Origin of the sequence: Streptomyces sp. NPDC047002 (assembly GCF_040704505.1) — a bacterium.
Taxonomy (GTDB): Bacteria; Actinomycetota; Actinomycetes; order Streptomycetales; family Streptomycetaceae; genus Streptomyces.
Map to the genome: position 1 here is coordinate 56,330 of NZ_JBEYWC010000022.1, position 57,671 is coordinate 114,000.

Annotated in this window: 49 protein-coding genes (1 of these 49 cut by a window edge); 19 read left to right on the top strand and 30 right to left on the bottom strand. The window is 71.6% G+C overall.

Annotation, left to right across the window (positions count from 1 at the left end; all coding sequences use genetic code 11):
* Positions 1-44, top strand: partial view of a cytochrome P450 gene (locus AB0910_RS20725; RefSeq protein ID WP_366746060.1) — the final stretch only. Its footprint begins 1,300 nt before the window's first position; 44 of the gene's 1,344 nt are visible here — the last part of the coding sequence; its start codon lies off the left edge, out of view; its stop codon occupies positions 42-44.
* Between the two features lie 85 nt (positions 45-129).
* Here AB0910_RS20725 and AB0910_RS20730 read toward each other — a convergent pair whose 3' ends face one another.
* Positions 130-1,023, bottom strand: coding sequence for a LysR substrate-binding domain-containing protein (locus tag AB0910_RS20730; protein WP_366746061.1), 894 nt, complete (start codon positions 1,021-1,023; stop codon positions 130-132).
* 92 nt (positions 1,024-1,115) lie between these two features.
* The gene (locus tag AB0910_RS20735) at positions 1,116-1,973 is read right to left on the bottom strand and encodes an NAD-dependent epimerase/dehydratase family protein (protein ID WP_366746062.1); all 858 of its coding nucleotides are present in this window, start codon (positions 1,971-1,973) and stop codon (positions 1,116-1,118) included.
* 441 nt (positions 1,974-2,414) lie between these two features.
* On the opposite strand from AB0910_RS20735, the gene AB0910_RS20740 reads away from it, so the two are divergent.
* The 4 genes from AB0910_RS20740 (at position 2,415) to car (ending at position 7,540) form a co-directional block, all read left to right on the top strand.
* Entirely contained in the window at positions 2,415-2,561 is a 147-nt protein-coding gene (locus tag AB0910_RS20740) for a hypothetical protein (protein WP_366746063.1), read from the top strand.
* On the top strand, positions 2,558-3,313 hold the full coding sequence (locus tag AB0910_RS20745; protein WP_366746064.1) for a haloalkane dehalogenase: 756 nt from the start codon (positions 2,558-2,560) through the stop codon (positions 3,311-3,313). Before AB0910_RS20740 ends, AB0910_RS20745 begins: the two co-directional genes overlap by 4 nt.
* The gene (locus tag AB0910_RS20750; RefSeq protein WP_366746065.1) at positions 3,232-3,453 is read left to right on the top strand and encodes a hypothetical protein; all 222 of its coding nucleotides are present in this window, start codon (positions 3,232-3,234) and stop codon (positions 3,451-3,453) included. Before AB0910_RS20745 ends, AB0910_RS20750 begins: the two co-directional genes overlap by 82 nt.
* A 532-nt stretch (positions 3,454-3,985) precedes the next feature.
* Positions 3,986-7,540 (top strand): carboxylic acid reductase, encoded by a 3,555-nt coding sequence (car, locus tag AB0910_RS20755; protein WP_366746066.1) that lies wholly within the window; start codon positions 3,986-3,988, stop codon positions 7,538-7,540.
* 30 nt (positions 7,541-7,570) lie between these two features.
* Here the strand turns inward: car and AB0910_RS20760 are convergent, their stop codons facing one another.
* The 5 genes from AB0910_RS20760 to AB0910_RS20780 all read right to left on the bottom strand — a co-directional run bounded on the left by AB0910_RS20760 (position 7,571) and on the right by AB0910_RS20780 (position 10,877).
* The gene (locus tag AB0910_RS20760; RefSeq protein WP_366746067.1) at positions 7,571-8,122 is read right to left on the bottom strand and encodes a helix-turn-helix domain-containing protein; all 552 of its coding nucleotides are present in this window, start codon (positions 8,120-8,122) and stop codon (positions 7,571-7,573) included.
* 146 nt (positions 8,123-8,268) lie between these two features.
* Positions 8,269-9,381, bottom strand: coding sequence for a Gfo/Idh/MocA family oxidoreductase (locus AB0910_RS20765; protein ID WP_366746068.1), 1,113 nt, complete (start codon positions 9,379-9,381; stop codon positions 8,269-8,271).
* A 62-nt stretch (positions 9,382-9,443) separates the two neighbouring features.
* Positions 9,444-9,848: a nuclear transport factor 2 family protein gene (locus tag AB0910_RS20770; protein WP_366746069.1), complete on the bottom strand. Its 405-nt coding sequence runs from the start codon at positions 9,846-9,848 to the stop codon at positions 9,444-9,446.
* 74 nt (positions 9,849-9,922) lie between these two features.
* A complete protein-coding gene (locus AB0910_RS20775) occupies positions 9,923-10,504 on the bottom strand; it encodes a TetR/AcrR family transcriptional regulator (RefSeq protein WP_366746070.1) in 582 nt (193 codons plus the stop codon).
* Between the two features lie 10 nt (positions 10,505-10,514).
* Positions 10,515-10,877: a cytochrome P450 gene (locus tag AB0910_RS20780; RefSeq protein WP_366746071.1), complete on the bottom strand. Its 363-nt coding sequence runs from the start codon at positions 10,875-10,877 to the stop codon at positions 10,515-10,517.
* 302 nt (positions 10,878-11,179) lie between these two features.
* On the opposite strand from AB0910_RS20780, the gene AB0910_RS20785 reads away from it, so the two are divergent.
* The 5 genes from AB0910_RS20785 to AB0910_RS20805 all read left to right on the top strand — a co-directional run bounded on the left by AB0910_RS20785 (position 11,180) and on the right by AB0910_RS20805 (position 17,341).
* On the top strand, positions 11,180-12,169 hold the full coding sequence (locus AB0910_RS20785) for a DUF1702 family protein (protein ID WP_366746072.1): 990 nt from the start codon (positions 11,180-11,182) through the stop codon (positions 12,167-12,169).
* 285 nt (positions 12,170-12,454) lie between these two features.
* Positions 12,455-13,435: a DUF1702 family protein gene (locus AB0910_RS20790; protein WP_366746073.1), complete on the top strand. Its 981-nt coding sequence runs from the start codon at positions 12,455-12,457 to the stop codon at positions 13,433-13,435.
* Between the two features lie 89 nt (positions 13,436-13,524).
* A complete protein-coding gene (locus AB0910_RS20795) occupies positions 13,525-14,808 on the top strand; it encodes a cytochrome P450 (RefSeq protein ID WP_366746115.1) in 1,284 nt (427 codons plus the stop codon).
* A gap of 118 nt (positions 14,809-14,926) precedes the next feature.
* On the top strand, positions 14,927-15,673 hold the full coding sequence (locus AB0910_RS20800) for an SDR family oxidoreductase (RefSeq protein ID WP_366746074.1): 747 nt from the start codon (positions 14,927-14,929) through the stop codon (positions 15,671-15,673).
* Positions 15,674-15,889: 216 nt separating this feature from the next.
* Positions 15,890-17,341, top strand: coding sequence for an MFS transporter (locus AB0910_RS20805; protein ID WP_366746075.1), 1,452 nt, complete (start codon positions 15,890-15,892; stop codon positions 17,339-17,341).
* Positions 17,342-17,383: 42 nt separating this feature from the next.
* On the opposite strand, the gene AB0910_RS20810 is transcribed toward AB0910_RS20805, so the two are convergent.
* The 10 genes from AB0910_RS20810 to AB0910_RS20855 all read right to left on the bottom strand — a co-directional run bounded on the left by AB0910_RS20810 (position 17,384) and on the right by AB0910_RS20855 (position 32,321).
* Positions 17,384-17,989: a TIGR03086 family metal-binding protein gene (locus AB0910_RS20810; RefSeq protein ID WP_366746076.1), complete on the bottom strand. Its 606-nt coding sequence runs from the start codon at positions 17,987-17,989 to the stop codon at positions 17,384-17,386.
* A complete protein-coding gene (locus tag AB0910_RS20815; RefSeq protein WP_366746077.1) occupies positions 17,977-19,014 on the bottom strand; it encodes a sigma-70 family RNA polymerase sigma factor in 1,038 nt (345 codons plus the stop codon). Before AB0910_RS20815 ends, AB0910_RS20810 begins: the two co-directional genes overlap by 13 nt.
* A gap of 223 nt (positions 19,015-19,237) precedes the next feature.
* Entirely contained in the window at positions 19,238-20,293 is a 1,056-nt protein-coding gene (locus tag AB0910_RS20820) for a carboxymuconolactone decarboxylase family protein (protein WP_366746078.1), read from the bottom strand.
* A 5-nt stretch (positions 20,294-20,298) separates the two neighbouring features.
* Complete coding sequence (locus AB0910_RS20825) at positions 20,299-20,808, bottom strand: flavin reductase family protein (protein ID WP_366746079.1); 510 nt, start codon at positions 20,806-20,808, stop codon at positions 20,299-20,301.
* Positions 20,809-20,903: 95 nt separating this feature from the next.
* Positions 20,904-21,398, bottom strand: a complete 495-nt coding sequence (locus AB0910_RS20830) for an acyl-CoA thioesterase (protein WP_366746080.1) — start codon at positions 21,396-21,398, stop codon at positions 20,904-20,906.
* On the bottom strand, positions 21,398-27,244 hold the full coding sequence (locus AB0910_RS20835) for a type I polyketide synthase (RefSeq protein WP_366746081.1): 5,847 nt from the start codon (positions 27,242-27,244) through the stop codon (positions 21,398-21,400). The genes AB0910_RS20830 and AB0910_RS20835 overlap by 1 nt, the downstream gene beginning before the upstream one ends.
* Positions 27,241-28,260: an enediyne biosynthesis protein gene (locus tag AB0910_RS20840; RefSeq protein ID WP_366746082.1), complete on the bottom strand. Its 1,020-nt coding sequence runs from the start codon at positions 28,258-28,260 to the stop codon at positions 27,241-27,243. The genes AB0910_RS20835 and AB0910_RS20840 overlap by 4 nt, the downstream gene beginning before the upstream one ends.
* Positions 28,257-30,194 (bottom strand): VCBS repeat-containing protein, encoded by a 1,938-nt coding sequence (locus tag AB0910_RS20845; RefSeq protein ID WP_366746083.1) that lies wholly within the window; start codon positions 30,192-30,194, stop codon positions 28,257-28,259. Before AB0910_RS20845 ends, AB0910_RS20840 begins: the two co-directional genes overlap by 4 nt.
* Before the next feature lie 77 nt (positions 30,195-30,271).
* Entirely contained in the window at positions 30,272-31,270 is a 999-nt protein-coding gene (locus AB0910_RS20850) for a DUF1702 family protein (RefSeq protein ID WP_366746084.1), read from the bottom strand.
* Between the two features lie 253 nt (positions 31,271-31,523).
* Positions 31,524-32,321, bottom strand: a complete 798-nt coding sequence (locus tag AB0910_RS20855; RefSeq protein ID WP_366746085.1) for a TIGR03084 family metal-binding protein — start codon at positions 32,319-32,321, stop codon at positions 31,524-31,526.
* A 412-nt stretch (positions 32,322-32,733) separates the two neighbouring features.
* Between AB0910_RS20855 and AB0910_RS20860 the strand changes: the two genes are divergently transcribed.
* The 5 genes from AB0910_RS20860 (at position 32,734) to AB0910_RS20880 (ending at position 37,579) form a co-directional block, all read left to right on the top strand.
* Complete coding sequence (locus AB0910_RS20860) at positions 32,734-33,171, top strand: SgcJ/EcaC family oxidoreductase (protein WP_366746086.1); 438 nt, start codon at positions 32,734-32,736, stop codon at positions 33,169-33,171.
* A 148-nt stretch (positions 33,172-33,319) separates the two neighbouring features.
* Entirely contained in the window at positions 33,320-33,889 is a 570-nt protein-coding gene (locus tag AB0910_RS20865; RefSeq protein WP_366746087.1) for a DUF5987 family protein, read from the top strand.
* The gene (locus tag AB0910_RS20870; RefSeq protein WP_366746088.1) at positions 33,886-35,538 is read left to right on the top strand and encodes a GMC family oxidoreductase N-terminal domain-containing protein; all 1,653 of its coding nucleotides are present in this window, start codon (positions 33,886-33,888) and stop codon (positions 35,536-35,538) included. The genes AB0910_RS20865 and AB0910_RS20870 overlap by 4 nt, the downstream gene beginning before the upstream one ends.
* Positions 35,539-35,686: 148 nt before the next feature.
* Positions 35,687-36,664: a carboxymuconolactone decarboxylase family protein gene (locus tag AB0910_RS20875; protein WP_366746089.1), complete on the top strand. Its 978-nt coding sequence runs from the start codon at positions 35,687-35,689 to the stop codon at positions 36,662-36,664.
* A 129-nt stretch (positions 36,665-36,793) separates the two neighbouring features.
* The gene (locus AB0910_RS20880) at positions 36,794-37,579 is read left to right on the top strand and encodes an AraC family transcriptional regulator (RefSeq protein ID WP_366746090.1); all 786 of its coding nucleotides are present in this window, start codon (positions 36,794-36,796) and stop codon (positions 37,577-37,579) included.
* 69 nt (positions 37,580-37,648) lie between these two features.
* Here the strand turns inward: AB0910_RS20880 and AB0910_RS20885 are convergent, their stop codons facing one another.
* From AB0910_RS20885 to AB0910_RS20895, 3 genes are all read right to left on the bottom strand, one after another.
* Positions 37,649-38,302: a maleylpyruvate isomerase N-terminal domain-containing protein gene (locus tag AB0910_RS20885; protein ID WP_366746091.1), complete on the bottom strand. Its 654-nt coding sequence runs from the start codon at positions 38,300-38,302 to the stop codon at positions 37,649-37,651.
* 58 nt (positions 38,303-38,360) lie between these two features.
* A complete protein-coding gene (locus AB0910_RS20890; RefSeq protein ID WP_366746092.1) occupies positions 38,361-39,422 on the bottom strand; it encodes an SDR family NAD(P)-dependent oxidoreductase in 1,062 nt (353 codons plus the stop codon).
* 161 nt (positions 39,423-39,583) lie between these two features.
* Complete coding sequence (locus AB0910_RS20895; RefSeq protein WP_366746093.1) at positions 39,584-40,960, bottom strand: carotenoid oxygenase family protein; 1,377 nt, start codon at positions 40,958-40,960, stop codon at positions 39,584-39,586.
* A gap of 60 nt (positions 40,961-41,020) precedes the next feature.
* Between AB0910_RS20895 and AB0910_RS20900 the strand changes: the two genes are divergently transcribed.
* Positions 41,021-41,659 carry a TetR/AcrR family transcriptional regulator gene (locus AB0910_RS20900; RefSeq protein ID WP_366746094.1) on the top strand — a complete coding sequence of 213 codons (639 nt, stop codon included), beginning with the start codon at positions 41,021-41,023 and terminating at the stop codon, positions 41,657-41,659.
* Between the two features lie 202 nt (positions 41,660-41,861).
* Here AB0910_RS20900 and AB0910_RS20905 read toward each other — a convergent pair whose 3' ends face one another.
* The 8 genes from AB0910_RS20905 to AB0910_RS20940 all read right to left on the bottom strand — a co-directional run bounded on the left by AB0910_RS20905 (position 41,862) and on the right by AB0910_RS20940 (position 51,615).
* Positions 41,862-42,830, bottom strand: coding sequence for a hypothetical protein (locus AB0910_RS20905; protein ID WP_366746095.1), 969 nt, complete (start codon positions 42,828-42,830; stop codon positions 41,862-41,864).
* A gap of 234 nt (positions 42,831-43,064) precedes the next feature.
* Entirely contained in the window at positions 43,065-44,711 is a 1,647-nt protein-coding gene (locus AB0910_RS20910) for an MFS transporter (protein ID WP_366746096.1), read from the bottom strand.
* A gap of 247 nt (positions 44,712-44,958) precedes the next feature.
* Entirely contained in the window at positions 44,959-45,876 is a 918-nt protein-coding gene (locus AB0910_RS20915) for a LysR substrate-binding domain-containing protein (protein ID WP_366746097.1), read from the bottom strand.
* A 342-nt stretch (positions 45,877-46,218) separates the two neighbouring features.
* Complete coding sequence (locus AB0910_RS20920; RefSeq protein ID WP_366746098.1) at positions 46,219-47,085, bottom strand: alpha/beta hydrolase; 867 nt, start codon at positions 47,083-47,085, stop codon at positions 46,219-46,221.
* Positions 47,086-47,153: 68 nt separating this feature from the next.
* A complete protein-coding gene (locus AB0910_RS20925; protein ID WP_366746099.1) occupies positions 47,154-47,564 on the bottom strand; it encodes a hypothetical protein in 411 nt (136 codons plus the stop codon).
* 336 nt (positions 47,565-47,900) lie between these two features.
* Positions 47,901-49,211, bottom strand: a complete 1,311-nt coding sequence (locus AB0910_RS20930) for an MFS transporter (protein ID WP_366746100.1) — start codon at positions 49,209-49,211, stop codon at positions 47,901-47,903.
* A 66-nt stretch (positions 49,212-49,277) separates the two neighbouring features.
* On the bottom strand, positions 49,278-50,669 hold the full coding sequence (locus tag AB0910_RS20935) for an FAD-linked oxidase C-terminal domain-containing protein (RefSeq protein ID WP_366746101.1): 1,392 nt from the start codon (positions 50,667-50,669) through the stop codon (positions 49,278-49,280).
* A gap of 37 nt (positions 50,670-50,706) precedes the next feature.
* Complete coding sequence (locus tag AB0910_RS20940) at positions 50,707-51,615, bottom strand: dihydrodipicolinate synthase family protein (RefSeq protein WP_366746102.1); 909 nt, start codon at positions 51,613-51,615, stop codon at positions 50,707-50,709.
* 78 nt (positions 51,616-51,693) lie between these two features.
* Here AB0910_RS20940 and AB0910_RS20945 point away from each other — a divergent pair, with 78 nt between their 5' ends.
* The 3 genes from AB0910_RS20945 (at position 51,694) to AB0910_RS20955 (ending at position 54,599) form a co-directional block, all read left to right on the top strand.
* On the top strand, positions 51,694-52,419 hold the full coding sequence (locus AB0910_RS20945) for a GntR family transcriptional regulator (protein WP_366746103.1): 726 nt from the start codon (positions 51,694-51,696) through the stop codon (positions 52,417-52,419).
* A 292-nt stretch (positions 52,420-52,711) separates the two neighbouring features.
* Positions 52,712-53,413 carry a hypothetical protein gene (locus tag AB0910_RS20950; protein ID WP_366746104.1) on the top strand — a complete coding sequence of 234 codons (702 nt, stop codon included), beginning with the start codon at positions 52,712-52,714 and terminating at the stop codon, positions 53,411-53,413.
* 187 nt (positions 53,414-53,600) lie between these two features.
* Complete coding sequence (locus AB0910_RS20955) at positions 53,601-54,599, top strand: LacI family DNA-binding transcriptional regulator (protein WP_366746105.1); 999 nt, start codon at positions 53,601-53,603, stop codon at positions 54,597-54,599.
* A gap of 170 nt (positions 54,600-54,769) precedes the next feature.
* On the opposite strand, the gene AB0910_RS20960 is transcribed toward AB0910_RS20955, so the two are convergent.
* Positions 54,770-56,155: an FAD-dependent oxidoreductase gene (locus tag AB0910_RS20960; protein WP_366746106.1), complete on the bottom strand. Its 1,386-nt coding sequence runs from the start codon at positions 56,153-56,155 to the stop codon at positions 54,770-54,772.
* Positions 56,156-56,166: 11 nt separating this feature from the next.
* A complete protein-coding gene (locus AB0910_RS20965) occupies positions 56,167-57,498 on the bottom strand; it encodes an MFS transporter (RefSeq protein WP_366746107.1) in 1,332 nt (443 codons plus the stop codon).
* Positions 57,499-57,671 lie beyond the last annotated feature (173 nt).

Here is a 57,671-nt window from a genome sequence, read left to right on the forward strand (position 1 = left end):
CACGCTTCCCCCGGCTGCGGCTGACCCCCGAACCGCGCGCATGAGCCCCCGGCCACCGGTGCCCGCCGTGTCAGGCGCCCCGGCGAACGGGGCGCAGGCCGTCGAACAGCGTGCGGACCGTGCCGGTGATCAGCAGCTCCCGGGGCCGGTAGTCGACTTTGGCGGTGTGAGGGAGCCGGCCAACTCGGCGAAAAGCTCGATCACCGGCGAGTGGCGTGTCGCCATCCAGGCCAGACACACCTTGTTGGGGCCGATGTCCCTCACGGGCACGACCGACACGTCCGAGCGGGTGTAGAAGGCCGCGGTGGAGAGGGGGATGACGCAGATGCCCGCTCCGGCGGCCACGAGTTCGAGTTTCTCCTCCACGCTGTGGATCGGTGGTACGGCGGTGCGCGCCCCGGTGCGCAGCTCGTGCGCCACATCGCGCCACTCCGGTACCGCGTCCGGATCCTGCAGGAGGTGGTCACCGGCCAGCTCCGTCACACCGACCTCCGCGCGCGAAGCGAGCGGGTGGTCCGCGGGCAGGATGGCGACGCGCGGTTCGGTGAACAGGGGCAGCACTTCGAGACCGCTCGGATCGACCGGGAGGCGGATGACACTGACATCGGCCCGCCCGTCACGCAACACGTCGACCTGGTCGTCCCAGGTGGTGCGCAGCAGGCGGACTTCGAGGCGGGGGCGGGCGGTGTTGAGTGCACGGACGGCCGGAGTCACGGTGATGCCGGGCATGAAGCCGATGGTGAACCGGGGCCTGCTGCTCGCGGCCGCGGAGACCCGGCGCAGCAGTGCCTCGGCTGCGCCGAGGAGTTGCGGCGCCTCTTCGAGCAGCAGGACCCCGGCGGGCGTGAGGGCGGTTCCTCTCCGGTCGCGCCGGAGGAGCTGCGCGCCCACCTGTTCCTCCAGCGCCCGGACCTGGCGGGACAGAGCGGGTTGCGCGATATGGAGCCTCTCGGCGGCGCGGCCGAAGTGCAGCTCCTCGGCGACTGCCAGGAAGTAGCGCAGTCTGCGCAGATCGATGTCCATGCCTCCTCCCGCCTCGTGCCCACACGCTTGTTCTCCTCGCCGGTGAGGGGGCCCGCTTCTCGCGGCCTCCCGTCGGCACCGCGGCAGGCGGGTCAGCCCCGGGCGAGTACCGCCAGCGGATCGGTGTGCGCCGGGGCCCAGCCGAGCTCGGTCCTGGCGCGCGCCCCGGTGAACTGCTGGTCGAGCGCGAAGGCGTCCGCGACGGGGCCCATGTCCGCGCGTGCCTGTTGCAGTGTGACGGACACGGTCGCGCCGTCCAGGCCGATGCCGCGGCTGACGGCCTCCGCTACCTCCCGGGCGGTCGGGTTGGTGCCGCCGACGCCCGCGTAGACGGAGCCGGCCTTCGCCCGCAGCGCCGCGACGTACAGCTCTGCGAGATCGTCGACGTGGACGAGGGCCCAGTGCTGGCTGCCGTCACCGATGAACGCGACGGCGCCTGCCCTCCTGGCGGGCCGGCCGAAGAAGGCGTCGATGAGGCGGTTCTCGCCCCCGTACAGCAGTCCTGGCCTGATCACGACGGGACGGCCGCCGCGGGCCGCGCGGGCCAGGACGGCCTCCTCGACCGGGCGGCGCCAGGCGACCAGCGCGGGCGGGTTCCACGGGGCGTCCTCGTCCGCGACGCCGTCGGTGTCGCCGTACACCCAGGTGCCGCCGGTGTGCACGTACGTACCGGCGCCGACGCCGTCCTGCATCGCCGCGGCCGCGGCCATGTCCTCCTCGCCCGACTCGGCCTGCGCGAGGTGGACCACCGCTTCGGCGCCTGCCGCGCCCTCGTTCAGCACGCTCAGGTCGGTGAGCCCGCCGCGCAGCGCGGTCGCGCCCGGAGCCTCGACCGCCCGGGCGGAGCCGTCGCTGCGGGCCAGCGCGCGCACACTGTGCCCATGGCGGACCAGCGCCTCGATCACGGCCTTGCCGATGTAGCCGGAGCCACCGGTGAGGAACACCTTCATGACAGATCTCCCTCTGCTCGATCGGGACAGGCACCGCGGTTGGTCCCCACTGTGCGATCCGCCCCGTACGGGTGTCCAAGACCTGTTTCGCCCTCTGTGATGCCGAAGAGGCATCACTCTCGGTACGGAGTGCCCCCGCCGCCCGCTGCGCCGCTCAGGCGGGGACCGTACGCCCCGGGGCGGCCTCCGCCGTCAACTCCTCGGTCACCGCCATCAGTTCGCGGTTCCGGGTGCCCGGGGACCAGCAGAACGCCAGGGTGGTCGGGGCAGGCCGGTGACCGGCACGGCCACCAGCTGCTGCTCCGAGCCGACCACGCGGCCGGGCCCGACGCGCCGGTCGTCACGGCCCTGCTGGCCGTCGGCCGCGACTGTTTCCACGTCCGGGCGGGGCGCGGCGGGCTCGACATCGCGCGCGGCGCGTCGGGGACGGCCGACGTCACCGTGCGGGGGGACGTCCCGGCCTTTCTCGACGTGCTGCGCCACGGCTCCTCGGTCGGTGCGCAGGCGCGCGCGGGCACGCTCACCATCACCGGTGACATGGGCCGGGCCGAGGAGTTCTTCGCGATGTTCGAAGGAGGGAGCACATGAGTCGCACGATTGCGGCGAGCTGGCGGGAGTCGAAGAGGTCGGTACGCGTCCTCGGGCGCCGGATGGCGTACGTCGAGCGCGGGAGCGGCGACCCCGTCGTCCTCCTGCACGGCAACCCCACCTCGTCGTTCCTGTGGCGCACGGTGCTGCCCGGGCTGACACCGCTCGGGCGGTGCATCGCGCCGGACCTGATCGGCATGGGCGACTCGGAGAAGCTGCCCGCCGACGACCCGGCGCGCTACTCCCTCGCGCGGCACGGCGCGTTCCTCGACGCCCTGCTGGACGCACTCGACGCCACGGCGAACGTCACACTGGTGGTGCACGACTGGGGCAGTGCCCTCGGCTTCGACTGGGCCAGGCGGCATCCGGACCGGATGCGCGCCATCGCCTACATGGAGGCGATCGTGCGCCCCTGGCCCACGTGGGACGCCTGGCCCGCGCGGGGGCGGCAGAGGTTCCTGGCGATGCGCTCCCACGCCGGCGAGCGACTCGTGCTGGAGCAGAACATGTTCGTCGAGCGCGTCCTGCCCGGGATGTCCTGCGCACCCTGGGCGAGGACGAACTGGCCGAGTACCGCCGCCCGTTCCGCACGCCCGAGGACCGCCTGCCCGCCCTGTGCTGGCCGCGGCAGCTCCCGGTCGACGGCCGGCCCCCGGAGGTGGTGGAGGCGGTGGCGGCCTACGCGGACTGGCTGCGCTCCAGGCCGGGGCTGCCGAAGCTGTTCGTCAACGCGGAGCCGGGCTTCTTCCTGACCGGCTCCCAGCGTGACTTCTGCCGCACCTGGCCCGACCAGAGCGAAGTGACCGTGCGCGGCGCGCACTTCGTCCAGGAGGACTCCGGCCGTGAGATCGCCGCCGCCATCGCGGCCTGGCTTCCCGGCACGGACCGCTGACGGCCGGGCCGCCCGGGGCCGCCGGCGCGGCGGACTGACGCACCGGGGCCCGGGGCCCCTCCCGTCGTGCGGCGCCCGTGCGCCGCGAGCCGGCCGGCCGACGCCGTCAGGCCTCCGCCGGGCGCAGGCGAACTGCGCGCCCGGCCACGGGCGGAGGCGCCGACGGCAGGGCCGGGAAGGCGGAAGCTGACTTGCGTTAATCAAAGTCAGGTGGGAGTCTCGGAGGCGTCGGAGCAGGCGCACGGCCGACGGCCGCACAGTGGGCGCGCACCGGTCGGACGCCCGCCGACAGGTTCCTACCGGCCGCACGGAGGTGTGACAAGGCGGCCCCCGCACCCGTGAGCCCCGGTGAAGAGAAGGCCGCGGTGCCCCACCCCGCGACACCCGCCGCGACACGCCGTCAGCGGCCGAAGCGACCGCGCACGGAGCACAGGACCCGCCGGCTCGGGCCCGCCCCCGGCGTCCGCGCCGGTGGCCCGCGAGGCCGTGCCCGACCCCATCAGGTCCCGGTGACCACTGGAGGAGATCGATCATGAAGGTCAGCTCGCAGCCCCCAACTGACGAGTTCAGCCCGCAGCCCCCCACCGACAGGTTCAGCATGCACGTGGCCCGGCGCCGCGCCCATCTGGCCCTGACGGACCCGCAGTTCCGCGCCGCGGCCCAGTCCGCCACCGTGAACGAGGCGATCCGGGCGCCCGGGCTCGCCCTGGCCGACCTCGTCGAGACGGTCATGGAGGGCTACGCGGAACGCCCGGCCCTCGGCGAGCGCGCCACCGAGCTGACGACGGACCCCGCCACCGGCCGCACCTCGCTGAGGCTCGTCGACCGCTTCGACACCCTCACCTACCGCGCACTGTGGGAGCGCGTCGGCCATGTCACGTCCGCGTGGCAGCACCACCCCGGGCACCCGGTGCGGCGAGGCGCCCGCATCGCGATCCTCGGGCCGACGGGCGTCGACCACACCGTGGTCGACCTGGCCTGCGTGCGGTCCGGCGCGGTGTGCGTCCCGCTCCAGGCGGGCGCGTCGGCCGGACACCTGGCCCCGATCGTCGCGGAGACCGAGCCCGAGGTGCTCGCGGTGCACATCGAACTCCTCGACGTCGCGGTGCGGCTCGCCGCGGACGCGGGGTCGCTGCGGGAGATCGTCGTCCTCGGCTATCGCCCCGAGGTCACCGCCCAGCGCGAGAGGTACGAATCCGCCGTCGAGCAGCTCGCCGCGCACGGCGGCACCACCCTGGAGCCACTGACGGAGGTCGTCGAGCGCGGCAGGCGGCTCCCGCCCCCGCACCCCCGCCCCGACGGCCCCACGCACGACGAACTCTCCCTGCTCGTCTACACGTCGGGCAGCACGGGCACCCCCAAGGGCGCCATGTACACCGAGCGCCTCGCCACCCAGTTCTGGGTGGACTTCACCCCGCGGGACGACGACCTGCCGGCCATCGTGCTCAACTACATGCCGCTGAGCCACATGATGGGGCGGGGCGTGCTGTTCGGGACTCTCGCCAAGGGCGGCACGGCCTGCTTCGTCGCATCGAGCGACCTGTCGACGCTGTTCGAGGACCTCGCCCTCGTACGGCCGACCGAACTCCTCATGGTGCCCCGCGTCTGCGACATGATCTTCCAGCGCCACCAGAGCGAGCTGGCCCGCCTGGAGCCGGCGGGCGGCGACCGCGGCGAGCACGAGGAGCAGGTGCGCGAGGAGTTGCGGGAGAAGACCCTGGGCGGCCGGGTCCTCTGGCTCGCCAGCGGTTCTGCCCCCCTCTCCGACGAGATCGCCGCGCTCGTCGAGGACTGCCTGCAGGTGCGGATCCTCAACGGCTACGGCTCGACGGAGGCAGGCGTCGTACTGCTCGACGGCAGGCCGCTGCGCCCCCACATGACCGAGTACAGGCTGGCCGACGTCCCCGAACTCGGCTACTACCGGACCGATTCACCGCACCCCAGGGGCGAGCTGCTGTTCAAGGGCAGCAGGCTCTTCGCCGGCTACTACCGGCGGCCGGACGCCACGGCCCAGGTCTTCGACGAGGACGGCTTCTACCGCAGCGGCGACATCATGGCGGAGACGCGCCCGGGCGAACTGGCCTACGTCGACCGCCGCTCCAACGTCCTCAAGCTGTCCCAGGGGGAGTTCGTGGCCGTCTCCCGCCTGGAGAGCCTCTTCACGGGCAGCCCAGGGGTCCGCCAGGTCTTCGTCTACGGCAACAGCGCACGCGCCTATCTGCTCGCGGTCGTCGTACCCACCCCCGGCGCCGTGGCACAGGCCGAAGGCGACACCGGGCGCCTGCGGGCGATCCTGCGCGAGTCGCTGCAGCGCCTGGGGCTGCGGGCGGGCCTGAACTCCTACGAGATCCCGCGCGACCTGATCGTCGAGACGGAGCCCTTCACCCAGGACAACGGGCTGCTCTCCGGCGTACGCAAACTGCTGCGGCCCGCGCTCACCCGCCGCTACGGGCCGCGGCTCGAAGCGCTGTACGCCGAACTGACCGAGCGGGAGGCCGACGAGCTCAGGGCGCTGCGCGAGGCGGGCCCCACCCGGTCGGCGCTCGATACCGTCTTCCGGGCCGCCCGCGCGCTCCTTGGCAGCCTGCCGGGGGACCTGCGGCCGGACACCCACTTCCTCGAACTCGGCGGGGACTCGCTCTCCGCCATGTCGTTCTCCCAGCTTCTCAAGGAGATCTTCGGCGTCGACGTCCCGGTGAACGTCATCATCAACCCGGTCAACAGGCTCCGGCAGGTCGCCGACCACATCGAGCGGGCGCTGGCCCCGGGGCACAGCCGCCCCACCGCCGAGAGCGTGCACGGCGCAGGCGCCACCCGGCTCCTGGCGGAGGAGCTGACCCTGGACAAGTTCCTCGACGCGGACCTCCTGGCCTCCGCCCGCCCGCGGGACACCCCGGTCCCCGAGGCCCGCACGGTCCTGCTCACCGGCGCCAACGGCTACCTCGGCCGCTTCCTGTGCCTCGAATGGCTGGAGCTGCTCGCCCGGCGCGGCGGCACGCTGGTGTGCCTGGTCCGCGGTGCCACCCCCGAGCAGGCGCGCACCCGCCTAGAGGAGGCGTTCGACAGCGGCGACCCCGAACTGCTCCAGCGCTTCAAGAACCTGGCGGCCGACCACCTCGACGTGGTCGTCGGCGACGTGGGGGAAGCCGACCTCGGCCTGGACCCCCGCACCTGGCAGCGGCTGGCCGAGACGGTCGACCTGATCGTGCACCCCGCAGCCCTGGTCAACCACGTACTGCCCTACGACCAGCTGTTCGGCCCGAACGTCGTCGGCACCGCCGAGCTGATCAAGCTCGCGGTGACCTCGCGGATCAAGCAGTTCACCTACCTCTCGACCGTCGCCGTCGTCATGGGCCACGAGGAGGCGGGCGACGAGTCCGCCGACATCCGTACCACCTGCGCGGCCCGCCGCATCGACGACACCTACGCCAACGGCTACGGAGCGAGCAAGTGGGCCGGCGAGGTCCTGCTGCGCGAGGCCCACGACACCTTCGGCCTGCCCGTCGCCGCCTTCCGCTCGAACCTCATCCTCGCGCACCCCCGCTTCCCGGGGCAGGTGAACATCCCCGACGTCTTCACGCGCCTGGTGTTCAGCCTGCTCGCCACCGGGATCGCGCCGCGCAGCTTCTACGCACCGGGCACGGGCCGGCGCGGACACTACGACGGCCTGCCCGTCGACTTCACCGCCCAGGCCATCACGGCCCTCGGCGACCTGACCCGCGAGGGGTACAGGACCTACAACGTCGTCAACCCGCACGACGACGGCATCTCCCTCGACACACTCACCGACTGGCTGGCCGGGACCGGCCGTCCCCTCGCCCGCGTCGACGACTACCCGCAGTGGCTCGCCCGGTTCGAGACCGCCATGCGGGGACTGCCCGACCGGCAACGGCAGCACTCCCTCCTCCCTCTGCTCCACGCCTTCGCACAGCCGGAGACCCCCGTCGCGGGGTCCCTCCTCCCCGCGGACCGCTTCCGCGCGGCCGTGCGAGCCGCCGCCGTGGGCGAAGAGCACGACATTCCCCACCTGTCGCAGGAACTGATCAACAAATACGTGACCGACCTGGAGTCGGAAAACCTGCTCTGACCGAAAAAAAGGGGGAGAGCAGAAAGGGGATTATTGCTGGACCGCGGAGGAATTATCCCCTTCCGGGGAGCGGTGGAAGCGGGCAATCCGTGCTTGCGTGTCCGCCATTTCCACGTCATGGCCCCCCGTGCACCGCACCGTCGCTTCGAGCGGCTCCCCGCACCCCCCGTGGACGAGTTCGACGCCGTGCTCCGGCTCTTCCAGACTCCGACCCCACTCCAACAGCGCGACGAACATCGGGAAAAGCCTGCGGCCGGCCTGCGCGAGGACGTATTCGTACCTCGTGCGGGCCCCCGGTTCGCGGTAGGGGCGCCGGGCCAGCAGCCCGTCGGCGACCATCTGCTTCAACCGGGAGGCCGCCACCGCCTCACTCAAGCCCGTACGCCGCACGAGGTCCTCGAAACGATGAGCGCCGTAGTACATCTCCCGCAGCAGAATCATCGTCGACCGGGTTCCCACCACCTCCAGAGCACGCTCGACAGCGCACCAGCCCTGCGCTGTCCACGCATCGCGTTCCGCAAAGGGGCCGACCAGGGAGATGACGTCCTGGTCGTCTCGTGAAACCCGTCCATTGCCAGTCATGCCCGGCATTTTATCACCGGGTGAAACCGTCAAGTATTCTCCGTGCTCGCTGAATTCGGCTCTGCGGACAGGCGGGCGGGAAATCGCCTGTCGAGTCGGTGGGCCCGGCGATATCGGCTGCGGTCGCGGTGTGCCCGGGGTGGCGGTCAGGCCCGTACGCCACGCGCCGGTACTTGCTGGCGCACCCCCGTGGCGGCCGCGCGGTGCACGGCCTCGACCAGGTGGTGGCGGTGGAGGGCGTGGTGGAAGTCCGGGACGAGCGAGGTGCCTTCGGCCCGGTCGCGGGCGTGCTGCGCGTACAGCTGCGCGACGTTGTGCGCCGGTCCTGTGAGGTCGCGCGGCACGTCGGCGTAGTACGTGTCGGGGACGCGCAGCGGCCGGGTGCCGCTCTCCTCGCCGCGGCCGCCCGCGAGGACGGGCTCGGCGACCTGGAGGTTGCCGGTGTCCGCCGTCAGCACCAGGTCGCCCTCGGTGCCGTTGATCTCCCAGTGCAGGTTGTCGCCGCGCGAGTTCCCGCCGCGGTAGTAGACCGACAGCGCGGCGCCGCTCGCCAGCACCCCGCCGAGGGAGACGTGGTCGGGCGAGGTCACGGCCAGCGTGCCCCCGTCGTCGACCACGGTCGCCACCTCGCGGCGGCGTACGAGCTCGGCCGACACGGCGGCGGGCTCGCCGAGCACATGGGCGAGGGTGTCGAGGGCGTGCAGGGCCGGGATGGTGAACGTGGTGGCGCCGTTGGCCGCGTCGAACCAGTACGAGTTGGCGCGGGTGGCCGTAGGACCCCAGGCGCCCGCCGAGCCGACGAGCGTGGTGCCGAGCACCTCGCCGACATAGCCGTCGGCGATCAGGTCGCGCGCGTACCTGGCGGCGGGCGCGAAGCGGCCCTGGAGACCCGTGACGGTCCGCACGCCGCGCGTGGTGGCGAGCCGGGTGAGCTCCTCGGCCTGCGCGAGGTCCACGCCGAGCGGCCACTCGGTGAAGACGTCCTTGCCCGCGGCGAGGGCGGCGGCGGTCAGCTCCCGGTGGTGCGTGACCTTGACGGCCACGACGACCAGGTCGACGTCGGGGTCGGCGACGAGGTCGCGGTGGTTGTCGTAGCCCCGCACGCCGTGCGCGGCCGCCGCGGCCCGCGCCGACTCGGGCCGCGAGGTGCTGACCGCGCGCAGGGCGAAGCCGGGCAGCGCCGCGAGGGCGGGGACGTGGCTGGCGGCGGCCCAGCCCGTGGTGCTCGCGCCGATGATGCCTACGCCGATCTGCTGCATGGAACGTCTCTCTCCTTGGGAAGTGCGGGCGGCCCGTACGGGACGCCCGTGCGGCGGCCGGGTCAGGCGGCCGTCGGGTGCTCGACCCGCAGCCGGGTGAGCACGGAGCCGCTGACGCGCCGGTCGGCGCCGGTGCGGCGGTACGTGTCGTGGTAGTGGCCCCAGCCGTGCAGGCCGGTGCCGTCGGCGAAGTACAGCCGGTCCTCCATCGCCCAGATGCCGGTCGCGGTGTCCTCGCCGGTCACCTCGATCTCCGGCAGGGACATCCGGTGGCCGCTGGTGCCGCCGGCCAGGGCCGTACGGGTCACCTCGACCAGCTCGTCGGGGCCCCGCTCGACGCCGTCGATCACGACCCGCGCGTCGTCGGTGGACAGGCGGCCCCGGCCCACCCGGTCGGCGGTGTCCAGTAACCGGGCACAGCGCGCCTTGAGCCGCTTGACGGCCTCCACGTCGGCGCAGTGGGCCATGGCGGTCCTCTCTTTCTTGACTGTACGTTCCTGAATTCGGGCGTGCGGCGGCCCGCGCCGGGCCGCGGGGCCGTTCAGTCGAGGCAGGCCAGGGCGGAGTCCACGGTCTCCATCAGCGCGGCGCGGTCCGGCCGGACGGCGCCGACGACCCGCAGCCCCTGGATGACGGTGACGAGCAGCCGGGCCGTCGCGGCGGCGCTCCGGGCCGCCGGGATCTCCCCGGCCGCCTGGCCGCGGGCGACCAGCTCGGACAGGGCCTCCTCCAGCGACTTGACCGTCCGGCGCAGGCGGTCGCGTACGGCCGGCTCGCGGTGGGCGAGCTCGGTGGCGGCGGCGATCACGAGGCATGCCTCGCGGTCGCCGTCCCTGACGGTCGCGTCGACCACGCCGACCAGCACCTCGCGGATGACGGCCCGGACGCCGACGCACCCGTCGAGCAGGGCGACCAGCGGCTGAGCGTAGCGCTCGCGGTACCGGTCGAGGGCGGCCAGGTAGAGCCCCTCCTTGCTGCCGAAGGCCGCGTACAGCGACCCGCGTCCGACGCCGGTGGCGTCCACCAGGTCCTGGATCGACGTGCCCGCGTACCCGGCGCGCCGGAACGCGGACATGGCGGCCTCGACCGCCGCGTCCGCGTCGAACTCCCTGCTCCGTGCCATGGTCCGGAGGCTACCCTATTGTGGAATGAACGGTCAATACAGAAATGGTGCCCCCGCGGGCCGGCGCGGCGAGCCGCAGGCCGGAGGCGCGGCGGAACAGTGTGCTCAGCACGATCTGCAGCTGGACGCGTGCCAGGTTCTGGCCGGGGCACTGATGCGGGCCGTAGCCGAAGGCGATGTGGTGGCGGGCTCCCCGCTCACGGTCCAGTGTGTCGGGGTTCCCGAACGCGGCCGGTCCCGGTTGGCGCAGAGCCAGGCGACGATGCCCCCCTCGTCGGTCTTGGCGGTGACCCCCGCCGATCTCCACGTCCCCGGCCGCGACCCGCGCGACGGCGGTCTCCACGATGGTGAAGTACCGCAGCAACTCCTCCACGGCCGGGGCGCTTTACCCGGATCGGCCTTGAGCAGGGCCAGTTGCCCGGGGTGTTCCAGCAGTGCCACCACGCTGAGGGAGATCATGTTCGCGGTGGTCTCGTGGCCGGCGATCAGCAGCCCGGTGGCCACCCCCTTCCTGGCCGCTCAAGTCCCCTTCTTCATCGACGAGTTCTCCGGCCAGGACGTCTCCTGGCGCGCCTCGTGCGGTCATCGGGCAATACGGAAGAGGCATCCGGAACCAGGCGGTCAGCACGATGGGCCGACGCTCCCCCTCGTCCCCGTCCGGTCTGGAGGCCGCCGATGTCCACCGTCACCGGGTCGCTCCGCCGTCTCTTCATGGCTCCGTCGCTCGCGTCGGTCACCTTCGGCAAGCGCGGGTTCCCCGTGCGACCGACCGCCGTCACGGAGCGGCTTGAGTCTGTTCCGCAGTCCGTGATCTGCGGTTTCGAGTGGGCGATCGACGCACGAGGGCAGTGGGAGGTGGAGCGGCGGCTGGCCGTCGTGGAGCCGGAGCTGCGCGGGTTCGCTTACGAGGGCGCCACCATGGCCCTCACCGTACGGGACGCCATGGGCCGCGCCGGGCGCGCCCGGGAGTTTCTGCTCGGTCCTGCACAGCCGCACATCTTCCTCGCGTACATCGGTATCGGCTTCGCCATGGCACGGCTGCCGCGGGCACTGTGGCCGAAAGTACTGCCGGATCTGTCCGGCTCACCATACTTTCCCACGATGAGTTGGCTCGCGGTGGACGGCTACGGCTTCGACCGCGCCTACTTCGACACCCGGCACTGGGTGGACGGGCAGTTCGTGCCGCGCGCGTATCCCTGGGCCGGCGACCCCGACTACTTCCTGCGCGCGGTCGACCAGGGCATCGGGCGCGCACTGTGGTTCATCCACGGCGCCGACACGGTGCAGATCGCGACGCGGGTGGCCGGTTTCCCACCACAGCGCCGAGCGGATCTCCTGAGCGGTGTGGGGCTTGCGGCGACGTTCGCGGGCGGCGCTGGCGGGGCGGCGCTCGCGTGGCTCAGAGAGGAGGCGGGAGGGCTCGCACCCGACCTGAGCACGGGCGCGGTCCTGGCCGCCAAGGCACGCGACTACGCCGGACACGTGCCCGGGTACACGGCGTCGGCCGCCCTCGCACTGACCGGCATGGCCATCCCTGAGGCGGTGGCCCTGGCGGACGGCACCGAGGAGGACGCGCGTGCCGGGGGACCGCTGCCGCCGTACGAGCTCTGGCGCCGGGGCATCCGGCGACGTTTCGCGGAAAGGGCGGGGCATCAGGCCGTCTGACGGAGCGTCCCGCTGTCCCCGGCGGACCGGCGGGCGGATCCGGATACCGAGAGGCCGCTCGGCGGGGAACCTGCGCGTACGGGGCTGCGCACGCGCGCGGGCGGATGCGTGTGTCCGGGCGACCGGCTTCTCCCGGCTTGCGGGCAACGCGGGAGTAGGCGCCGCGCGCCGAAGGCCGCAACCATCGTCTCACCATGGCCGCTGGAAACACCGAGCGGTTTTCCGCAGGCCGGTCGGGACGGTCCGTGGAATGCAGTGCCGATCACCCGGTGAAAGGAGACCAAGGTGACCAGTGCCCTGCGGTCGCTAAGGCGCCGCGTTCTGACCCCCAGCGATTCCGAGACCGAGCTGTCCGTACGCGGATTCCACGTCAAGAGCGAGGAGGCCCGCGATCTCCTGGAGACGGTGGGCCGCACCTTCCTGCGCGGCTACGCGTACGCGGCGGAGTCCCGGGAGACGGCGGAGGCCGAGGACAGGCTGGAGCAACTGCCGGTGCGGTTCCGAGGGTTCGGCTACGAGGGCGCCGCCATGGGCTTCGCCATGCGCGACGGGCTGCCCCTGGGGCGCCATGACCACGTCGAACGCTTCCTGCGAGGCAGGGGCGGGGACCACATCTACATGGTGTACATCGGCGTGGGCTGGGCGATGGCACGGTTGCCGCGGCTGCGCTGGCCCGCGGTGAACGTCACCGACCCGCTGCTTCGCTGGCTCGTCCTCGATGGATACGGCTTCCACCAGGCGTACTTCAAGACACCGAGGTATGTCCACCGGCAGCACCGCGAGCAGAACTTCCCGTGGCCGCAGGACGGCCCTCAGTGGTACGTGCAGCAGGCCATCGATCTGGGCATCGGCCGCGCCCTGTGGTTCGTGGGCGGCACCGACCCCGCCGAGGTCGACCGGCTCATCCACGCCTACCCCGAAGACCGGCACCCGGCGCTGTTCAGCGGCGCGGGCCTGGCAGCCACCTACGCGGGCGGCGTCACCGAGGAGGAGCTCGTGGACTTCCGCAACCGCTCCGGCCCACATCTGCCGGCTGTCGCGCAGGCCGCCGCGTTCGCGGCGACCGCGCGCGCCGACGCCGGGCTGCTCGTACCGCACAACGACCTGGCCACCGGCCTGCTGTGCGGGATGAGCGCACTGGAGGCGCACAGGACGAGTGTGTCGCTGCGCCCCGAGCCGCCGTACGCAGGCAGGACCCCGCCGTACGAGGTGTGGCGGCAGCGGGTCGCGGCCCGGTTCGCCGCCGTCGAGGAGGCCGGACGGTGACCGAAGCCACCGCGCGCACGGGCAGTGGTTCCCGCGGCTCCCGGCCGCCGGGGCCCGGGCGCCGGGCGGCGGTTCCGCTGCTGCGCCGGATGGCCCGGGACCGGCTGGGTGTGATGGCGCAGGTCGCGGCCGAGTACGGGGACGCCGCACGGCTGCCGCTCGGGCCGAAGACGCTGTATTTCTTCAACAGCCCCGACCACGCCAAGCACGTGCTCGCGGACCGGCCGCTCAACTACCACAAGGGCATCGGCCTCGCCCACGCCCGGCGCGCCCTCGGCGACGGTCTGCTGACCAGCGAGGGCGAGGCTTGGAAGGAGCAGCGGCGAGTACTGCAGCCGGTCTTCCAGGCCAAGCGGATCAACCGGCAGCTGGGCGCCGTCGCCGAGGAGGCCGAGCGGCTCACCGCGCGGCTGCTCGCGGCGGCAGGGCACGGCGCGGTCGATGTGCGCGCCATGATGACCGACCTCACCCTCGGCGTGTTGGGACGCACGCTGCTCGCCACCGACCTGAGCGAATGGAACTCGATCGGCGACGACTTCGAGTCCGTCCAGGAGCAGGCGATATTCGAGATGATGTCGCTCAACGCCGTGCCGTCCTGGCTGCCGCTCCCGAAGCAGTTGCGGTTCCGGCGGGCCCGGTCCCGGCTGGAGACGGTCGTGGCCCAGTTGCGCAGGCGCCGGCTGGCCGAGCCCACGGCGGAGGGCGACGACGTGGTCTCCCGGCTGATCGCGGCCACCGACGCCGATGCCGGGCAGGAGGCCGTCCTGCGCCGGATGCGCGACGAGCTGGTCACCTTGCTGCTCGCCGGGCACGAGACCACCGCGTCCACCCTGACGTGGGCCTTCCTCCTCGTCGACCGGCATCCAGAGGTGGGCCTGCGGCTGCACGAGGAGGCCGTGGACGTGCTGGGCGGCGGCCCGCCCGACCTTGCCGACCTGCACCGCCTCACCTACACGCATCAGGTGGTCGAGGAGGTCATGCGGCTGTACCCGCCGGTGTGGCTGCTGCCCCGGGTCGCCGAGGAGAACGACGAGATCGGCGGGTACGCGGTCCCGGCCGGCGCCGACGTGGTGATCTGCCCGTACACGCTGCACCGGCACCCGGAGCACTGGGAGCGCCCGCACGTCTTCGACCCGGACAGGTTCGTTCCGGGCGCGGCGTCACGGCGGCACCGGTACGCGTACATCCCGTTCGGCGCCGGGCCGCGGTTCTGCATCGGCAGCAGTCTCGGCATGCTCGAGGCGTCCGTTGTGCTCGCGACCGTCGCCCGCGACCTGCGGCTGGCCGCAGTGGCCGGTCACCGGGCACGCCCCGAGCCGATGCTGACGCTGCGGGTACGCGGCGGGCTGCCGATGACGGTGCACCCCCACTGACCGGCGCTCGGGGCAGCGCTCCGTGCTCGGGCCGAACGATGAATTCCGGCGTCTTTCCCGGTCTTTATTTGCAGGACGTGCCGAACGTCGGCACGGGAACGCGAGCAGGGAGAACCACATGTCTGCGGAGAGCATCGCGGGCGCGACGGCCGTCGTCACCGGCGCCGGTCGCGGCTTCGGGCGCGGAATCGCCGGAGCCCTGGTGGAAGCCGGGGCGCGCGTCATCGGCGTCGGCCGGGACGGCGAGGCGCTCAAGAAGGCTCAGGAGGATCTTGGGGACGGCTTCGTGCCGGTGCCAGGCGACGCGACCGAAGCCGACCTGGCCGAGGAGCTCATCGCCGGGCACCGTCCGGCCGTGCTGGTCCTGAACGCCGGGGCGAACCCGGTGATGGGACCTTTGAGCGAACACACGTGGGACAGCTTCCGCGGGAACTGGGACGTGGACGTCAAGCACGTCTTCACCTGGGTGCGGGCCGCCCTGCGACTGCCGTTGGCCCCGGGCAGCACCGTCGTCTCGGTCTCCAGCGGAGCCGCCCTGCGCGGCTCCCCGCTGAGCGGCGGTTACGCGGGAGCCAAGGCGACGGTGCGCTTCGTGTCGGCGTACGCGGCAGGGGAGTCGGAGAGCCGGAGTCTCGGCATCCGCTTCCTGTCCGTGCTGCCGATGCTGTCGCCCGCCACCGACCTCGGTGCGAGCGGAGTCGCGGCGTACGCGGCCCAGCAGGGCGTCACCGCCGAGCAGTTCGTCGCGAACATGGGCGCGGTCCTCACCCCGGAGAAGGTGGGCGCTGAGGTGCTCGCGCTCATCGGCGACGAGCGGCCCGGGCCGGCGTACCTGCTGACGCCGGGCGGCGCGAGCGAGGTCTGACCCTGCCTGTTCCCCGTCGCGGGAACCAGTGCTCCCTCCCGCTCCGGTCCTCGATGAGTTTCCGGTGGCGCTCCGGTCTTTATTGAGGGTCCGCGCACCCGCGCGGAATGCCCATGCGGGTGGCAGGCCCCCTGATATCCGGTACATCGAACGGGCGTCAGCGGTCGGTCGAGTTCACCGGCGCGGGCCCACGGCCGAACTTGGAAGGTTTTTCCCATGTCCGTCAGAACGGAAGCGCCGGCCGCACCCACCAGGGTGGTGGCGACGCTGATCCTCGCGTCACTCGGCGCATTCCTGGCGTCCCTCGACGTGGTGGTGGTGTCGACGGCGCTCCCGACGTTGCAGAAAAATCTGCACGCGTCCCTTTCCGACCTCGAATGGACGGTGAACGGCTACAACCTTGCGTTCTCCTGTCTGATGCTGACCGGTGCCGCACTCGGCGACCGGTTCGGCCGACGCACCATGTACGCCGTCGGGGTCGCCGTGTTCACGCTCTCCTCGGTCGCCTGCGCGCTCTCGGACTCCTCGGGCTCCCTGATCACCGCCCGGGTGGTGCAGGGCGCGGGCGCGGCAGTGGTGCTCCCGCTCACGCTCACCCTGATCAGTGACGCGTTTCCGCTGGAGAAGCGGGGCATGGCCATCGGCGTCTGGGGCGGCATCACCGGCCTCGGCGTCGCCGCGGGACCGGTGCTCGGCGGTCTGATCATCCAGGGCATCAGCTGGCAGTGGATCTTCTGGATCAATGTGCCGGTCGGTGCCGCTGTGGCGGTGCTCTCGCTGCTGCTGCTCAAGGACAGCCGGGGCGGTCGGCCCCAACTCGACCTGCTGGGGCTCGTCTTGGTGGCCGCGGCACTGTTCGCCCTGGTCTGGGCACCGGTGCGAGCACCGTCCATCGGCTGGGACAGCGGCGAGGTGATCGGTGCTCTGGCGGTCGGCGCCATCCTGATGGCGGCGTTCATCGGCTGGCAGCGCCGGGCCCGCTATCCGATGCTCCCACTGGAGTACTTCGGCCTGCGCGGGTTCTCCACCGCCAACGCCGTGATCCTCTTTGTGTTCTTCTCACTCATCGGCTCACTGTTCATGATCGCCCAGATGTTCCAGGTAGGCCTCGGCTACGATCCGCTCGACGCGGGCCTGCGCATCCTGGTGTGGACGGCCATGCCGATGCTGGTCGCACCGGTCGCGGGGCTGCTGTCCGACAAGATCGGGAACAAGCCGTTCATGGTGCTCGGCCCGCTGCTCCAGGGCGGCGGCCTGTTCTGGCTCGGCATGGTGGCCGCGCCGGACGTGAGTTACACGACGCTGGTCGCGCCGCTGATCGTGGCCGGCATCGGCATCGGCATGGTCTTCCCGACGGTCGCCAACGCGGTCGTCATGGCTGTCCCGCTCAACGATTCCGGCGTGGCCGCAGGTACCAACAACACGATGCGCGAGGCGGGCGGCGTCTTCGGGGTCGCCGTCCTCTCCGCGGTCTTCGCCGGCCACGGCGGCTACCGTTCCGCGGCGGACTTCATGGAAGGCTTCAAGGCCGCGGAGATCGTGGCAGCGGTCGTCGTGGTCGCCGCAGCCGCGGCGGCCGTCCTCGCCCCGGGCAAACGAGAAGTCGACGCCACGGCCCCCGGCCTCTCAGCGGCGCCCCCACCTGTCCCGCACACCGAGCAGGTCTGACGGCACCGCAGGGTGTCGGCCGGTCGGTTGACCGGCCGACACTCATACCCAGGACGCCACCGGGGCGGCCCCACCGGGCCGCCGCCCAAGGTACGCAACCAAACGGTCGCTCGCCCCGGCCCCGACGGGCAAGGGCACCGCAGGCGCGAACAGCGCCGACCGGGTCCCGTCGTCCACCACAAGGGGCGCCCATCGCAACATCGTCCGGGCCAGTTCCGCCGGAATCGGGCGCCGGTGACCGCAGGCCTCGGCGACGTCCCACCCGTGAACAGCGATCTCCATCGCCCCCACGAACGCCACGACATCTCTCTCGAGCGGCAGCCCGCCCACCGCCACGCCTCCCTCCGATGCTCCGCTCTCCCACATGGCGAGCAGCTCCCGCGCACGTGCGCACACCGCCGCCACAGGAGAAGACGGCGCCCGAGCCGCCCCGGACCGGGACTCGGGCACCAGCCCGACCACCCCCCGCTCAGGCGCCTCGCACAGCGCGCGCAGGGAGTCGTCCAGGTGCCACAGCAGATCCGCGAGATCCCATCCGGCACAGGGCGTGGGCAGGGACAGCGCCTCGGGCTCGATGCCCGACACGCAGCCGAGTCCGTAGTCCACCGCCTCCGCCAGCAGACGGACCATGGGCGTCAGCCCCGGCATGACGGTGAGGGGATCGGCGAAGACCCGAGTCGTGCGGGCATCCCGAAGGACTGAAAGAGCGATGCGTCCCGGAAGGCGACGATCCCGACGATCCCCCTCCCACCCAGCGTCAGTACCTGCAGCGCGTGCGGGTGGTACATCCCGTCGGCGCCGCGCCAGTACGTCGCCATCGTCGGCTGGCCGCCATTCGCACTCGTCCTCAGCACACGCTGCGGACCCGACCGGGGGAAGACATGCTGCGCGAAGAACGCGCCGATGTTCTCGCGCCCGGTGAACCACAGAGGCTCCGGCGGCATCTGCAGCGTGGCGTCGGAGTGCAGCAGCTTCAGCAACGCGTCGACGTCCGCCGTCTCGAATGCCTTCGCATATCCGTCGAGCAGCCGGCGCCCCTGCTCGTCCAGCCGGTCGCCGCTGACCTCGTCCTCGGTGGCGGAGACCTCCTGGAGCTGGGCGCGGGCCCGCTGGAGCGCGCTGTTGACGGCAGCCGTGCTGGTGTCCAGCAGCTCGGCGACCTCGGCAGCGCGCCAGGCGAGCACGTCCCGCAGGATGAGCACGGCACGCTGCCGCGGCGGCAGCGCCTGAAGGGCGACGATCAGCGCGAGCCGTACGCTGCCCCGCGAGACGACGACCGCGGCCGGGTCGCTCGGCGGATCGGGCATCGGCTGCACCCAGGCGACCTCGCCGTTCGTCGGGTTCAACGGCGCCGTGGGGTCGTCACCTGGGCCCCCGAGCCCGGCCGGCAAGAAGCGCCTGCTGTGGTGTTCGAGAGCGGTGAGACAGGCACTGGTGGCGATCCGGTACAGCCAGTACCTCAGCGAGGAGCGGCCTTCGAACCCGGCGTAGCCGCGCCAGGCCCGCAGGTATGTCTCCTGGACGAGGTCTTCTGCGTCCTGCACCGAGCCGAGCATGCGGTAGCAGTGCGCGAGCAGCTCCGGACGAAATCGCGCGGCCTGCCGGAGGAAGGCGTCCTCGCGCCCGGCCATGCCCGCCTCCGCTTCCTGCCCCCGCTCTCGGCTGCTCAACATGGTGACAACGCTCCCGTGGTCCGTGGCCGGTGCGAATGGCCGCATCAGTCCCATTGATAAGGACCACGTGGACCGGCAGAAGTCATCGCTGCCCGAGGCAGGCGTCCGGCCGTCGCGGCATCGGGCACCCGTGAACCGGGTGCCCGATGCACGGTCGTTCTCCCGGCAAGGACCTGATGGCCGGGAGAGCGGCCTGGTGGGGGCGTACGCCCGGGGAGAGGGATCAGGCGGATCGCCGGGCGGCCGGCAGGGACGCCGCCGCCCAGGTCCCGACCCGGCGCGCCGCGGTGAGCGCCGACCAGCACAGCAGGGCGATGAGCGGTGCATCACCCGGACGGGTGGTGCGGAAGGCGTCGACGTCCCGGTCGGAGACCTGGTGCGGGGCGAGCGCCGCGAGCAGCGCGAGCCGTGCCGTGGGGCGCAGCTCACCGGGGAGCCTTTCGACCGGTTCGTCGGTCCAGGAGGAGCTGACGGGAGGCGGCTCGCCGCGCCAGTCGTCCACCGCGGCCGCGACGAGGTCGCGCACCGGCGCCGGAACGACACCCGAGGCGGCCTTGTCGACCGCGGCGGCCAGCCAGGCCAGCGCGGCGGCGATCGGCGGGGAGCCCGCTGCCCAGGCCAGGTCGGGCGGGAGCGCGGCCTCCGGTGGAACGGTCAACCCGACGGCTTCACCGGGAGCGTTGACCGCGGCCACGTTCTTGGCCATGACCTTGCCGCCCACCCGCCGGGCGATCTGGCGGGCGCGCTCGGGCCCCGGAAGGAAGCTGCCGTTCAGCAGGACGTTGATCACCCGGTTGAGGAAGTGGAAGTACACGAGCACCCCCAGGTACTCCGGAGCCTCCTCGGGGGCGAACGGCGGCGGTACGGCTGCGCCGGCCGCGACGGACACGTCCTGGGCCCAGCGGGCCAGTGCCGCGTGCGCGCCGGCCGCGGGGTCCATGGCCTTGCCGCCGAGGAGCTGTGCTGCGAAGTCCGCGGCGCCGCCGCCGTAGAGCATGATCGTGTGCGCGTCCACGCAGAACGGGCACTCGTTGAGCTTGGAGACGGTGGCGGCCACGGCCTCCTTGCCCACCCGGGGGGCGCGCCCGGCCGCCATCAGCGGCTCGCGGAAGCCCGCCCAGGTGGCGGCGAGCAGCACGGGATCGGGCGAGAACATCGTGACGGCCTCGACCAGCCGGCCGATCTCCCTGGTGGACTGCTCGTACACTTCGGCGACGACGCCGGCGGCGGTGGCGGCCGGTACGGGCGTGACGTGTCTGACGACAGCGGGTCCTGGCATGACGCTCACTCCGTGGTCGTGGTGGTGGTCGGCCGGGCCGGTGCGTCCGGCTTCAACCGGTGGAACCGGCCGCCGTGGAAGAGCAGCGCGTCCCCGCCCGGGACGCGGCCGAGGGCGAGCACCGCCCCGATGAAGATGGAGTGGTCACCGCCGTCGTGTGTGTCGGTGAGCCGGCACTCCATCCACGCCAGCGCGCCGTCGAGCACGGGCACGCCGGTGCGCGGACCCGGGGCCGAGTCGACGGGGGAGAACTCCTGCTCGCCGCGGGGCCTGCTGTGCGTGGCGAAGTAGGTGGCCAGTTGTTCCTGGTGGGCGGCGAGCACCGAGACCGCGAACACTCCGCTGCGCACGATCGTGTCGTGGATGGCGGCCTTGCGGTCGACGCAGACGAGGACGAGCGCGGGGTCGAGGGAGACGGAGGTGAAGGAGTTCGCGGTCATGCCGAGCGGTGCGTCGCCCAGCGCGGTCACCACCGTGATGCCGGTGGTGAACGCGCCGAACACCGAGCGGAGCACGGCACGGTCATGACGGACGCCGTCAGGGGGACCCTCGGGCGCGGTACGCGGACCGCCGGTCCCAGCGGCCAGCTTGCCGATACTGGTCACCGCCGTCAGCTCCCGTCGCGAGCGAGGGCGGGCACGGGCTCGCCGCGCCCGGATCGCGCGGTGCTCACGCCGGGGGCCGCGTAGGGCGCGAGGGCAGCCAGCAGGGCGTCGGGAACGCGGGACGGCCTGGTGCCGGTATTCGGACCGCGCATGCACGCGACGCGCTGCCGGCCCCGGCCCACCAGTTCCTCGGTGCCCTCGGGTGCGAGGCGGACGTAGTCGAAGGCGAAGCCGATCTGCGTCTGCGTGAGGTCCTCCAGGCGCATCCGGATGGACAGCTCGTCGAAGGCGGTGAGCTCCGAGAGGAACTCGCACTCGACCTTGAGCGTGAAGAGCTTCAGGTCGCCCCTGATGTCCGCCAGTACCTCGGGCGCCTTGTCACGCAGGAACATCTCCCGGCACCTGCCCTGCCAGCGCAGGTAGTTGACGTAGTAGACGTTCCCGACGAGGTTGGTCTCCTCGAAGCCGACGAGGTGACGGATCTCGTAGTACGGGAGCATTACTGGCTCCTTTCGGTGCTCAGGGCGAAGACCACCGGCCGGTCGAGGCCGCTCAGAGTCGTGACGAAGGTCGCCACGGTGGTCCGGCCGGAGTGCAGCAGCCTCCAGCCACCGGGCCCGGCTTCGGATGCGGCGACCAGGTCGACGCGGGCATGGCCGGTCTTGCGCAGGCACTCCACGGCGCTCCAGACCCTGGTGGAGGCCGTGTCCACGTCCTCACCGTGCTCGCGGGCGAGCAGCCCGGCGAGAGCGCCGGCCTTAGGGCCGAGCATGTCGGCCCAGTCCTCGGCCGACCGCGCGTCGACCGTCTCGACGTCACAGCCGACCGGTGCGGCGCCCGCGACCGCGAGCGTGACGCCCGCGCCGTGCGAGGACGAGATGTGCGCCCCGTCGGTCTCGGGTTTGCCGTCGGGCCGGTAGCGCACCTCGGCATGGGCACCCAGGGCGATGCCGACGGCGCGGGCGGTGCGCACCCGGCGTACGGGCGTGCCGTCGGCCGGCGCGACATCGGCCCCGACCGCCCGGGCGCCGGCGGCCTCCAGGTCGGCGTCCGCATCGGAGAGGACGGCCACTCGCAGCTGGTCGGGGAGGAAACGCTCGGTGAGCCGCTGGAGGTACGGGCCGAGCAGCGCGGGCACCCACGGCCCGGAGCCGTCCCGCTTCCTGACGGCCTGGAGCCGGAGGCCCGTCCAGCGTTCCAGGACGGTGCCGATGACGTCGGTGACGTCCAGGTCGTACCAGTACGTGTCGTCCTCGCGCCTGCGCTCGGTGGCGTTGAGGAGTACCCGGTCCGCGTTGGCCATGGCCGCGGGGTCGGCGAGGTGCAGCTTCTCGATGCCCGCAGGCAGCAGCGTGGCGTCGGGCACGCAGCACTGGAGCGCGTGCATCACGGCGTCGCGGGTGCCGGGGTCGGCCAACAGCAGAGTGCTGGACTGGAAGGAGCCGAACCACTCTGCCCCGCCTGCCGCCGACAGCTCGGCCACGCATCCCTTGGCCTGGAGAGAGCGGTAGCCCACGAGCTTCTGGAAGCGGCCGCCCTGGAAGAGCACCGGGCCGTACAGCTCACGGTGAGGGTCGAGAGGGATCAGCCCCTCGGGAACGGTGGGGACGGTGGTCTCGGGCAGCGGCTCGGCGAAGTCCAGTACGGCCTGGAAGTGGTCGGCCTGGAAACCGGTCTCACTGCTGCGGATCACCGCGCGCACCGTGTGCTCGCCGTCGGCGAGCACGGCCACCCGTACGGTGGTCCGGCCGTCGGCCGGCACCACGATCGGACGCAGGAACTCCACGTCCCGCAGGGTGGGCGCGTTCCCGTGGCCGGTGAGGGCCTGTGCTGCCTGCGTCATGGCCTCCATCCCGAGGACCGCGGGGAAGAGCAGATCGCCGTCGAGGAAGTGGTCGGGCAGATAGCGGTCGTCGTCGGCCGACAGGTCGGAGTCCACCACGAGCTCGATGCCGGGGTAGTGCACCTGGGCGCGCTCCAGGAAGCGCAGCAGGGGCAGTTCGGCCTCGGGGAGCGTGAGCGTGGGCAGGCCCTCGGCCCGGCCCATCACCACCACGGACGACGGCGCCTGCGGGTCGGCGAGAAGTTCGCGGAGCACCTCGACGCCCTGCTCGGGCGGGATCGGTGCGATGCCGTCGCGGATCAGCGACTCCAGTACACCGAGCCGCTCACCCATGCCGGCACCCGACCACACCGACCACTCCAGGGAGAGGCAGCGGATGCGCGGGTGCTCCTCCCGGATGCGCTGGGTGTAGTCGGTGAGCCAGTCGTTGGCGGTGGCGTAATCGCCCTCGCCGCGCAGCCCGGCCCGCCCGATGATGCTGGCGAAGCTGATCAGCAGCTTCAGCTCGGCCGGGTCGGTGGCGGCGAGCACGGACTCCAGGCCGGACATCTTCGGCGCCAGGGTGCGGCGGAACGACGACTCGTCGAGGTTCACAAGCGCCTGCGGTTCGTTGCGGCCCGAGCCGTGCAGCACGGCGGTGACCGGTCCGAGCTGCTCACGTACGGTGCCGGCGGCCGCCTTGACCTCCTCGGCGGAGGTGACGTCTGCCCGGAGGTAGACGAAGCGCACCCCGGCCGCGCGCATGCGTTCCAGGTTCAGCGCCAGTTCCGGGTCGGTGCCCGGGTCGGAGCGGCCGAGCAGGGCGAGCGAGGCGCCGCTGTCCCTGGCGAGCGCCAGCGCGCACTCGGCCGTGATGCCCTTGCCGCCGCCGGTGACGAGCAGCACGTCGGACCCGCCGAGCGGCCCGGCGTCCGCCGCCGCTCTCACGGGTACCAGCGGGCGCAGCACGGGGACCGTACGGGTGCCGTCGCGGTCGTAGCCGACCTCGCTGAAGCCCGTGGTCGCGGCGACGTCGGCAGCGATCCTGGCCACCCATGCCCCGGCGTGCTCGGGAGCGAGGTCGCCGGGCGGAAGCGTGACGACGGTGGTGGGCGTGGCGGGCGACTCCAGATGCAGGGTCTTGGCGAGGCCCGCGGCGCCGCGCCGGTGGCCGACAGCGACGAACCGCGCCCCGGGGGCCGCGAGCGCGGCGCGGACCGCGTCGAGCATCTGCGGGATGTGTTCCTCGTCGGTGTCCTCGGGCAGCCACAGCAGTACGCCCGCCCCGACCGGGCTCTGGCTGAGCTCGGTGACCAGCTTGAACGCGACCGGGTGACGCTCCGGTGCGAACACCTGCCAGCTGCCGGTATCGCGTTCGCGCGCCGGCCCGGGAGGCGCGGGCACCCGCTCGACGGCGAAGGCGCGGACCCAGGGCCCGACGCCGGGTGCCGTTGTGGACGCGGCCTCACCCTCGCCGCGCTCGGTGGCGGCCAGTTCGTCCAGCATCGAGGCGAGCTCGGCGAGCGTGGAGGTGGCCGTCGCCGAGGTGGCGAGTGGCGCGGTGACGCCGATCTCACGCGATGCCTGCGCCAGGATCTGGCCCACGGTGATCGAGCTGAGGTGCAGTTCGTCGATGGCGTTGCTGTCGGGGTGTACGGCCTCGACGGGGAGTTCGGCGCGCTCGGCGGACAGGCGCAGCAGGATCGACAGGGTGTCGGCCCGCTCGCCGTCGGCGGCCGGAGTTGCCTCTGCCGCGGGGGCCGCTTCGGCCGCCGCCGGTGCGATGGCTCTGAAGTCGCCTTCCGGTGCGGACTCGGCAGGGCTGGCGAGGAAGCTGAACTCCTTGTCCAGCGCCAGTGGCCGGGCGAACCGGTCGGCGAACAGCGGCTCGGTGCGAACCGGCGCGCCCAGCGCGTACGCCGCGGCGAACGCGGAGAGCGTGCCGGTCAGCGATGTGCTGTCGGTCTCCATGGCGACCGCGGGCACGTCCGGGCACACCGTGGCGGCCAGGCCGCGCAGGATACGTCCGGGCCCGACCTCGATCAGCAGGTCGACATCGGCGGCCAGCTCCGTCAGCGCCTGTTCGAAACGCACGGGCTGCACGACCTGCCGCTGGAGCAGGCCGACGACGTCCACGTCCGGAGGCAGGGCGGTGCCGGTGACCGTGGAGACCACGGTGGCGTCGAGCGGCGCGAAGGCCTCGCGGGCCAGATGGTCGCGCAGCGCGGTGGCGGCGGGGGCGACGCCCGGGGAGTGGAAGGCGTGCGACACCGCGACACCGGCGACGTGCAGGCCCTGGCGCGTGGCGCGCCCGGTGACCCGGGAGACGGCCGCCGCGGGCCCCGAGACCACGGTCTGGCGGGGCCCGTTGTATCCGGCGATCACGACTGGTTCACCGGAAAGCAGCGGGCCGACCTGGTCGGCGGGGGCGGAGATGCCGGCCATGGTGCCGTCGCCGTCGCTCGCCTCCCGCATGACCGCGCCACGGGTCACCGCGGTGCGCAGCAGCGCTTCTTCGTCCAGGGCCCCGGCCCAGTGCAGTGCGCTGATCTCGCCGAGGCTGTGGCCGACGGCGCCGACGGCCCTGACGCGCAGCAGGTCGAGGACGCGCAGCCCGGCCGCGGAGCCGGTGGCGATCCTGGGCTGGGCCACCGCGGTGTCCACCGGATCACCCGCGGGCGCCGGATGGGAGGCGTAGAGGTCGTCGACCGTCGCGAACCGGCGACGCAGCGCGCCCCCGTCCGCCGCCCGCCCCGCGCCCTGCCCCGGGAAGAGGAACCCGATCCTCGGGACGGTGCGGGTGGTGCCGAGGAAGACGCCGTGCTCGGTGTCGACGACGCTGCGGGCGCCGCCGTCCAGCAGGGTGAGCAGACGGCTCAGGCGTTCACCGGCCTGCTCGGGCCCCGTGGCGATCACGGCCGCGCGCACCGGACGGCCGTTCAGCTCCCTGTGCAGGCTGACGGCGAGGTCGCCCAGCTCGGCGTAGGACAGCTGGGTGGTGAACTCGGCGAGGTGGCCCACCCGCCCGTGCAGGTCCGCGATGCTGGGCGCGTCGAGCAGCAGCACCTCGGCATCCTGCCGGGAGCGTACGAGACGTCGGGTGACCCGGCCCACGCGCTCGCGCGGCGCGCCGTCCGCGTGCTCCACGACGATGTGGGCGTTGATGCCGCCGAAGCCCATCGAGGAGACGGCGGCCCGGACCGGCGCCCCCTCGGGCCAGAGCTCGGCGCTGTCCGGCACGTGGAGCATCGGGTCGTCGCCGCACAGCACCGGATGGGGGTCCCGGTGGCTGGTGGCCGGCGGGATGACCTGGTGGCGCACGGCGAGGACCGCCTTGATGAGACCGGCCACGCCGGCGGCGGCCTTGGTGTGCCCGAAGTTGCCCTTGACGCTGCTGATGGCCGCCGGCACGCCGCCCGCGGCGCGGCGCTCCTCGGAGAAGGCGCGCAGCTCGGTCTCGTCGCCGACCGCCGTGCCGGTGCCGTGCCCCTCGATGTAGCGGACCGTGTCGAAGCCGAAGCCGGCCGTCGCATACGCACGCTGGATGGCGAGCCGGTGTCCGCTCGCCTCGGGACGGGTGATGCCACCCTTTCCGTCGGACGAATAGCCCCAGCCCTCGACTGTGGCGTATCGGAAGAGACCGCGCTCGCGGGCCTCGTCGTCGCGCATCAGCACGATGATCCCGCAACCCTCGCCGGGCCAGAAGCCGTTCGACCCGCGGTCGTAGACCCGCATCTCGCTCTTGGCGAGCGCGCCGGTCTTCGCGAAGCCGATGACCTCGAACGGGTCGATGCTCAGGTCCACGCCGCCGACGAGTGCCACGTCCAGCCTGCCGTCGGTGATCCCGCTGCACGCGGTGGCGACGGAGAGGAGCGACGAGGAGCAGGCGCCGTCGACGGTGAAGCCGCCTCCGTTGAAGTCGAAGTAGTTGCAGATCCGGCCGGCGATGGTGTTGGCGAGGCCGCCTGCGAGGGTGTCCTCGTCGATGGGCGGGAACGGGCTCTTGTAGCGCTGTTCCAGCTCGCCGAGGAAGACGCCGGTCTTCTCCTCGTCCCAGCCCTGTTCGCGCAGGGCGGCGCCGACGGTGCGCCTGACGTAGGGCCAGCGCAGCCGCATCAGGTTGGCGCGGCTGAACTCGCCGGTCAGGGTATTGCCGATGATCACGCCGGTGACCCGGTCCGACAGGCCCGTGCCGTCCGGGAAGCCGGCGTCGGCGAGAGCGCGCCCGGCGGTCTCCAGGGCGAGCCAGTGGGCCATGTCGGTGGAGCGGAAGGTGCTGCCGGCGATGCGGTGGGCGACGCGGTCGAACTCGTAACCCTCCAGAACGGCGGCCTTGTCGGTGTAGAAGCGGTCGGGCGCCTGCGGATCGGGGGAGTGGTAGTCCTCGCGGCGCATCCGTACGTCGGGCAGCCGGCGGAACGCGCGGCGTCCCGCGAGGACGTTGCGCCACAGCTCCTCGGGACTGTCCGCGTCGGGATAGCGGCAGGCGACGCCGACGACGGCGATGCGGGGGCGGCCGGTCATGCGGCCACCGCCCCGGTCGCGGAGGAACTGTCCTCGGAGCCGGCGCTGTCGGGAGCCCTGCGGGCGCGGTAGCGCCGGTAGAGGGCGACGCCCCACCAGCCCATGCCCCGCAGGCCGCACACCACGACGGTGGCGAAGAACAGCGTGTAGACGACGTTGAAGAGCATCAGCACCGCGTACGCGACGGCGACGCCGGAGCCGAACAGGAACTGGCTGCGGAACTTCGACGGTGTGGTGCCCGGGTCGGTGATCATGTAGTTCGTGAAGAGCACGAACGCGACGCCGGTCATCGGGCCGAAGGCGGAGAAGAGCGCGACGTGCCAGATCCAGTGCCGTATCAGAGCCTGGATGGCGAAGGCGCCCATCCAACCGACGATCAGGCCGACGCGCCGGGTGAGCACGGCGTTGATGACGGTGCCCGCGGTGGCGATGATCAGCGGGATCATCACGCGGAAGAACGTGTCCGCCTTCTCGGTGAACTCGTACGGCGGGGCGATGCTGACCCAGGAGCCGAAGCAGACCAGGGTGGTGGTGATGCCGAAGTTCGACGGGTTCATGAAGTGCCGCATCCGGCCGTTGACCGGGGCCTGGAGGGCGTGTTTGCCCGCTACCCCGACGAAGACGCCGAAGATCACGGGCCAGATCTGGTTGTTGGCGTACAGCAGCATGTTCACCGCGAGTGCGGTGATGTGCGACGGCAGCAGGAACTCGTACACGCCGCGGACGCCGTTGCCACGGTAGCGCGGGGCCCGGTGCTGGGCCCAACCGCTGATGATCTCGAAGACGATCTCCGTCGTGTAGCCGATGAGGACGGCGATGATCGGCCACAGCCAGGGCTGTTCGAAACCGAGCACCGTGTACCCGAGGACGTTGAAGACGGAGATGCTGAGGGCGAAGTTGCGCAGTGCCAGGTAGCGCGGGTCGCGCTTCTTCGCGGCCGGCGGTACCGGTGCGATGGTTTCCGCGGGCCGGCCGGGTAGGGCGCCGGGCCGCTCCTCGACAACGGTGTTGGTCATCGGCTGATCTCCTGGGCGGTGTCGGTCAACTGGAGGGTGTGGTGGCCGGGCATGAGCTTCATGCTCTGGGAGTGCAGGGCGCCGTGCGCGTCGTGCCACTGGAGCTTCATGGTGCTCGGGCCGTCATAGGAGCCGAGGCCGAAGCGGACGTCGAAGCTGCGGAAGCCGCCGTGCCCACCGCCGCCGTCCAGCTCGCTGACCTGCGTGCCCTGCTTGTTGGTGATCGTGGCGGTGGCGCCGTAGACCGGGGAGCCCGGCGCGGCGAGGCCCGAGCCGGCATCTCCGCCGGCGGACGGGCGGTACAGGTTCAGGTCGATCTGGTGGCCGAGATGCGGCGACCTGTTGGCGTAGAAGGCGGGCGGGCCCCACTGGCGGGCGACGGCGAAGTCCAGCGCGCCGCTGCCGGTGGTGTCGGCGGTGGCGATGGCACGGGTGGGGGTCTTCACGGCGAGGCCGAGCTGCTTGCTGATGTTGGCGTACTTGCCGTCGGGTGTCGGTGCGTAGAAGGCGAGTGCGTCGTCGCCGGAGATGTCGTCGCCGGGCTGGACGTTGGGCCACATGGCCGGGTTGGACAGCAAGTCGTCGTTGGTCATGGCCATCTCCTGGAGCCACGGCCAGCGGTCGGTCCTGCCTTTGACGAAGCCGTCGGCCTGGACCTCGGCCATGGAGCCGTCATTGAGGAAGTCGCCCATCTTCACGTCCCAGCACCAGCCGGTCCAGGCCAGACCGTGCTCCTGGGCCTCCTGGGTGAAGGGCGCGATGCCCTCGCTGAGCTTCTTTTCCATCTCGGCCGTGGACTTCGTCTGGTTCATCCAGAGGAAGTTGCTCTCCTCCAGACCCCATGCCTCGTCGATGTTGCTGACCGTCATGTCGAAGGTGCCGTTGTGGTCCTGGTCGGCGAAGTCGACGCCCATGCCCTTGAACGAGCCCTGACCGAGCACGAACGACTTCGCGGTGGTCGGTGTGCGCCGGCCGACGGCGACCTTGAACTTGATGTGTCCCGGTGTGGAGACGTTGTAGAGCAGGTGGTCGTGGCCGAAGTCGTTGGCGATGTAGAGCTCGGGCCTGCCGTCGCCCGTCATGTCGGCGCCGGCAATCGCCAGCGCCCAGCCGGTGGATTCCTGGAAGTCGATGGCGTCGGACTCCTCGACGAAGGACGCGGTGGGGCGGGTGCCGGTGGTGGAGGCGTAGTAACGCAGCACGTGGTCCCCGCCCGCGTTCTTCGCGCTGGACAGCGAGTTGTTCATCGCCACGTTGGACAGGCCGTGCGGGGCGAGCACGTCGGAGTCCGGGAAGTAGTTGCCGATGACGATGGAGGGGTGGCCGCTGCCGTCCATGTCGCCGACGTAGACCGCGTCGGTGTTCCAGCGTGCCCCGTGGTATTTGCCGTCGGGCGAGTTCTCCGGCACGACCTCCTGCGGCACGTACGAGGCGTTGGAGGGCGTGGTGGCATCGGACTTGGCCATCCAGAGCACGGGGGTGCGCCCCCAGTAGCTGACCAGCAGATCCATCCGGCCGTCTCCGTTGAAGTCGCCGGGGGTGCAGCCGGTGGGCGCCATGGTGTCGTCCATGGGGATCTTGTCGGCCTTGAGCACGAACGGGCTGAAGCGGTCGGCGGCAGGGGCGGTCGGGGTGTAGGTGACGACGACGTCGTTGGTGCGGGTGTCGACGATGCACATGCCGTCGGGGCGGCCGTGGCCGGTCAGGTCGTTCATCGCGATGCCGGCGCCCACCGAGGAGATCCAGGACCGGATCTTCTGGTACGCCCGGTTGACCTTGCGGACGCTGTGCATCTTCTGGTTGTCGTAGCCCGCCGGCATGGCGATGGGCATCTGCCTGAAGGAATAGTCCTTGGCGACCTGGTCGCCGTTGGGGACGGCGTTGGCGGCGTTGACTCCGAAGAACAGCCCGGTGGCGACGAGCAGAGTCGCCATGCCGGGAACGATTCGGCGCAGTCGCTCTTTCCGTTCCATCACTCTCTCCTGGTCGGGGACGGCCGGATGGGGGACGATCAGCGGAAGTGCTGCTGGATGCGCCGGCGGAAGACCTCATAGGCGGGCACGGCGCCGTCCGGCGGCAGATCGATCACCGACTTGGCGGCGATCTGGGCGGACTCCTCGGCCGTCATGCCGCAGAAGATCTGCGCGGCGATTTCGTTGTGGTCGGTGATCAGGCCTGCCACTTGGCGCGCCCGCAGCGCGAACACGGCGCCCTGGGCGATCTCCGCGGCATACGGTCCAGCACCGCGCCGCAGAGCCTCAAGCTGATCGGCGTCGACGGCGCCCGCGTACGTGGCGGCCAGCCCCGCGCCGCACAGCAGATCGCTGTGGCGGGCCGGGTCGAAGCCGGCGATCCGGGCCAGCAGCCGCTCCACGTCCCCGCCGCACACGAACCACATGCCGCGCCCGATGCCTTGGTCCACGACCCGCTGCGTGTATGCCGGGTCGCCGGGCCACCAGGGGTAGCCCCGTGGCACGTAGTGGCTGTCGACCCACTTCGCGTGGTGGAAGAACGCCTGATGGAAGCCGTACCCGTCGACGACCAGCCAGCTCAGCGCGGGATGGTCGGCGAGCCTACGGGCGTCGGGGAGCGCCCGGTGCCACAGGGGCCTCGGCAGCCGGGCGATGGCGAACCCGACGCCGAGGTACGCCATGAAGACGTGCCGGGAGCCGGGTCCGTCGTCGTATCCGGGACCCTTCAGGAAGATCTCGGTCAGCCGGGCGCCGGGGACAGGCGAGAGGGCATCGCGCAGGGCCAGCGCCATCGCGGCGCCCTCGTACGCGAAGCCCTGGTACTCGCGTTCCAGCGCACCCAGGCGAGTGACGATCTCGGTCTGTTCGCGGTGCTCCACCGCGAACTCGAAACCGACGAGGAACTGGAGCGCGCTGTGCTCCAGCTTGGCCCTGGCCCCGGCGTTCAGCGCCTCGAAGCCTCTGGTCTCAAAGGTGATCTCTCTCGTGGCCGGGGTCACCAGCAACTTGCGCAGCGACCCCATGAGTGTGGCTGTCATGACTGATTCCTCGCGGAGGGAGGGGTGACGGACCCGGCCGCCGCCGTACGGACACGCCACGTCGGCGCGGTGGACCCGGTGCGGCGATCCGGTCGGCCGGCGTGCGGCGGAGGGTGCGGGAGCGGCCCTGCGGCCAGGGTCTTTCGTTTGGAACAGGGCGGATCAGGGGTGGGGTCCGGTGCCTGGGGCCCCCGGCCGGAGGCTGGGGGAGGTGCCGGGGCACGCGAGCCCGGCATGATCCGGCCGAGAGGCCCTAAATGGCGGCGAACTGTCCGGGCCTGCGGCCCTCGCCCGCCGGGCCGCGGTATGCCTGGGCGATGTCCAGCCAGCCCTCCGCCTCCTTGCCGGTGGCCACGAGCCCGAGGTCGTCGCGGTGCCGGCGCCGGGCGACCAGCAGGCAGAGGTCCTCGGCGGTTCCGGTGATCCGCTGCTCGGCATCCTCGGGACCGAACGCCCAGACCTGGCCGGAGGGCGCGGAGACCTCGAACCGGAACTCCTCCTTCGGCGGCTCGATGCCGCGTGCGAGGTAGCCGAAGTCGCGGGTGCGGGTGGCGAAGAACACCAGGTGGCCGATGCGGTCGGAAGGGACGCGGACCATGCCGAGTGCGTCGCGGACGTCTTGGCCGTGCCCGTAGAGCTCCATCATTCCGGCGGCGGCGAGCACGCTGGCCGGCAACGGGTTGACCAGCCACGGAACGATGGCGTCGGGCCCGGCTTCGGCCAGGGCCGCGTCGGCAGCGGTGCGCTCCACGCGCCAGCGCTCCAGGATGTGCGGTGCCGAATCCTTCATGTACGCGGCGAGCATGCCGTCGACGGCTGCCTGGAAGTCGCCCTTGGCGGCATTCGCCAGGCGCTGGAAGCCCTCGGCGTCGGTGGCGGCTGTCCGGGCGAGATGGGCGATGAACGCCAGGTGCGCCACTTGGTGTGTGACGGTCCACCCGGGCGAAGGGGTCTCGATCTCCCACTCCTCGGGCGTCAGGCCCGCCACGATGGCGTCGAGTTCGTCTCCCTCGGTCACCAGATCAGTGAATACATCGCGCATTTCAGTCACGACTTTCCTCCCGGTAGGTTTTTGCACGGGGAAATGCAGTGAACTTCCTGAGAGGCGATTCTCCGGACTCTGCGGTGGCCCGTCTTCTCTGTGCTTGCTTCGTCGCGGGCACCCCTCGCGAAACGGATGAGAGGGGAGCAGCTCATGCCAAGCGCATATGGCGCCAGCCGATCCAGGTCCGTGCGGTGCGCCCCTGTTGACTGATCATGCGCCGCCGGAGTGCAACGGGCGGCCGTGGCGCACGAGAGCGCAATACAGAAGATGCGCGGGCTCTCCGGGGGCCGAATGATGATTCGAGCACACACCGGCGGAACACGACTTCCTCTCCCGTCGCGGGGGCGGGTCCGGCCCGCCCGCAGGCGCCCGGCCCCGCCCCGTCGAGTCCCCAACCGATCCAGGAAGGCAGAGACTTATGTCCGAAACCGTCACCACCGCAGCAGCCCTCAGCGCCGAGGACAAAGCGGCCGTCGGAGGTCTCGCGGCCCGGCTCACCGAAGCGTGGGCCGCACAGAGCGGCGAGAAGTTCGCGGCCCTCTTCACCGAGGACGCCACCACGCTGCTGCCCGGGGACGTCTTCCTCCAGGGCCGCACGGAGATCGGCAGCCACATGGCGGCCGGCTACGCGGGCCCCTACAAGGGCACCGGCGTCGTAGGCAAGCCGCTCAGCATCCGTGCCATAGACGAGCACACCGCCGTCATGGTCACCGAGGGCGGGGTCACGCTGCCCGGCGAGGACTGGCCGACCGAGGCGATGCTCATTCGCGCCACCTGGGTCGCCGTCAAACAGAACGGTGGCGAATGGCTTGTCTCGGCGTACCAGAACAGCCCGGTGAATCTGCCGAGTTCCTGACGGGGTTACCGTAGGTACGGAATAGAGGAAAATCAAGAAAACGTGCGGCTCGCAGAGAGATTCTCCCTCCGCGAGCCGTCTTCTGAGGATACGGCGAGTTTCGTGCCGTCCCGTTGAATCATTCTGCAAGACAGACAGGAGAAGGGCCGTGGAACCATTTGCACTGCCGCATTTGGAAGCCAGAACGGCAACTCTGGAAGCGTTTGCTGACACCATCATTCCGGGTGAAAAACGCTACCCCGGCGACCGCGCGATAGCAGGGGTGAGCGAGGGCGGCGGCGCGGTCACGGCAGGTGCGCTGGCCGTGCTGGAGATGCCCGAGAGCGGCATGGCGCCCAGCCTCGACGACCTGGCGTCTGCCCTCGACGTGCACGCCGAGGAGTACCGCGAGGAGCACGACATGGGCGCCGACGACACCGCCCCGGCGTTCGTCACGCTCCCGTACGAGGACCGGGCTGCTCTGGTCCTGGAGCTGACCCGCCCCGGACACCCCGAGAAAGTGCTGTGGACGGGCCTCGCGCTGCTGTGCAACATGGCCTTCGACACGGCTGCGCATCTGCACACCGCCGAGGCCCTCGCCGACGGGCATGTGGGCCTGACCGCTCTCGGGTACCGCCCGCCGGACGAGGACGGGGTATGGCGCTTCCCGGGCTTCTCCTACCGGCGTCGGCTGGCGGAGCTGCATCCCGACACGATCCCCTCCGGGAGCCTCGCATGAGCGCACGGGAACAGACCGACGCCCTGGTCATCGGCAGCGGCTTCGGCGGCGCCATCGCCGCGTACCACCTGGCAGCCGGCGGAGCCCGGGTCGTCGTGCTGGAGCGCGGGCCATGGCTGTCGGCCGACGAGTTCCAGCACGACTTCCGGCTGGGCACCTCCTCCACCCGCGCCTTCGAGTTCGTGGTCGGCGACGGCATGAGCGTGCTGAGCGGCAACTGCGTCGGGGGCGGCTCCGTGGTGTACTTCGCGGCCATGCCGCGCGCGCCGCGGTTCGTCTTCGAACGACGCGGCGGTATCAACCGCCGGATGTGGCCGAAGGCCATCGACCGCGACGCCCTCGACCCCTGGTACGACCGGGTCGCCGAGGCCCTGCCCATCACCCCGTCGGACTGGAACACCGCCTCGTACGCCGGCGGCCTCTGGGGCGCCGCCTGCGCCGCGGCGGGCCACACCGCCAACCCGCTGCCCAGCGCCATCGACGAGGAGCTGTGCACCAACTGCAACTGGATGATGGCCGGTTGCCGTTTCGATGCCAAGCGCTCACTGCTGCTCAACTATCTGCCCGCGGCCCAGGCGCACGGCGCGCGGATCCGCCCGCTCCACGAGGTGCAGAAGATCACACGCCTGGACGACGGGAGCTACCGCGTCCACTACGACATCGTCGACGAGGCCGACTACCGCGTCCACCCGGACACCGGCACCATCGACGCCAAGATCGTCGTGGTGGCGGCGGGCGCCGCCGCGACACCGGTCATCCTCCAGCGCTCCGAGGCCGACCTCGGCCCGATGCCGCACGGCGTGGGCCGGTACTTCTCGGGCAACGGCGAGCGGCTGAACACCGCGGTCCTCGACGACGACAGGGTCCGTGCCCTGCTGGGGCTCGAAGGGCAGCCAGGACCGGCCTTCCAAGCCAACCAGATCGGCAAGGGCCCGACCGTCGCCACCTGGGACTACCTCGACGGCTCCCGGCCCGAGTACGAGCGCTACTCGCTTGAGCAGCTCTACTTCCCACCCGGCCTCGGCACCATTCTCGCCCAGGTGCCCGACGCGAAAGGCCCCAGCTGGTTCGGCCGGGAGAAGAAGGAACTGCTCAAGAAGTGGCAGTCCTGGATGACGATCTTCACCATGTCGGAGGACGACAACGAGGGCGTCTTCGGCCCGCCGCCGGAGACCGGCAACTCCGATCGCATCTCCCAGCAGATGCTCGGCCTCGGCACCCTCGCGTACGACCCCACGCCCAACACCCTGCACGGCTGGGAGCTGTCGGACGCCTCGGTCCGGGCGATTCTGGAGCACGACGGGCTGGCCAGGGTGATGCCGTGGACCAACGATGTCGTCGGCGCCTACACGGTCCACCCGCTCGCCTCCTGCCGGATCGGCGACGATCCTGCCACCTCGGCACTCGACGACCGGCACGAGCTGCGCGGGCACCCCGGCATCTTCGTCACGGACAGCTCGGCGGTGCCCGGCGCACTGACCGTCAACCCCGCCTTCACCGTGGCCGCGCTCGCCGAGCGCGCCATGCCTGGTCTGGTGAAGGCCCTCAAGGACCGCGGTGTCTCCGTGGCGTACGGCGCCCCCTCACCGGACGGTGAGACCGCGGGGCGGCGCGGCAGCGCCGCGTTCGCCGCGGCGCTCGGAGCCTGAGCACGAGAACCGGGCCGCGGCGCTCCGGCCGCGGCCCGTACACGCCCCGCGGCCGGCGCGCCGGCAGGGCCCGATGGGAGCAACCGACTTGAGAGCACGCCTAGTCCGGGCTTCGCTGAGGGACCTCTCCCTCACCCAGGTCCGGCATGTGGCCCCTGTCCCCTTCCGTACCCGCGACCGTCTGGTCACCCGGGTCTACCGAGCCTCCGAGGAGGAATTCGGCGTACTGCCACCACCGCTGGTCCTGCACGCGTCGAGTCCCGAGGTGCTGGCCGCCGTATGGTTAATCCTCAGGGAATCGCTCCTCACCCCCGGCCTCGTGGGCCGAGTGGAAAAGGAGACCGTGGCAGCGATGATTTCCGCTGCCAACTCCTGTCCCTACTGCGTGACGATGCACACGTCCATGCTGCGCAGCCTCGGCCGGGCCGACGGTTCTGGCGCCGTCGCAGCTTGGTGCGAGGTCAACATGGTCCGCGGTCCCGGCCCCCAGGGGGCGGGACCCGCCGCGCGTACACCACCGTTCCCTCCGGAGCACGGGCCCGAACTGGTGGCCATGGCGGTCCTGCTGCACTACCTGAATCGCATGGTGAACATCTTCCTGGGCGACAGGCCGCTGCCGCCCTGGGCGCCCGCCGCCACATTGCCGGCCGTGCAGCCGGTCCTGAACTGGCTTCAGCGCGCGGCCGGCCGCGATGATCTCCCGCCCGGTCTCTCGCTGGACCTGTTGCCGGCCGCGGAACCCGCGCCCGATCTGGTCTGGAGCGCCGGGAAACCGCCGGTGACCGAGGCGTTCGCCCGAGCCGTGGCCGCCGTCGAGAACGCCGGGGAGAGATCACTGCCCGCCTCCGTGCGCGCGCTGGTGCGTGAGCGGCTGCGCGTCTGGGACGGCCGTCCGCCGGGGCTCAGCAGGGCCTGGGTGGACACCGAAACCGAACGTCTCGCGCCGTCCGACCGCCCGGCCGGACGGCTCGCTCTGCTCACCGCGATCGCTTCGTACCAGGTCGACGACGAGGCTGTACGGGCCTTCAGGAACCACAACCCGGAGGACGCCCGGCTCGTCGAGGCGACGGCGTGGGCCGCTCTGTGCGCGGCGCGCGAGGCCGGTGCGTGGATGGCCGTTCGGTGACCGGGGCCCCGGGAGCGCGGGCACGGCCCGGGGCCCCGGAGGTGTGCCACATCCGCTCAAGCGATCGCATACCACGGCAATCCGCGTGTATCAGGCCTATCCACATAGAGCTGGAAGCGGGGAGTTTCCATGCACGGCGCAGCAGGAACAGCGGTCAAACGGACCATAGACATCATGTGGAGTCGCTATCCGGAGCCCCTCTGCCTGGAGGAACTGGCGGGTGCGGCGCTGTTCAGCAAGTTCTACTACTCACGTGTGTTCCGCAATCTGACCGGGACCTCGCCGGGGCGTTTCCTCAGTGCCGTACGGCTCTTCATGGCGAAGCGGCACCTGCTGGACACCCGGTCGAGCGTCACCGAGATCTCCTACGACGTCGGCTACAACAGCCTGGGCACCTTCACCAGCCGTTTCACCCGCAGTGTCGGCATCTCGCCGGCCCGCTACCGCTTCCTGGCGGACTACGGCATGCCGCCCATCACCCCGTTCGGCCAGCAGGGGTGCCCGGCCGGTGGCCAGGCGACTCTGAGCGGTCTGCTCACGGTGCCGACCGGCTACGGACCGGTGCGTATCTACGTCGGGGCCTTCAACTCCCCGATCGTGGAGGGCCAGCCGCAGTCCTGCGACGTACTCAACGGCTCAGGCCGCTTCCGCCTCAGCGTCCCGGACGGCGACTGGTTCATCCGGGCCGCCGCGGTCCCGGCCGATGCGATGAAGCACACCCCGTTACCCGGCTCGCGGATCCGTACGCCTCCCTTGATCGGCATGTCCCGGCCGATGCAGGTTTCGGGCGGGCGCGGCCACACCACTCTCGACCTCCAACTGCGCCGGTTCGGTGCCTTCGATCTGCCCATCCTGCTCGCCCTGCCGGAACTCGACGGCGGTGGCCGCGCGGCCCTCATGCAGGCGGCGACATGAGGCCGGCGGCGGGGAAGAACCGCGGTCCGGGCGGCGCTCGCCCTACGAGCGCCGCCCGGACCACGGCGGTCACGGGCGGGCCGTCCCGGGTGGGAAGAACGGCCCCCAGGTGAAGGCGGGAAGCCAGGGCTCCGGGGCCCGGCTCCACGCCATGGCGGAGATCTGCGCATGGCTGCGCCGCCCGCAGAGTGCACGCAGTAGCTCGTAGTGGCCCCCGCTCCAGGTGACGCCTGGTTCGCCCTGACCGGCGACCCAGGCGTCGACCGGGGACTTGATGGTGACGGCGGCGAGCCCATGGCGCCCGAGGCTGGCGCCGAGCCCACCCACCACGACGCGGAAGGCGCTCCCGAAGCCCGGGTGGCCGACGGGTGGCGCGATGCCGAGAGCCTCGCGGATGTCGCACTCGTGGGTGACGGCGTCCATGACGGCGCGGCCGTCGGTGCCGGCCGTGCCCGCGCCGAGCTCTCTCTCGACGGGAGCCGCGGCCTCGGCCCAGGCGGTGAGCAGCTTCCCGGTGTCGTCGGCGGGCCGGCCGGTACCGGGCAGCCCGCCGAAGCGGCCGCAGACATCGACGAGATGCGCGACCACGTCCCGCACGCTCCAGCCGGGGCAGCAGGGCACGGGAGCGTCAGCGGCTCCGGGGCACTCGGTCAGCCAACCGGTGACGTTCTCCCGTACGCTGCGGTAGCCCCGTGCCAAGGCGGCAGATCCGGTGGTGGACAAAGGCGTCTCCTTGTCTGACGGTGTGTGTCGTGGTGCGCCGTCCCGCGACGACAGCGGGTCACTGCCCGGGGCCCGGCACGGTGGCGCGACCCGGTGCCCTGGCGGCCGACGCGGCACCCGCCTGCCGGGCCGTCAGGTGCCCCGCGGCGTGCAGCCAGCGCACGGTGTCGGTGAAGGTCTCGTCCGTGGGTCGCGCGGGGACGCCACCGCCCGCTGCCCACGGTGCGATCCGGGCCCGGGACACGCACGCGTACACCGCGCCGTAGGACGGCGGCAGGCGCCACGGCAGGATCCGCTGTACCACGTCGGTGACGCGCCCGACCGGCAGCAGGGCGCGCCCGGGCAGCACCACCGAAGGCAGTCGCCGGCCCGTCACCCGGCGCACGGCCGCCACGTACTGGCGTGTCGTCAGGTAGCGTCCGGGACCGAAAAGGCGGCTGGTGCCGGGCGGGGGACCGGTGAGTGCGAGGGTGTGCAGAGCGGCGGTGTCGCGGACGTCGCCGACCGGGAAGCCGCCGGCCGGCCAGAGCGGCATCAGGCCCCGCAGGGTGTCCAGCAGGCGGGTGGTCTGGTCTCCGAGGCGCGGATCGCACGGGCCCAGCAGGGCGGGGGGCAGGCTGATGACGATCGGCGCACCCCTTTCCCGCAGGGCGAGCGCCACTTCCTCGGCCTCGGCCTTGGTGCGCATGTAGACATCGCGCGGCCTGCCGACGGGGGAGCGCTCGTCCAGGAGGCCGCCGCCGGAGGGCAGCAGCGAGGCGAAGCTGGAGACGTGCACGATGCGCCCGGCGCCGGCCCGGGCCGCGGCGCCGAGCACCACCTCGGTGCCCCGGACGTTCACGGCACGCATCTCGTCGGCTCGGCGGCTGTCGAAGGAGTAGACGGACGCGGCGTGCAGCACCGCGTCCGTGCCGGCGACGGCCGACTTGACGGCCGCCTCGTCCCGGACGTCCCCGGCGACGCTGTCGACCGCTGCCGGATCGACGCCCAGGGGCGCGAGTGCCCGTGGCACCGTGTCCGGGTCCCGCGCCAGCAGCCGTACCCGGCAGCCGGCCCTGACCAGTGCGGCGGTCGAGTGCGCTCCGACGAATCCGGTGCCGCCCGTCACGCAGACCAGCACAGGACCACCTCCTCCGCGGTCGGCGCGGCCGGCCGGCCGGCGCTGTCGTCCCATCGTGACGGCGGGTGTGCGGAAGAGGCTTCTCCGGTTTTGCCTGTCCGGCCCGACAGCGGCCCGTACAGGCCGGGGCGGCACGGAGCGTGTGTGGCGTCGGTACGGGTTCACGCGGTGGCCGTCCAGGCCGCGCCGAGGCCGTGCGGGACGCGTGCCGGCAGCGGTACCACGGCCGCGGGAGGACCTGTGAAGTCCGCGTTGTCGACGACGTGCAGTGCGCTGCGGTCGGTGGTGTCGTCGTGCACGAGGGTGAGCAGCCAGCCGTCGCCCTCGTCGGCGCAGGCGGTGCGTGGCACGAAAACGGGCACCCCGGCCTGCTCCCGGGGGGCGAACGAGTGGGTGTCGAGGCGTCCAGTGGTCAGGTCGTGGCGCAGCAGCCGGGGCCCGCCGAGTGCGGCGCCGACGCCCTCGTCCATGCCCACCGTCCAGACGTACCGGTGTGGCCCGCCGAGGTAGCGGTCGTCGATCGCCGGGAACTCCTCGGGCCCGTCGGAGAGTTGCTCCTCGGCCACCCGACCGGCGGACCGGTCGACGATCCAGCGCCAGAGGGAGGGCCGGGACTCGCCCGGGTGCAGCGGATCCAGGTCGAAGGCGCGCTCGTGGCGGATCACGTCCACGACGATCCTCCGGCCGCTCTCGTACGCGTTGACGGGGTGGAAGACGAAGCAGGGGTCGACCTCGGTCCACAGCACCTCCGCGTCGCCGCCGTCACGCGGCAGCACCCCGAGGCGGGCGCCGTGGCCACTGTCCCAGGCGTACGGCACCCGGGAGCCGCCGGCCGCCGCCCGCTCGCTGTAGACGACCGGCAGGTCGAAGAGGATCACGTGCCGGTCGGTCAGCCCCAGCCCGTGCATCAGGGGGCTGCCCTTGACCCCGAGCCGCTCGGACTTCACGACCCGGTCGGCGGGGTCGATCACCAGGTACGTGACGTGCTCCTGGCCGGTGCGGTGCGCGAGGGCGTGCAGCTCGCCGGTGAGCGGGTCGGTGACGGGGCGTGAGCAGAGGCCGTCGGGTACGGCGCCGTCGAAGTCGATGCGGGCGACGGTGCGCAGGTCCGGACCGATCTGGTGGGGCAGGACACCGCCGTCCCCGAGGGCCAGGAGCCGGCCCGCATGCTCGACGAGGCCCGCGTTCGCATTGTCCGACAGCCCGTGCCGGGGGCCCGGTGTGGGGAGTTCGCCGAGTGCGGCCGTGACGCGGTCGGTCCGTAACCAGCGGTTGCGGTACCAGGGGGCGTGGCCGTCCCCGAGCCGTAACCCGTGGAGCATGGCGTCGCCCGCGAACTGGTGGTCCTGGGCCGGGTCGTACGCGCCCAGAGCATTGGGACCGACCACGGCGAAGAGGCCGTCGAGCTCCCGCGGAAGCGTGCCGAGCACCGGCAGGCCGCCCGCCGCGGCCTCTTCGGCAATCGGAATGTAGGCACTGGTCCACAGGTGCGACAGGGTGTTGCTGCGGCGGGTGCCCATGGCCCTCCACCTCTCCATACCATTGTTATATAACACCGTTGTTGAAGAGGGTGGCAGCCCCGTGGCATGCTGTCAAGCGTGAGCCCGCGCCCGGTAGACCCGCATCTCGGCGAGCACCTCATCGAGGCCGCGGCCCGGCTGCTCGCCGAAGAGGGCCCACAGGCGCTTTCGACCCGCAGGCTCGCCGCCGCGGTGGGCACGTCGACCATGGCGGTCTACACCCGTTTCGGTGGCAAGGAGGACCTCGTACGGGCCATGGTCCGTGAGGGTTTCCGGCTGCTGGAGCGGCGGATGGGGGCGGTCGGCGAGAGCGACGACCCCGTGGGCGACGTGGTCCGGCTGGGCCGCGCCTACCGGGACAACGCGCAGGAGCACCGCAATCTGTACGGCGTGATGTTCGGCGGCCAGGGTCTGGACTTCGCGCTGAGCGACGAGGACCGGCAGTACGGGCGCTACACGCTCACGAGCGTCGTCGACGCGGTGGAGCGGGCCATGGCGGCGGGGCGCTTCAGGGCGGGCGACCCCCACCTGGTGGCCAATCAGATGTGGATCGGCCTCCACGGCCTGGTCGCCCTCGAACTCGGAGGGTATCTGGTCCCGCCCTACGACGCGGACGTCTGCTTCGAGGCGCAGGTCCTCGGCATGCTCGTCGCCGCTGGGGACTCCCCGGGTGAGGCCGCCGCCTCCATGAGGCACGGCCGCGAGCGGACGAAGTGAGCGACGGGTGTGCCTGCTGGGTGTGTCCGGGCGAGCGCAGGGCTGAGGCGGGAGGCCGCTGCGCGGTCATCCGCCCCAGGGCGCCGGCGATCGGCCGCCGGCGCCGCAGCGCCGCACCGCGTGCCCGTGCGGGGCGGGCCGCACGGCATGGCCCCGCGCCGCTCGGCGGGTGGTGCCGAGCGGCGCGGGGCCGGAGGCGGCGTCATGCGCTCCAGGGTGCGTCGGGCCACCAGATGTACCCCAGTCGCCCGAGAACCCGAAGCTCCCAGTACGCCAGCGTGAACACGCCGGCGACGAGGAACGCCGACGCGGTCACCGTCGCGATGCGCCCCGGCTTCCCGGCCATCCACGCCCCGAGCCGCCCTCCGGTCCCGTACGACAAGATCAGGAAAAGCAGGAACATGACAATGATGTTGCCGAGTGACTGAAGGCAGAACGCCACCGCGCCGTAGAGGGGGTCGTGCGTCTCGGCCGCATGCCGGAAGAGGTTCCGGAACAGCGGGTAAGGCCGCCCCACCAGGAACCCTCCCATCAGGGCGCCCATGAGGATCAGCGGCGCGTGCCGAAAGCGCCGGGCGACCCGCGCCAGCGGGTCCTGCACCACCCCGGCCGCGGCGAGTCCGAGCACGACCATCGCCACCCCGACAAGACCGAAGGCCACCATCGACTGGACGGTCCGAGGGGTGAGCCCGCTCGCGCTCGCCGTGGAGAACTGCGGCATCGACGTGCCGACGAGGCCCACCACGACGCCGTAGGCGGCCGACACCGGGAACATCCCGGCCGACACCCAGCCGAGCGGCTTGACGGTACCCAGGAACCTCTCGCGCCTGCCGGCCGAGCCGCCGACGAGCGGCCCCACCGCACCGAAGGCCGCGATGTTGCACGCCGTGAACGATCCGGCGAGGCCCGAGACGAAGGCGAAGAGGATGCCGGACAGCACGCTGCCGATGGGCGCCGTCGGATCGTGGCCGAGTACACCTCGGGCAGTGGTCACGCCGATCTGGTCGTCGACGAGGTCGGCCGACCATGCGTAGGCGACGAACAGGCCGGCCACGACGGCGGCCAGCACCAACGGCCAGCGGTGCCGCGGGAAGTCACCGCTGACGAAGAGGGAGGGCCCCGGGGACCGGACGGCGGTTGCCGCGTCCCTCGGGAGCCGGACGTCGGACATGGATGGAGCCTCCTTGGCCGGTTGCGTTACGGGTACGGGCGAAGACCGGTGGGTGTTCTCGGCCCGCCACCCCTGTGTGCACGGCCGCAGGAGGACCGGGTGAGGCGGGCCCGCCCGGGACGTCGGCGGCATGGCGTGCGCTCGGGGCGTGTCCGGCGCCGCGACGGGGGACGAGCGCGGCGCCGGACACGCGTGTGAGGGCCGCCGGCGCCTGCGCGTCGGGAGCGGCGGGGGTCATGGCGAGGCGGACTTCTCGGCCGCCATCAGGACGTCGTTGATCTCTTCCAGGTTCCGTCGCCGGGTCTCCGGACCCACCCACAGGAACACCACGGCCGCGAGGAGCAGCGGAACCGCGCCGATCCAGGCGGTCGTGGCGATGGACGGGACCTGAGCCGCGGCCACGGCCAGCGCCAGGATCAGCACTCCTCCGGCCTTGGTCATGCCTGCGGTGAGTCCGGCGCCGCGGGCTCTGACGAGCGTCGGGTAGATCTCGGTGGCGTACCCGGCGACCACCGCCACCACCGAGCTGCTGCCCGCGAGCGGCACCACCAGCAGCAGCGCGAGCAGGGTGTGGTGGTGCGCCAGCGAATCGCCTGCGACCGGGAACGCCAGCAGGCCGGCACCGGTGAGGGAGGAGACGGTGATGAGCGTCTTGCGGCTGCCCAGCTTTCCGTACATCCAGGCGCACAGCACGGTCAGGGGAAGGCCGATCACCGCGGCGTTGCGCGTGACGTAGTCGGAACCCGCGGCCGTGTATCCGAGGCTGCGCAGATTGGTCGGTATCCACTGCTGGAAGCCGTACGTCACCAGTCCGATGCCGATGCCGAGCACGGCGACCGCCAGTGTGGGGCCGCGCAGCCGGCCGCGGAAGAGGGCGAGGTAGCCGCCGGGGTCGCGGGTGGCCGCGTCGTGCCGCGTGGCCTCCTGCTCGTCGGTGTCCACGACGGCGGCGCCGTAGCCGGCCAGCACCTCCTGGGCCTCGCGGTGGTGGCCGGTGGCGAGCAGGAAACGGGGGGATTCGGGGATCCAGCGGTTGAGGGAGAGCAGCAGAAGCCCGGTGGGCAGGCCGATCAGCCAGAGGATGCGCCAACTGAACGTGGGCGTGAGCGCTGCGGAAAGCCAGCTCGTGAGGACGTACGCGACCGCGATGTCACCGCCGATCAGCACCATCAGCCAGCCGCGGTGCCGGGCCGGAACGGTTTCGGCGAGCAGGGCGTAGGCGATCGGCAGCATGCCGCCCGCACCGAGGCCCATCACGAAGCACATGGCCAGGTTCCAGGTGAACTCGGGCATGGCGCCGCAGATCGACGATGACGTGAAGACCATGCCGGCGACCAGGATCGACGCGCGGCGGCCGATGCGATCCCCGAACCAGCCCCACAGCCAGGAGCCCAGTACGGTGCCGGTGATACCGCACAGCGGCAGCCAGGACACCGGGAGGCCGCCGTGCGGATCGGCCGGGGACTTCAGGCCGTACTCCGCGGCGACGCCGGGGGCGACGAAGGAGAGCGCGGTCGGCTTCATCACGTCGATGGTCACCGCGACCATCAGCACCAGCACGAGCAACACGTGCCGTCTGGTGATCGGGGCCTCGTCCAGGGCACGGACCCGGAGCCGGGACACGGCGGAGCCGATCTCGCCGCTGCGCCGTGGCAGCACGGCATACACGGTGGCGGCCAGCCCGATGACGATCAGGGCCATGCCGGTCAGCATGGGCGCGTCCGGGGGCATGCCGCGCATGGCGTAGTGCATGGGGCGGGCTTGTATGTACATGGGCAGATGGAGGAGGACACCCGCGGTGCAGGCGGCCGCGCCGAGCCAGAAGACCAGCGGGTGCCCCAGCATCCGGGGCCGTGCGGTCCCGGGCTGCTTTACTGCCATGGTCTCTCCCGCGTGGGTCGCTCCTCGGCGTTGTGCCGACATGGTTGCGGGGCGACCACGCTCACGTCTTCTCCTGCCTTGCCCCCTGTCTGCCCGGCCCGCCCCGCGCGCCGTCCGGTCGTACGCAGCCGCTGTGGGGACTCGACGCCCTCGCGGGTGGTGCCGGGCCGGGCCGAACACTCATGGGAGCTGCCGTCAGGTACGCCGCGGGCGGTCCTGATGACCGACGACAACCTATGGCGCGACGTCAGTGCTTCGAGAAGCGAGACCGGTGCGCCGTGCGGGCACCGAGGACGTCTCGGGCCGCCGCGACGAGATCGTTCACCAGAGGCGCGGCCGCGTCCCGCCGCCATGCCAGCACGACGGTACTGCCGGACAGGTCGTCGACAGGAACGAAGGCGAGCCCGGGGCGCGCGTAGTACCTCTGCGAGGACGATTGCGTGAAGGCGACACCCCGGCCCGTCAGCACGGCTTCCAGGCATTCGTCGACCGTCGACACCTCGGCTCCCACGCGGACCGCGTGTCCGTCCCGGTGGTCGACGCCGAGCCAGAAGTCACGCCACTCCTGGGGGGCACGTCGCGCGACGAACGCCTCGTCGAGCACCATCTCCACGGTGACGGCGGGGCGTTGGGCGAGCGGGTGGCGCTCCGACAGGATGAGAACCCGCTCCTCGTGGAGGAGGGGGAAGCAGTCGACGTGGGCGTCGGGCCGCAGGGGCGGCCGGACGAAAGCGGCGTCGACATCTCCGGACGCGAGCCCCGCCAGCGGATCGGCGAAGGCGTACTGGCGCATGCGGACATCGACATCCGGGTGCCGGCGGCTGAACTCATCGAGAACCGCGGGCGTGAGCTCTGCTGCCGCGTTCGCGACGAAGCCGATGTCGAGACGGCCCGAGCCGCGGGTGACGCTGCGCGCCACGGCCATGGTGTGATCCGCCGCGGCGAGTGTTCTGCGGGCCTCTTCGAGGATGGCCTCACCGGCCGATGTCAGTTCCACATGCCTGCTGTCCCGCAGGAACACGTCGACGCCGAGGAGCCGTTCAAGCTTGCGAATCTGAACGCTGAGAGCGGGCTGCGATATATGCAGCTTGTCGGCCGCCCGCCCAAAGTGCAGGTCTTCGGCAACGGCGACGAAGTACCTCAGAGAACGCAGCTCCAACTCCATGAGCCGGATCCTACCTCCGTGGAACCCGGCGGCCAGGTGCGTGTATCTCCCGCTGGGCACAGCGGATTGGCGAAAGACACCGGGCGCAGGACCTGCCGCCCTTCCGTGCACAGCGCCTGGCATATCCCTGAATTGCTCACCGCCCGGGAATCGACGGGACGGAGGAGCGGACCACTTCGCCAGGGAAATTCCGTTCCGGCCTCCGGTGGGAACGGAAAGGCGGGCACGGACGGAGCGAACCGAGGGGGCGGCGGCCCGCCGCGAGAAGCGGCGGGCCGCCACCGCCCGGCCGCGCCCGGCCCAGGACGGCCCGGTCAGGTGTGCCGCAGGGCCGGGAGACGGTCAGGCGGCGGAGCCCTTCACCGCCTGGAGTCGCTCAAGGGCCTCCAACAGGTGGACGCGGAAGCGGGCGTGGTTCTCGCTCATCGGGAAGTGGCCGATCTCGGGCATGTTGATGAACGACCCGTTCGTGATCTCGGACGCGGTCCTCGCGCTGTCCTCGGGAGTGGTGAGGTAGTCGTACTCTCCCGTCATTATGACCACGGGGCAGCGCGTACCGTCGATCTCGCCCAGCCGGCCCCGCAGATCGTGGTCGACGGAGTAGAAGTGCAGATCGCCCTTGAACGCCTCCGAGCCCTGGGAGTAGTAGAACCAGGTCTTCCACCGGTCCGACTCGGGCGACTGCGGGGCCATGAGGTCCCAGGTGCCGCTCGCGCACACCTGCGCGGCGTTCGCGTGCGGGTGCTGCCACCAGTCCAGGTAGAAGCCGGGAGAGTAGTCGGCGCCCTCCACGGAGAGCACCCCCGCGAACCGCTCCGGGTGGCGCAGCGCCAGTTGCAGAGCGACGTTGCCGCCGAACGAGGAGCCCATGAAGATGGGGTCGTCGAGCTCCAGGGCGTCGCAGAGCGCCACGATGAAGTGGACGAAGTGGTCCGCGGTGAGCTTGTACTCCTCCTTCCACCACTCCGTGTTCTCCGGCGGGTCCGACTTGCCGTGGCGGGGGAGGTCGTAGGCGATCACGCGGTAGTTCGCGGTGATCTCCTCGTCCTCAAGGAGCCCGCGCCACTGGTGGTTGTGGCAGCCGGCCGTGTGCTGCGCGACGAGGGGCTGCCCGGTGCCGTTCTCGAGGTAGAAGACCCTGTATTCGAGGCCGTCCACCTCGATGGTGACGTAGCGTCCTGTGACGGGGGAGATCTTGCTGTTGCTCATGTTTGTGCTTCCTTCCGGCTGGGCGAGGCCCGTGGCGGGCCGAGGTCGGTCCGTGTGGTCCTGTGGGGTCAGACCGGGGAACCGATGACGCGCAGCAGCTCGATCTGCCGGGTGATGCAGCGCAGGTTCTGCATCAGGACGAGCACGTCGCCTTCGAGGCGCATGTCGCGCTGGAAGGAAGCGGCCCAGATACCGTGGTACATCGGTGCGGGAACCTCGGCCCCGAAACCGCGCCACGTCTCGGCACTGGCCCGGATCGCGAACTGGTAGGGCTCGTCGAGGGGGCCCGGGTCGACGGCGACATTCGTCACTGTGCCCGACTCCGACTTGATGACGTAACTCCGCTCGCCCGCGTCGAGAAGCCATGAGCACGTGAAGTACTTTCCGTGTGCCTGGATCTCCGGGTCCGCATTGCTCGCGTCGGTGAAGGCGGTCGCCCATTCTTCAGCGGACGGGGCAGTCGTAGGCGCCGTTGTCATACGACACTTCCTCTCATCTCGACCTCGTGAACCCACCTGCCTCACCCGGCTGACGAACCTGTGGCAGGGCGGCGCCGAGTGCGGTCATTCGCTGGTGACCCGGGGTGGGCAGCACCAGCAAATCCCTGATCCGGCCGGCCGTCCAATATCAGACACTCTCCGATCAATAACTCAACGCTATTGATCGGCCGAACGGCCGCACCGGCGCCGCGTATCCGACGGACGGCGCGGAGTCGGTGATGAAGGCGTGGCCGATGCCGTGGTTGCCCAGAACGACGGAGTGGCCCCTGGTGCAGGCGAGCACGGCGGGGGCCGGGGGCCGGGGCCGCGCCCGCCTCACACGGCGTCGGGATCGAGACGTTCGACCTTGTCGATGAGGACCAGGTAGGCGAAGAAGCCGACCAGCGCGAGCGCACCGACGAACAACAGGGCGCCGTTGAAGGAACCGGTGGCGTCGAGGATGACACCGACCACCAGGGGTACGACGGCGCCGCCGAGGTTGGTGAAGAGGCCGAACACGCCTCCGGAGAGGCCGAGCATCTTCACGGGCACGACCTCGGAGGCGAGTGTCCACCCGATCGCGGTCATGCCCTGGGCGAAGAACGCGAAGGACATGACTGCGACGACCCATGCGGGCCGTGAGGTGTAGTTGCCCAGGATGATCGAGACGGAGCCGACGAACCCGATCATCATGGGGAGTTTGCGCGCCATGGTGCGCGACATGCCGCGGCGCAGCAGGAAGTCGGAGAGCGTGCCACTGAACAACACCCCCACCAGCGCGGCCAGATAGGGCAGCGATGCAAGGAAGCCGGCCTTGACGAAGGCCATGCCCTTGGCCTCGACCAGGTAGCTGGGGAACCAGGTGAGGAAGAACCACATCACGCCGTTGGTGCAGAACTGGGCGAGGTACATGCCCCACAGGCGGCGGCGGCTCAGCAGATAGCGCAGGTCGGCCCAGCCGGCCTTGTGCGCGATGTGCCGGCCGGTGTTCGTGTCGGCGGTCAGGGCCCTCTCCGCGTCGTTGACGCGCGGGTGGTCGGTGGGGCGGCCCTTGGCGAATCGGAACCACACGAACGACACGAGTATGCCGGCGATGCCGGTGAGCAGGAAGATCGAGTGCCACCCGTAGGAGGCGGTCAGCCAGGTCAGCAGCGGAAGGGCCGTGACGAGGCCGATGTACATGCCGCCGTTGTAGACGGCGGTGGCCCGCGCCCGCTCACGCGACGGGAACCACGAGGTGACCATCTTGTTGTTGGCGGCGAAGCCGGGGGCCTCGGCGACACCGAGACCGACGCGCAGCCCGAAGAGCGCGGTGAAACTGCGGGCAGCAGCGAGGAAGCAGGTGGCGATGGACCACAGCAGGATCGCGAAGCCATAGGTGATCTTCGCGCCGTACCGGTCGAGCAGCCAGCCGCCCGGCACCTGGCAGACGACGTAGGCCCAGGAGAACGCGGACAGGAGGAGCCCTTGTTCGGTGCCGCTGAGCCCGAACTCCTCCTTCATCTTGGGCAGGGCCACGGAGAGGTTGGTGCGGTCGAGGTAGTTGACGGCCGTGACGACGAGAATCAGTCCGAGCATGCGCCAGCGGACGTTCGTCGGCCGGGTCGATGTCTTCGGGGACGAGGTGGCGGGGGACAGGGATGCCATCGTGGGCTCCTGGTGTGCGGCTCTGGGGATCGGACATGCCGGACGGCCGGGGCTCGGACGTCGGAATCAGAAGTGGTCGAGCACCTTGCCGGGATTGAGGATGCGCCCGGGATCGAGAGCCGCCTTGACGGACCGGTGGACGTCGAGACCCACTGGCCCCAGCTCGCGTTCCAGCCAGTGGCGTTTGAGCACTCCCACTCCGTGCTCCCCGGAGATGGTGCCCCCGAGGGCCAGCCCCAGGGCCATGACCTCGTCGAATGCCTGCTGTACGGCGGTGACCTGGCGTGTGTCGGTCCTGTCGTAGACCATCGTGGGATGCATGTTTCCGTCACCCGCATGTCCCGTGCAGGCGATGGTGACATCGAGCCGACGCGAGATCTCCTGCACCCCGACGACCAGTTCGCGCAGTCTGCTGCGCGGGACGCAGGTGTCCTCGGAGAGGGTGGTGCCCTCGTGTTCGAGCGCGGTGCCGACGGCCCTGCGCGCGGCGAGGAAGAGCCTGCTCTCCTCGGGGCCCTCGGCGATCAGCACGTCGCCGCCCCGGCCCTCGGCGGCCCTCTCGAAGCGGGCGAGCACCCGGTCCGCGTGCGCCGCGTCGTCCGACTGGAGGATCAGCAGGGCTCCGGTGCCCGGCGGGAAGCCGTAGTCGCGGTGCCGGCCGATGGCGTCGAGCGAGACGGAGTCCACCAGTTCGAGCAGGGAGGGCCGTGCGCTTCCCCGCATCACCTCGGTGACCGTCTCGCAGGCGGCCGCGATGTCGGAGAAGAACGCGATGGCGGTGCGCGGCGCCTCGGCGGCGGGCAGCAGCGCGGTGACGATTTTCGTGATGACGCCCAGCGTCCCCTCCGACCCCACGAAGAGACGGGTCAGGTCGTAGCCCGCGACGCCCTTCGCCGTGGTGCGGCCGGTGTCCAGGACCCGGCCGTCGGCGAGGACGACTTCGAGGCCGCGTATCCAGTCGGCCGTCACGCCGTACTTCACGCAGCACAGGCCGCCTGCGTTGGTGGCCGCGTTGCCGCCGAGGGTGGCCATCTCGTACGAGGCGGGGTCGGGCGGGTAGTAGAGGCCGTGCTCGGCCACGGCCCGGCCGAACTCGGCGTTGAGCACGCCGGGTTCGACCGTGGCCGTCTGGTTCTCCACGTCGATGCCAAGGATCGCGGTCATCTTCTCCGTGGACAGCAGGACGCAGCCGTCGACCGCGTTGGCTCCGCCGGACAGGCCGCTGCGGGCACCCTGCGGTACGACGGGGATCCCTTCGGCCGAGGCGAACCGCAGCACCGCCGCGACCTGTTCCGTGGTCCGCGGCCGTACCAGGGCCATCGGTCTGCCCGCGGAGCAGGACGACGCGTGGTCGGTGCTGTGGGCGAGCAGTACGTCGGGGTCGGTGGTGAGCACCCCGTCAGGCAGCAGTTGGGCAAGCGCCTGTGCCGCATACCCCACCGGTTCCGTGCTTGTCACGATCGCTCCTTTGCGATGGTGTCCGCCGCGGCGCGGGTCAGCGGCCCGCGGTGAGCAGCCCTGCCCGGTCGAGCGCACGGGCGATGCGGTCGCTCACCTCGGGCGTGACCGGGCTGACAGGGCGGCGGGGCAGGCCGCCGTCGCGACCCTGGAGGCGCAGCGCCTCCTTGATGGTGGCCGGCTGGTTGGGGCCGTCGATGGCGCGCCAGATCGGCAGGATGCTCTCGTGCAGTTCGCGCGCCTTGGCGAGGTCGCCGCGCTGCACGGCATCCCAGAGCGCGGTGCTGAGGTGCGGCGTGACCGTCGGGATGGCGGCGAGGGCGCCCTGCGCGCCGAGGACGAACGCCGGGTAGTGCAGGTCGTCCACGGCCGCGAGTACCGCGATCCGGTCGGAGACGAGGGTGATCAGGTCGGCGAGCTTGTGCATGTCCCCGCCGGACTGCTTGATGCCGATGACATGCGGCAGATCGGCGAGGCGGGAGACGACCTCGGGCCGGATGAGGGCCCACGGCACGACGTTGTAGATGATGACGGGCAGGCCCACGGCCTCCCCGATCTCCTGGTAGTACTCGACGGTCGAGTCGTCCGTGGGGTCCCACAGGTAGTGCACGGGCGTGATCTGGAGTGCCGCGACGCCGGTGTCCTTCAGCGCGCGCCCGTACTCGACGACGGTGTGGGTGGAGTTCTGGATGATCCCGCCGATCACGGGTATGCGGCCCGCCACCTCGTCCACGACGGCACGGCACACCCGCGCGCTCTCCTCGGCGGTGAGCGTGTTGCCCTCGCCCGTGGTGCCGCAGGCGCAGAGGGCCGTGATGTCCGCCTCCAGCAGACAGCGCACCTCTTCGCGGAGCTTCTCCTCGACGATCTCGCCCCGCTCGTCGAACGGGGTGACGACCGTCGCGATGATGCCGTGGAGCGAAGGACCGGGTGTGGTGTGTGTCATGCGAGCCCTCCATCAGAAATCTGAAATGTCACACACCAGATTTAGCAGGTGCTCACAGTCTGTGCAAGAATCGTGGACGTGGCAGACAGACCCGCGACCATCGTCACCGACTCGCTGTCAGAGCAGGCGTACCGGCTGCTGCGGGACAAGATCGTGCGCGGCGACCTGCGCCAGGGGCAGCGTCTGGACCTCACCGCGCTGAGCCAGGAGGCCGGAGTCTCCCGCACCCCCATCCGAGGAGCCCTGGCCCGCCTCGAGGCCGACCAGTTGGTGCTCACCCGGCCGCGTTCCGGCACGTTCGTCGCCGTCATCACCGAGCGGGACATCGACGAGGTGTGCGGGATGCGGCAGGCCATCGAGTGGTTCGCTACCTACGAGGCCACGTCGCGGATGCCGGACGAGGTGAAGGAAGATCTCCGCCGTGAGATCGAGGAGGCCGACCGCGCCATGGAGCGGGGCGACTTCGAGCCCTTCTTCCACTCGGACATGAACCTCCACCGCACCATCATCCGCTACAGCGGCAACACCCGCATGATGGCCGTCCGCGACAGCCTTGAGGCGTACCTGGAGTGGCTGCGCATCGCCGGCGCCTCCGGGACCCACCGCACCGGCGCCGCCGCGGCCCGGCACCACGAGATCGTGGACGCCATGCTCGCGGGGGACGCGGAGCGCGCCCAGAACCTCGCGTCCCTGCACGTCAGCGAGGTGCGGGCCTGGACGCTCGCGGACTTCCGCGAACTCGGCCTCGGGGCCCCCGACGGCGCCGGGCCCACAGCCCTGCCGCAGCCCGCGGGCGCGGGCTGACACTCCGGCCTGGGCTCTACCGACGTCTTGACGGGCAGTCAGGCGTTTTGCACAGGCGTGATGTGCCGCGGTGCGGTGACGTGAGCGGGGCGATCCCACCCGGCGGCCACCTTCCGGTGCACCGGCTGAGGTCGGTGCGGCACGGTCGTGGCCTCCAACAGGCGGAGCGCGGTGCATTGGCCGTAAAGGTGGCGGGATCGTGTGGTACGGCCTCCGGAGGACGGCGGTTACCTTTTCACCAGCCGCCCCCACCGCTGCTACGTCCTCACCCGGACGAGTCGGAGGTACTGTCGTGCCGGACCCGTACACCGCTGACTTCCTGGCGAACCCGTTGGCCTGTCTCGGCGCGAACGCCGGCGTGCTGAACCTCCAGGGGGCCGACCCGTCCACCGGTCGGCCGGCGGTGCGAGCCGCCGCCTCCGTAGGCGCACCGGTTCCTGGAGGCACCGCCTTCACCCAGTCCGCGGGAGTGTTCCCCCGCGTCAACGTGTACCCCGTTCCCACACCGCGGCTGCCCGGCCAACCGGTGCAGGCGATCACCCTTGAGGCCGCGAACGTCGACCAGCGAGTGCGCTACCTGCCGGATGCCCCCAACGCGCTGACCCAGATGGCTCTGGACCCCGCAGCGGAATGGGTCTTCACCGGGCCTCTGTCGGGGTGTCATGTCTACGTGGCCACGGTGGCAGGCGCCACCGTGCTCTACCACGTCAACGACAACACGTCAGCGGACGATATTCCGGCCAACAAGCGGATCAAGGACCGCAGGCTGAAGAACGTCCTGCCCGCGGGTGCTCTGCCTACCCACCGGTTGATCTGGTGGCACTACCGCAGCGTCGACGCTCCGTTCGAGGCGTTCGCTTTTGGGCGGAGAGTGGGCGGCAACTGGCGTTTCTGGTACCACCGCGTGCTGCTCGCCGGAGCAGAATCCGCCCACGTGACCGCAGAACTCCCCCCATTCCACCCCGGGCTGGCGCCGTACTGGGGCGGTCTGTGACCTGAGGGGCTCCGGCCCCGATCTCCGGCAAGCCGTCTTCGGCCTCGTCGGGGCGCGCGCGTGCGGTGCCGCGCGTGCGAACATCGTCGACGCGTCCCGTACGCGGAATCCGTCCCGGTCGAGGGACGGATCCGGCGAACGGACGGCGCCCGGAACTCGCCAGTGGGAGGGCGGTCGAATGGTCGGAGTGCGGGACGTCGCACGGGTCGCGGGTGTGTCCACGGCGACCGTCGTCCGCGTCGTCAAGGGGGACGCCCGGGTGTCCCCCTCCACACGGGCGTCCGTGCAGGCGGTCATCGAGCAGCTGGGCTACGTGCCCAACGCCGCCGCGCGCGCCCTCACCTCGGGACGCAGCCGCATGCTCGGGCTCCTGGTGCCCAACATCCAGAACCCGTTCAACTCCTCGGTGGCCGAGTCCATGCAGCACGCGCTGCTCGCTCACGGCTACCACCTCGTCATCAGCTCGGTGGCGGGCGACGGGGACCCGCGCAGGCACCTCGTCTCGGCGGCGGCCGACGGCACGCTGGCCGGCATCGCGATGACGAGCGTGCGGCCCGACATCGATCTGCTGCGGCTGGTGTCGCGAAGGCTCGCCGCGGTCTTCATCGACCAGCGGCCGGGCATCGACGGCGTCGACATCGTCCGCACCAACAACCGCGAGGTCACGTTCGACGCCGTCAGCGAGCTCATCCGCGCCGGCCACCGCAGGATCGCGCTGGTGGGCGGTCCTGAGGCGTTCGACACCGCGCGCGAGCGCCGGACCGGCTACGCTGACGCCCTCACCGCGTCCGGGATCGCCTTCGACCCCGGACTCGTCGTCGAGGGAGCCAGCGACGAACGGGGCGGGAAGGCCGCGACGGCGGTGGTGCTCGGGCGCAGTGAGCCGCCCACGGCGGTGTTCGCCTACAACGGCCGGGTCGCCATCGGTGTGCTGGAGGCGACGCGCGCGGCGGGACTGCATGTCCCCGACGACCTCAGCCTGGTGGCGTTCGACGACGACCCGGCGTTCGAGGTGACGGATCCGCCGGTCACCGCCGTCCGCCAACCGACGCAGCACATGGGGGCGTTGGCGGCAGAGCTGCTCGTACGGCAGTTGGACGACCCGGAGCACACGCGGGGCGAGCACGTCGCCCCGTCGCAGCTCGTGCGCCGCAACTCCGTCGGCCCGCCGCGGTCCGCCGGCTGACGGCCTGGTGCGGCGCGGCGGGCGCCCGGGCCGCACGAGTCGTGTGGCCGCGGGTGTGCCGCGCGCCGGGCCTGACCGCACCTGGTCCCATGCCGTCGGCGCAGTGGACACCGCCGCGGTCCGCGTGATCGGCCGCCCCGACCGGCGTGCGACGGGTGGGGCGGCGGCGCTCAGGCGGTGGCCAGCGCGGCGGGCAGCCGCACGATCGCACCGCGCTCGGCGAGCCGGCCCCTCAGCGCTGTGACATCCAGTGCGTCCGGCCTGACGCCTGCCGTGGCGGCGCGGGCCGCCGCCACCCCCGCCGCCTCGCCGGTGACGAAGCAGGTGGCGGTGATCCGGAGCGATCCGTTGGCCTGGTGGTCGCTGGACACGCAGCGGCCCGCGACGAGCAGGTTCGGGGCGTCCGGGACGAGCAGGGCGCGGTACGGGATCTCGTAGCCGGCCCCGACCGCATCGGTGTGCGACAGGGTCGGGCTGTCGGCGGCGTGCACGTCGATGGGGAACGCGCCGCACCCGACCGCGTCGGCGAAGGCGGCACCGGCGCTCACCTCGGCCCCGGTGACGGTGTGCACCCCGCGCACCCGCCGGGACTCCCGCACCCCGACTCGGTCGGCCACCGCGGTGAGGTGGCAGTCCCGGAAGCCGGGCACGCGCTCGCGGAACCAGCGCACGAACTCCAGGACCTGCCCGCTGAGCTGGGCGTGGGCCTCGCCCCGCCAGCCCGGCGACGAGCCGTCCCCGACGGGCACACGGCTCACGTTGACCACCACCTCGCGCCGGGCCGGCCAGGCCGCCAGATGCATCTCGCGGCGCAACAGGCCGAGCAGCCCGTCGCGGTGGCCCTCGGCGAGCAGCCGGCCCAGCCCCCAGACGTTGGCGTGCTCGGCGGTGTCCGCGCCGACGACGCTGCCGGGCCTGAGTTCTTCCGGGTGCTCGCGCAGATACCCGAACAGCGCGGGGACGTCCACACAACCGAGCTTGAAGAGGAGGGACACCGGCTGCGTCGCCGCCGTGTCCCGCTGCATCGGCACGCCGGCCAGCTCGGCGACCGCCGCGTCCCCCGACGCGTCGACGACGGCGCGGGCCCTTACCGTACGGGCCCCCTCCGGGGTCTGCACGGCGACCTCGGCGACCTCGCCCCGCGCCCCGCGGGCGACTTTGGCAACCACCGCCTGCAACCACACCGAGGCCCTGGCCTCCGACAGCATCATGGACTGGGTCAGCGCCAGTTCGGCATGGTCGACGGGGGTGCGGCCGGCGGTGTAGCCCACGTCGTCGCGGACATGCCCCGGCGATCCGCCGTTCGCCTTCAGCCGGTCGACCAGGCGCTGGGCCCAGCCGCCGACGACCTGCGCGCCGGTGACGCTGTGGAACCCCGCCGAGTGCTCCAGGTACTGCCAGGCCAGGGTGCCGCCGACGGAACCCGACGCCTCGACGAGCAGTGTGCGCGCGCCCTCCTCGGCCGCGGCACAGGCGGCGGCCACACCGGCCGACCCTCCACCTGCCACGAGAACGTCCACGTCGGTGTCGCGGGAAGGGATGACACTCTCGGGCACGGTGCGACTCCTCACAGGGGAAGGCGGCGCTTGACCAGGCCGCCGTACATCACGCAGGTGACCAGCAGCAGGGCGGCCGCGACGATCAGCGCGGGGGTGAAGCCGCCGAACCGGTCGACGATCACACCGGTCGCCACCGGCGCGAAGGCGCCCCCGAGGAAGCCGGCGAAGTTCTGGATGCTGCCGACCGAGCCGACCAGGCGGTCGGTGGTCACCACGTCGGCGGCGAGCGCCCAGTAGGAGGCCGTGGTGAGGCTGTAGGTGAACATACCGACGCACAGCAGTGTGACGGCGGTGACCGGCCCGTCGCTGAACGCCGTGGCGACCAGGGCGAGTCCGGTGAGCAGGGCGCCGCCGACGATGGTGTAACGCCGGGCGTGCATCGCGAGCACGCCGCGCTTCACCAGCGCGTCGGAGATGCGTCCGCCGAGCAGCGCGGCGACACCGCCCGCGATGTAGGGGAGCGCCGAGACCAGGCCGGCCGAGGTGACCGAGAAGTGCTGAGCCGACTCCAGGTAGCTGGGCAGCCAGGTGATGTAGAACCAGAACACGTATTGCAGGCAGAACGCGCCGAGCATCATGCCCCACACCGTGGGGTACCGGAAGACCCGCAGCCAGTCCCGGCCCACGGACTCGTTCCTCTTGGCGCGCACCTCGGCCTGCCGGCGGTCGACCCCGATGTACTCACGCTCCTCGGGGCTGAGCCGCGGGTGCTTCTCGGGCGCGCGGTAGACCGCCACCCAGCCGATCACACCGATGACGCCGAACAATCCGACGATGAGGAACATCAGCCCCCAGCCGAGCGCCAGCATCAGCGCCGTCGCGATCGGCGGCGCGATGGCGAGGCCCACCTGGGTCGCCGCGATGTAGACGCTGGTGGCCCGGGCCTTCTCGTGCTCGGGGAACCACTCGCTTGTGGCCTTGAGCGCGCCCGGGAACAGCGGGGCCTCCGAGACGCCGAGGACCACGCGCAGACCGAGGAAGACGCCCACGCTGCGGGCGAGGCCGGTCGCGGCGCCCGCGATACTCCAGAGGCCGGCCGCGACCGCCACGATGATGCGCGGGCCCCACCGGTCGATCCCCCAGCCGACGGGCAGGTTCATGATCGCGTACGGCCAGACGAACGCCGAGAGGATCAGCCCCATCCGGGTGTCGGAGAAGCCGAGGTCCTTGCTGATCAGGGGCGCGGCGACCGACAGGTTCCCGCGGTCCAGGTAGCTGGTGATCGTCAGGATGGTGATCACGACGATCATCGCCCAGCGGAGGTTCTTGCCCTTCGGACGGGCCGGGGGCGCGTCAACCGTGACCAGGTCCGGGCCGTGGTCTCTGTCGTCCACTGACACGCTGTCACACCTCGATGTGTCGATAGCGGTCGGTGATTGTGGCTCAGGCAGGCCGACCTGGCACGTTGTCACCGGTTACATCGTCATGTGAACAGCCGCTGTGTGACGGTGTCAATACCCGGGGGGCGTCGGCGCGCGGCGCGCGTTCGGACGGCGTCCCCGCTGCGGCCGAC

What these genes read in the sequence shown, in the direction of transcription:
- AB0910_RS20730 (WP_366746061.1), bottom strand. Translation starts at nt 1,023, where the DNA reads ATGGACATCGATCTGCGCAGACTGCGCTACTTCCTGGCAGTCGCCGAG.
- AB0910_RS20735 (WP_366746062.1), bottom strand. Translation starts at nt 1,973, where the DNA reads ATGAAGGTGTTCCTCACCGGTGGCTCCGGCTACATCGGCAAGGCCGTG.
- AB0910_RS20745 (WP_366746064.1), top strand. Translation starts at nt 2,558, where the DNA reads ATGAGTCGCACGATTGCGGCGAGCTGGCGGGAGTCGAAGAGGTCGGTA.
- car (WP_366746066.1), top strand. Translation starts at nt 3,986, where the DNA reads ATGAAGGTCAGCTCGCAGCCCCCAACTGACGAGTTCAGCCCGCAGCCC.
- AB0910_RS20760 (WP_366746067.1), bottom strand. Translation starts at nt 8,122, where the DNA reads ATGACTGGCAATGGACGGGTTTCACGAGACGACCAGGACGTCATCTCC.
- AB0910_RS20765 (WP_366746068.1), bottom strand. Translation starts at nt 9,381, where the DNA reads ATGCAGCAGATCGGCGTAGGCATCATCGGCGCGAGCACCACGGGCTGG.
- AB0910_RS20770 (WP_366746069.1), bottom strand. Translation starts at nt 9,848, where the DNA reads ATGGCCCACTGCGCCGACGTGGAGGCCGTCAAGCGGCTCAAGGCGCGC.
- AB0910_RS20775 (WP_366746070.1), bottom strand. Translation starts at nt 10,504, where the DNA reads ATGGCACGGAGCAGGGAGTTCGACGCGGACGCGGCGGTCGAGGCCGCC.
- AB0910_RS20785 (WP_366746072.1), top strand. Translation starts at nt 11,180, where the DNA reads ATGTCCACCGTCACCGGGTCGCTCCGCCGTCTCTTCATGGCTCCGTCG.
- AB0910_RS20795 (WP_366746115.1), top strand. Translation starts at nt 13,525, where the DNA reads ATGGCCCGGGACCGGCTGGGTGTGATGGCGCAGGTCGCGGCCGAGTAC.
- AB0910_RS20800 (WP_366746074.1), top strand. Translation starts at nt 14,927, where the DNA reads ATGTCTGCGGAGAGCATCGCGGGCGCGACGGCCGTCGTCACCGGCGCC.
- AB0910_RS20805 (WP_366746075.1), top strand. Translation starts at nt 15,890, where the DNA reads ATGTCCGTCAGAACGGAAGCGCCGGCCGCACCCACCAGGGTGGTGGCG.
- AB0910_RS20810 (WP_366746076.1), bottom strand. Translation starts at nt 17,989, where the DNA reads ATGCCGGGGCTGACGCCCATGGTCCGTCTGCTGGCGGAGGCGGTGGAC.
- AB0910_RS20815 (WP_366746077.1), bottom strand. Translation starts at nt 19,014, where the DNA reads ATGTTGAGCAGCCGAGAGCGGGGGCAGGAAGCGGAGGCGGGCATGGCC.
- AB0910_RS20820 (WP_366746078.1), bottom strand. Translation starts at nt 20,293, where the DNA reads ATGCCAGGACCCGCTGTCGTCAGACACGTCACGCCCGTACCGGCCGCC.
- AB0910_RS20830 (WP_366746080.1), bottom strand. Translation starts at nt 21,398, where the DNA reads ATGCTCCCGTACTACGAGATCCGTCACCTCGTCGGCTTCGAGGAGACC.
- AB0910_RS20835 (WP_366746081.1), bottom strand. Translation starts at nt 27,244, where the DNA reads ATGACCGGCCGCCCCCGCATCGCCGTCGTCGGCGTCGCCTGCCGCTAT.
- AB0910_RS20840 (WP_366746082.1), bottom strand. Translation starts at nt 28,260, where the DNA reads ATGACCAACACCGTTGTCGAGGAGCGGCCCGGCGCCCTACCCGGCCGG.
- AB0910_RS20845 (WP_366746083.1), bottom strand. Translation starts at nt 30,194, where the DNA reads ATGGCGACTCTGCTCGTCGCCACCGGGCTGTTCTTCGGAGTCAACGCC.
- AB0910_RS20850 (WP_366746084.1), bottom strand. Translation starts at nt 31,270, where the DNA reads ATGACAGCCACACTCATGGGGTCGCTGCGCAAGTTGCTGGTGACCCCG.
- AB0910_RS20860 (WP_366746086.1), top strand. Translation starts at nt 32,734, where the DNA reads ATGTCCGAAACCGTCACCACCGCAGCAGCCCTCAGCGCCGAGGACAAA.
- AB0910_RS20870 (WP_366746088.1), top strand. Translation starts at nt 33,886, where the DNA reads ATGAGCGCACGGGAACAGACCGACGCCCTGGTCATCGGCAGCGGCTTC.
- AB0910_RS20880 (WP_366746090.1), top strand. Translation starts at nt 36,794, where the DNA reads ATGCACGGCGCAGCAGGAACAGCGGTCAAACGGACCATAGACATCATG.
- AB0910_RS20895 (WP_366746093.1), bottom strand. Translation starts at nt 40,960, where the DNA reads ATGGAGAGGTGGAGGGCCATGGGCACCCGCCGCAGCAACACCCTGTCG.
- AB0910_RS20905 (WP_366746095.1), bottom strand. Translation starts at nt 42,830, where the DNA reads ATGTCCGACGTCCGGCTCCCGAGGGACGCGGCAACCGCCGTCCGGTCC.
- AB0910_RS20910 (WP_366746096.1), bottom strand. Translation starts at nt 44,711, where the DNA reads ATGGCAGTAAAGCAGCCCGGGACCGCACGGCCCCGGATGCTGGGGCAC.
- AB0910_RS20915 (WP_366746097.1), bottom strand. Translation starts at nt 45,876, where the DNA reads ATGGAGTTGGAGCTGCGTTCTCTGAGGTACTTCGTCGCCGTTGCCGAA.
- AB0910_RS20920 (WP_366746098.1), bottom strand. Translation starts at nt 47,085, where the DNA reads ATGAGCAACAGCAAGATCTCCCCCGTCACAGGACGCTACGTCACCATC.
- AB0910_RS20925 (WP_366746099.1), bottom strand. Translation starts at nt 47,564, where the DNA reads ATGACAACGGCGCCTACGACTGCCCCGTCCGCTGAAGAATGGGCGACC.
- AB0910_RS20930 (WP_366746100.1), bottom strand. Translation starts at nt 49,211, where the DNA reads ATGGCATCCCTGTCCCCCGCCACCTCGTCCCCGAAGACATCGACCCGG.
- AB0910_RS20940 (WP_366746102.1), bottom strand. Translation starts at nt 51,615, where the DNA reads ATGACACACACCACACCCGGTCCTTCGCTCCACGGCATCATCGCGACG.